Source organism: Cytobacillus sp. QJM3NY_8 (genome assembly GCF_056173585.1).
The window spans coordinates 115,343-173,013 of the sequence record NZ_JBWBUY010000002.1 but is presented as its reverse complement, the minus strand read 5'-3'; the positions used below and the strand labels follow the sequence as shown (position 1 = coordinate 173,013).

Below are 57,671 nucleotides of genomic sequence, written 5' to 3'. Positions count from 1 at the left end.
TACTCCTAATGAAGACAACTGGCCAGTTACAACTGGTTTTGCTTTCGGTCCAATTAATACTGCTAACAAATTTTGTAGAGAAGTATTTTCAAAACCATAAAAGCCTAGCTCCTCTTTCGCAATTGCAAAATGATTTTTCAATGTTTCCAACAACCTTTCTTAAAGTCTCTTAAATGCTTTCTTAAACTAATTGCCTCTTACTCTTCGATGTCGAAGAAGTACCCGAGAATGGCTTTTTTGGTACGCTGAATAAAAGAAGGTCTTACCTCATAATTAGTGCTCATATGATAAGTTTTCTCTCCCTTTAATCTCCACATTATTGTTTCTCCAGTTGCATTCTCGACAGCTGCAATAAACAAGAGTATCTCTTGTGTAGCAGACTTCCTATCAATAGACTTTGCTCGAAAATAGCGACGCTCTCCATTTCTAAGAAGTATCTCTGCAGAAATGCGATACCTGTCATTTGAGGGTAAAAGCCTGATTTCCTTTCTACAATCCTCAATAACATCTCCTGGTTTTCCTAATAACAGTGACATTGTAACAGCCATTTTCTTTTCCACCTTTCTGGTATATTTTTTATTAAAACGCAAAAAAGCGTCCTCCAGAATGACTCTAATAAACACAGAAAAATGTGTAAAAGAATCGTTCCAAAGAACGCATACGTTTAATAAACATAGCCCGCTAACCAAAGATTGGTTGCTAAAAATAATAAAATAATAAAATGTTACAAATTTATTTTACTATTATTTGGATTTATAGGCAATATTTATTTATTTATTTATTGCTGTCGGATACCTTAAAATCCGTAAATAAAGGCATATGATCACTTAATTTAATCCAATTTTCATGTTTCCCTACTTCCATTTTAATTAGCGATGGTAGTATATGTGTAGAAGTAAAAATATAATCGATATGAAATGGTCTTGCATATTCTTTTCGAAAATAGTGGGTAGGCTGTGACTCATCACCATGCTCTTCGTTATAAAAATGATGGTATGTACTAGTTATACCCTTACTTTTCAATAGATTGACAACATCCGTGTGCGTACCAACCCTCCTGATATGATCAAAGTTCTTATTGCTATTCCAATCCCCAGCAATAACACAGGGTTCCTTCAACAAAGTGTCATAATATTTTAGGGCTAAATATATTTGACCAATGTAACTTTCAAATTTTGCTTTTGTATTTTGTGACCATACCGCAAAGAGAATAAAATTCCGTTTTCCAGTTACCAACAACGGAATAATATAGCGAAAATCCTTGTTATACAAAGGGTGAAGTTCAATTTTATAATGTTCATTTAATGTAAATATTCCAATCCCCTTATTAACTTTCTCACCAAACCAAAGGAATTGATTAACGTCTTGGAGTTTAGTTTGTCCCCATTTTTCCGGAGATTCGGATTCTGGAATAATTAAAATATCTGCTTGATAGGGTTTTAAGTGTTCCAATTTATCTCTAAAACGCATTGCAGCATTCCAAACAATTAGTTTCATCTAGATACTCCTATATAAGTTTTATAGTATTTAAGGGTTGTCAGAGATACTGCAAAAACCAACACCGAAATCATTTGTTTTTTCTTATACTCATATCCTCCTTTTTCCTATTAATTAACACAATTTAAAATATACCGTGAAATTTGTAGATACTTAGGCCTATATTGATAGATATTCTCATTTTCGACAATAACATAATCCAACCTCAGCCTGGTTTTAACGTACACTTTTTTTATGAAACCAATGAGAAGTAAGTTTTCAGCGTGGCTCAACTCTATTTACAGGTCAAGTGACTCACAAAAAAACATCAAACACATATTTAAGTCAGAAGGAGAATACCAGGCATACAGTCGGTCGCTATGGTCATACAGGTGTACGAAAACCGGTACAGAAACTCTGTCCGGTTTTTTGTAATTTTCAAAGATAAATAGTGATTCGACTAATCGGCGAAAAGAAAACACCTCTCCAAAGAAAGGTGTTTTTTATCAGCTGTCCTGTTTTATAAACGACTCCAGTTCATTCACCTTGTCGCCATTCGTTAAGTGTGACACTCCAAAAGAATTCCCTTTGCCGCCCTTATTGATGGCAACGTCCAAATCGTTGAGTAATTGTCCCATGTATTGATACGCCGTCTCCATGCTTGCCGGTACGGGTTTCCAATCCTCAGCATTTTCAAGGTTGTCCTTTTCTTTCCCCGTATCATCGATATGGGCGGTCCGTTCAAATTGATCATGGCTTATTCCAGCTGCAAGCATTCGCAAGTTGGCAAAGTCCTCATCGAAACTTTCATTTTTGTCATCAATATAGTGCTGCATATTTTCATAGAGTTCATTGGCTTTTGTATAATAAACAAATCCAACATCTTCTTGCTTTAATTCATCAAAACTTTCCTCCGGTGCCCGATTGAACTCCGCCGCCATTTCAGCAATCCATTCTTTTGCTTCCGGAGAAAATTCAACCGTATCATTTTCAACCGCGGCTGGCTGATCGTCCGTTTTCGTAACCGATTTAGCGTCATTTCCATTACATGCCGTCAACAATCCGGCTGCCAACATACCGACCAATCCGATTTTAATGATTTTCAATAAAACAGTCCTCCCTTTAACAGAAACCATGACCCGCATTCTTCTAAAATGGATGATGGCAATCTTCTAATATTTCACATATCCATTATATTCGTCTTTCCAACCATCTACAAGAGTTCTCGCAATGTATTGATCTTAATTATGATATACTTTGTGCGATAGGTTCTCAAAGGTAAGGGAGGGTTAAATCTAATGATCAAACGTAATAAGATGGCCATCATTGGCCTTGGTGTCAGCTTATTCCTTCTGCTCATACAATTGGTGATGGATACAAAGGGTATTTACTTTCAACTAGGGCCGCCATCCAAAGGCATCGGGCATCATACCATAAGCGCCTTGCTCATTATTGCAGCCGTCATTTCAGCTGTATATATGTTAACGGATAAAGGGATGAAATGGTTGGCGATAGGGGTTGGGATCTTTTTCATCTTAGTGACTAGCGCACCGAATCTGCTCATGGAAACCAAATACACCACGTTCTCCTCACCCGATCAAAGCGAAAAATTTGTGGTGATCGAAAAAGGGTATGTCAAACTTTACCAGATTTCCAATACAGGCTTATTCATGACCGCTTTGACCAAGACCAGGCTCGATGTCGATCGGGAATACAAACCATTTTCGGAAGGGACCTATGAATTGGAATGGGAGTCACCCAATACATTAATCGTCCATTATGCTTTTAATTATAAGCATCAGTTTAAAACGATTGAATTGCAATACCAAAACGATTAACTCGACGCCAAATTCAAAGAAGAAAGGCTAACCGCCATATGGTGGTTAGCCTTTTTGATTCGAGAACTCTATTCTTCGTTTGATAGCCGAACAAGGATGTCCTTGAAGGCCCTGGCGACTTCTTCTCCTTGCTCAATCGAATAACCAGGAGTTTCGAATGCAAACATGAAAAGCCTTCGAATCTCCAACATACCCGCCTCATCCGATGTCAGTACGTACGTGCTTTGAGATTGCACTAAATTAGGGTCTCCCGAGAATCGGCTTTCAAAGAACAGACTGAACCGTACTTTATATCTATCTTCATAGTAATGTCGCAATAAACTATTTATTGGTTGTGGGATATTGAGTAGCATATTTCCGATGTTCACCGCATCCACATCCCCTATAAAATCGGTCATTGAAAACCTACTCTTGGTTTCATCGAGATGCCCAATTAGGTGTAATGCTGCGTCATAAGCTGAGTCGAAACCCTCTGCAACCGCAGATGTCCCAGCAGCGTCAACCAAATCCCCGGCCCAACCAGCAAAATCCACAATGGCCTTATTGATCGTTCCATGATGTAAAACACTATTCAGGGTGGCTGCTAAATGATAAACACCTATATCGACCTTAAATTTTGGATCGTAGATTTCATTAATGGTTGGGTTATATAATTGACTATCTACCTTAGCCATAAATTCGTCATCCAAAAAACCAGCTGCCATATTCCAAAGAGATCCAAAATAACGCTTTCCTCTCAGATATTGGCATACGAGTATATTTGCCTCTGGAATATCCCCACCCGTGTGATCAAACGCAATATCATAGATTTTATCCACTAAATCAAAGAATACGTGGTTCGACATGTCTGGATTGTCAGGGTATTGAGCTTGAGGGTCTACTTTGCTTTCCCCATTGTATCTGCCAGACTTGATATTGTTGTCAATTTCGATTTGGCCAGTACCAGAACCGATCGAAATAGTGGAAATTTGGTCAAAAGCCCAGTTCCCAGGGAGAGGGTAACCAAGGTTACCACTATATCCAGTGGACATGCCGCTCACAAAACTTGTTGTGGCCAACCCTTGCGCAGAAACTCGGATACAAACCGCTCTTGGCCCGTAAACCCCGATTTTATAAATACCCCCAAGATTACTCATTCTCTCGTTCACCCCAATAAAATAAGGAATGATATTCTCTGTTATTTCGTGACCAAGGACGTCAAAATCCACAGCAAAATAAATGGTTGTACCCTTCAAGAAGCCATACTCCCTGGCGGCATTCAACGCCGCCTGAGCGTCAATGCGACCTTGTTCAAGACTGAAATAGTCCAAATAACTCCCGATTGTCTGATAGATTGGGAAGACAGTCAATCCAGCGTTGAAGATGTTCTGCAGCTCACCAGGTTGAATTTTTTTATTCAACGAGGAATTAGGCACATTCGTTAAGTAACGCCCCACTGTCTGATACCCTGCCGCTTTCAGTGCTTGAGCCCGCGCAGGGGTAATCATGGTTACACAATCACAAGCCGTCCCTTTTCTAGTTGAATCCCCGGTACTCACTAAAGCGGAAAGCCATGTTTGCTTTCCAGTGACACCATCAGCAGGCAACATGCAAAAACTTTGAAAACTCAGTACGGCTTGTCTGACGGCACTGTCGTAAATCCCGCTAAAGGCTCCAGGGTCAAACCCGTTCACATAGAGGGCATATTGGAGCAACTTAACAAAGTTGCCACTGCTACCTAAACTTAATGTCGGCAATCGGTCCCTGGTCGTCGGGCCCACGCTGCCTGTTTGAAGGCTTGGCTCAATCCCTTCTTCTGTTTGAATGCCATAGATCAACGCTCTATTCGTTCCTCTTTGATAATGGCCGTCACATGGCTGCACGCCGGATGTTGTATAATATTTGTTATTCAATTCCTGCTGCATTTGCCGAATTCTAGGATCGCCGCCGATTGTCAGAACATAGGCATCCATGGTCAGGAACGCTTTAAACACGTAATCATATACTTTTCCGTTACGAACGGGCAATCCCGCATCGGTTTGCAGTCGAATCACGGCATTCTTTAAGTTCTCATCAAAAATTCCATGGAAGCGGCCTGGATCATAACCTTTGCAATAACAAGCCCCTTGTAGGATTTGAACGATATTTTTCCCTTTCGTCGTTTCGGGTACTTTCCCAAATTCCATTTCACCCCAAGCCTTATAAGCGGAACTTGTACCAGGTCCAAAATTGTCGGCCGGGGTTCCAATCCCCAATTCAATCTGCAGGGCACGCGTGAGGGCATATACCGTTGACCACCCTGTTTTTCCGTTTTCCGGAGCTGGCACATAACCGTTTCGTCCTCCATATGTGCTGTTGACCCATTCTTGAACCATTAAGACCATTAAATCCATATCCAAACACTCCTTCGTTTTAGTTTGTACTTACTCATAGGAACTTCGGGGAAGCGTTCCCCACGTTCCTATGAATAGCTACTTAATAGAGAAAGACTCACATGGTTAAATACAACCCGTTTACACAATTTTTTTCCCGTCCCCCAAATCTCATGTATGATTCATCGCTGCGCAACGTCTCGTTCTTTGAGTTGCTCCATCATTTGAAAATAGCCTGGAGTGTTTTCCACATCAAAATTTTTTATACAAAGTAACAATTTCATTTTGATCTCTTGCGATAAATCTTCCCTATCCTGATGGTTGGTTTGGTTCAGGGAAGATAGAATTTTCGGGGAAAACATCTCGATAACCCTATTCATTGATTGAACATCCGTCTTGGATCGTTTTACAAGCGTATATAAACTATCTCTCATCTATGTTCCTCCCTCTTACTTGCCGTTTCGAGAAAATCTCTCATTTTCTTCAAAGCCCTCGCATGACTTTTTGAAACTGCCTGCTGGGATCGATTTAATTTATGGGCTATCTCTGAGTCGGTCAAACCATGAAGATAGGCCAAACTTATAATTTGGCGCTGATTTTCCGTCAATTGCCGATACCCCTCGTATAGCCAATAATTCGTAAGCTGGTCCTCGATCCCGAATGACATCTCAATCTCACTAAGTTCGTTCTTGAACTCTGTTGTCGCCAGCACATCGAGGAGTGATGTTTCTGTTTCGCTGCTCAAAGGTTTATCCAAGATCAATCTAAACCTATCAGTATTTTGTCTATGCCTCTTATCAAAGTTGATGGAGTGAAAATGAATGGTCTTAGATAGATAGCTAGTAAACCTGATCCGAAAGTAAAATTCCTTAAACGATTCATCTAATTGATGGATTAAATGATCGTTTGGGCCTTCAATTACCTGTTTTAATAGCTCCATATTTTCCGGAATGGCCAAAAATGAATGAATGATAGAGTTTTTCAATTGATCTTCGTTCGCCTTCAAATACCCTGTCAAATCCGTCGATAAATTGCGCATTTTCAAACGCCCACCTTCCTTTTCGGAACGTACGTTCGTATTGATGACCAAAAAAAATAGGTCTTTCCTATTTGACTAGCTTTACCTCTCTTAAATTGTACCAAAATTTTGTATAATTTTGGAGAATTTACGCAGACGATTTCATTTATCCTAATTTTTGTTTATGACCTCCGCTAATTTCAGTATGACTTCTTCTAACTTTTCCAGTTTCCTCTCAAACCTCAAAAAGAGGTAGATCGTAATCACAATAGGGAATCCAAAGTTGCCCAGAATAGTAGTCCATAAAGGAATATCGATTGTACTCATAAAAAATCCTCTCTTTATGCTTATTTTTTTCCTACCTAGTAGATAAAGAACGTTCGGCACTAGATTTTACAACCCTTAACACGATTTTTTTATATAAAAAACCTCCCAGGCAAAAAATCACATGAGAGGTTCCTTTTCTTATTCTCGTGTCGTCACACAGCTGGGAATAGCAGGCGTTTAGTGTCTAAACACTGGCGAATAGCAAACGCGCGCCCCAGACGCATTTGGCTCTACTTTTAGGCGATAGTCAAAATTGTTCCTAGATAAATTGAATGTTTGGGAGATCCCATCGTTACTGTATCCGGTGCGTGATCCTGAATCAAACCACTGCCAGAGATAGCACTTGCTGAGTAAGATGAACCGCAGACGGTCACCCTTGTTTCACTTGAACAGATACCTGGATACGTTTCTTTACATGCCATTTTGTTCCACACTCCTTAATTTTTTTGGTTACGTAATCATAAAGAGCCATGCCGGTTCCTTTTCACAACCGTTCGGCAAAACTTTTTTATGATCGGTATTTTGTACTTGGGTAATAACAAAAGAGAAGCCAAATTGAACCCTGTATAATTAAAGAACGTAAAAAAGAACCAAGGAACTCTTCTCAGTTCTTTGCTCTGCCAATTTAATTTCATCATGGATTTTGTCTATTTTTTGGGAAAATATATTGGTGAGGTGATTAGATGGAATTTAATTTTGAAATTATCAAACAATCATATAATGTTTTAAAGGTGGATTACCGCCAAGACGAAGGTAAAACGTATTTTGTATATGGATATCGAAATGATGAGGCAGAATACGTCCCCTCAGTTTTTTTAAACTCTGGGTAGTGTCCATCCTCAATGAACTTTTCCATTAATCTTGCAGCTGGTATTCTACTCATTTCTTTCACTTCATTAGGTTCCCTAATCTAGTATTGGGAACCTGAGAATAAGTTCCCCACTAGAAAGGGAGTATGGAGTTCTAAGATTAAGCCACTAAAACAATGACCTCTGGTTCAAAAATTGACCAAGTTAAGAAATCTTTCTTGGCTTGTTCCTGGTTTTCTGCATATAAGTAAACGGTTTCATGAAGTATACAATAGTAAGAGATTTGATACAGAGATAAAGGTCTCCAGTTTCCCGCTTGTTCTGCATGTTCAATCTCCTGCAGTTGGTTTTTGATCTTTTCATCTCCAATAATGTTTCCATGTTCTATGCGTAGAGATATAGTATTTTCAGGTCCCATAACTACAACTAAAGGACAATTTCGTACTGTATGAAGAAAGCTACACAAATTATCCTCGTTCACAATTACATCCTTAGCAAACTTATGGCCGCTTAGTAAAACTCTATAAATAATTGACTCCATTTTTTAATCCCCTCCAGGTTAATAAGTAATTGAAAGTTCAGTATCAGATAAAAGCTCAGAAGAAACTGAACGAATGTCTCTACCATGTTTAGCCTTTAAAATTTGGCGTACATGCATATCATTAACAGCTGATAATACTTCCTTTTCCATGACCCAACCCTCTGTTTTATGAACATAGAAGGAAACCTGGTAAGCATTCCGATGGCACCTATCCCCGTTAAAGAATTCCTGGCTAGGTAATACAGCAGATACTTTATCAAGTTTAAGAAAAATGGGTGGTTTATCTTCTCCTTGCTGAACATCAATCCACGCTGGCTCATTTAATATGAGATGATGAATATGAATATTGCCCTGAATTACGACTTCACCATTTCGATAAATCTTTTCAGAAGTAACAATAAACTGCGTTGCATCTTTGGTGTAAAACTCAACCATTATGCGATATCCTCCCTTTGAAACGAAAACAGATTGAAATCATTCGGCTGCAGTTCTTCCCGAATAAGATCAATCTGTTTTATACAATCCGCCAATATTAGTTTTTTATTTTTTCTGCTATGAATTTTAATTGTCACTGAGTCATTTACTAGAACAATGTTAATTCCATCTTTGAAAAATAGCCCTCTCGCATCTATCATTTTAAATGATGGCCTTTTACGCATCTCTTTCATCCAATTAGCATGGAACATTGATGGATGTTCAAGTATAAATTCAATCCCTGTTACATATGCACCGAGGCATCCTAAAGATAGATCAAATAAATACAACCCTCCAGATAAATCACAATTAAATGTAATTCGATACCCTTTTAGCGAAGTTCTAGGCTGGTTTTCAAATGGCTCAATACGAAAAGTTGAACCATCAATAGCCCATTCAAATCCATTTCTCACCTGTTTGAAGTGGATACTCTTTAAAGCTTTTCCTAACTGTTCAGGCTCAATCGGAGCAAAGCATGTTAACTTAAACATAACAATCTCCTCCATTTCGCCAGAAAAAATTAGCCTTTGTTTTAAACATTAACAACACAACCCTTCTATAAAGTTTTTACTTTATAGTTTTAATGATTCTAATGGGCCCCCTCTAAAACGCAAAAAAACGCCCTTTAGAATGTTCTAAAATAAACACAAAAATAGTGTTTTCTAGATCATCCCAAAGGACGCATATGTTTTATATAAGGACCTGCTAACCTAAATATGGTTGCAATAAAATTACAAAATCAATAAAAACTATAGTTTGATTTTACCATTTCTCACCATCCTAGTTCAAGCTTTTAAAATGTTATGACAAGCTTCCACAAACTTTTGTTCATCTGCAGAAATCTCCAGTAAGTACTCAGCTTCTTCTTTTGTAATGTATACTTGTTGGTCTACCCCTTCCTCATAAGACAAATTTAACCCTGTTAGATTTTGTTCATTAAATTCATTAATATAAGATGTCAAAATTTCAGGAGTAGTAAGAGAAATACCGTTCTTTATTTCTTTTTCCTCTTTTGTTATATAAATGAGTTCAATAAGGTTATTATTTTCTTCATTTCTAAAAATTGTTCTCTTTATATAAAATAGTACATTTAAAATGACTTCTTGTTTCAATTCTATCATCCTTTAACTATAGATTTTCTTAGTTTTAATTTACAAGATGAATGTAGGTTTAATTGTATTTTTTCACAATAAATTAGAGTACAAATTTAAAATCAGTTGCTATCAGTGGTTATTTTCCAATTGATTTATCTGGTTTTTTAAATGATCAGTAGGATAAACCTGATGATACTCTACTTTATCTTAAGCTAATTATTCCCCCTAATAATATAAGGTTCCATAAAATTTAAGATACTTTTGTTTAATAAAGTATACTAAAAAATTCCTTTTCTTAATAGCGAACACAAGTTCGTGATTGCATAAAATGTTAAACTAGAATGGCTAATTTATAATACATTTATCCTTTTCTAGAGTAAATATTTTCTTGCAACAATTTTTTAGGACTTTATGCATATCTGATACTTACCCTCTAATTTGTTTATCAAACTTCAGTTCTCGATCAATATACCTACTGCATTTTCCTAGATATTTCAATTAGTTATTCAATAAAAGTGGAAAACAACTAAAAAAATAGGAAATTCTTTAATAAAAGTTCAATTTCTTGAACTATATTGTTTTTATTGATGCTTTATCTGTAAATTTCATACCCGTTCATCGACAAACTCCCCTACACACAACTTACAATATATTACTAAAGATAGTAAAATATACATATAACTTGTTATAGGAAGGGGGGAGGAAATGCTTGAGAAGTTTACCTTTGGCCAACAGATTAAATATGTACGAACAATAAAGAAAATAAACCAAAATGAACTAGCAAAGGGAATTTGTTCGATTTCATATCTATCTAAGATAGAAAACGGAGTCATTTACCCGAGTGAAGAAATTAAAAATTTATTAATTAAGAAATTAGGTATTGAGGATAGCACTCTTAACAATGAATTTGGAGAAAGAGAGATTCAAGGATTTTATAACTTTCTGCTAAATAAGGACATTCAAAATGCAGAGAAAGTTTATAAGGAACTTTTAAATAAGGACTTTTCAGAAGCGTTAAATTTGAGATTTGAAGTTATTTCTATTTTCTACTTTGTGGAAAGAAAGCAGTTTAAAGAACTCCCCCATTTGATACAATCAATTTTTTCAAAAGAAGCCCAGCTTCCATCTGAGTTAAGATATTTCTTTTATAAAGCATTAGGTTATTATTACTACCACACCCAAAAGGCAGAGAAATCATTATATTTTTTTGAAAAATCAGTGAGCCTAGTTACGATGTTTACGTTAAATAATTTAGAAATAGCTGACCTATACTATGCTTACTCGCTCGCTGCCGCAAGATTGAAAAAAACCGCTATTTGTTTAAAATATTGTCAATCAGCACTAGAGATTTACCAGGAGCTTTATCTTCTAAAGAGATGTGTGGACTGTCATGTTTTATTAGGGATTACTCATCGAAGGAATAATAATATGGAGGAAGCAATTTCTCAGTATAAAACCGCTTTAGACTTAGCTGGCCAGATATATTACAAAGATATTTACTTAACAATCCAGCATAATTTAGGGTTTCTGTACGGTGTCATCGGAGAGATAGATAAAGCAATTGATCTTTTTCAAGAAATTTTAAGTAAGGAAGATCAATTGACCCCTTATGTTCACGTTCAAACTATCCTTTCTTTAGTTAAGGAATTACATAAAAGAAATAACAATAAAGAGGCATTTCAGCTAGTTCAAAAAGGCTTTGAATTGTTGATTAAACACCCTGACTTAAAAAATCAGTTTTATTTAGAATTTAACTTTTATAATCTATTATTGCTTGATAAATATGAAGAATTACAGAAATTATTGTTCTCTAAAGTAATTCCCGCGTTGGAAATGGAAAAAAAGTATTTTTCCTTATCTAATTACTGTCTGTTTCTGGGGGATCACCATTATGCTAATGGAAAATATAAAAATGCTGCTAAATATTTTGCGTATTCAAGAGAATTTCTTAATAAATCAAACCTAACCAAATAAAGGAGTGTCACCATGAATAAAAAATTGCTTGTAACCTCTTCTATTACTATCGGATTGCTAATGAGCGGCTGCTCAACTGGAGCGAATTACTCTATAGATATTCTAAATAATTCTGAGAACATTACAACTGCTAAGGACGATGAAATTCTCCCACCTCTGATTGTTACACCAAAGCCTAAACTTGAAAAGAAAAATTATGTATAAAAAGAAAAAACTCCATTGCTACATTCGGTAGCTGTGGAGTTTCTTTATTGATTAATACTTTCTATGAAGCTTAAACGCTTTATAAGAATCTGCAAGAATATCAATTGGTACACTATCTTTTTTAATAACACCGTTGGTATATTTTACTTCAAATTCAAAGATAGCCGGCCCTGGCTTTATATTTGTTGGGTATTCTATAAAAGCAGGGTCATACAACTCTCCTTTGTATAGAATTGAAGTTCCCTTCTTAAGGCTGACCGTTTTGTTAATTGAAACAGAATTGGTCTGTAATGCCTTTAAAGTACTTTTAACATATTCGACTGGATATGGTGAAACATCAGCTTCTAACAAGAATTTTTCTCCGCTATAAAACTGATTATCTTTGTGACCTAATGACTGGTGTTTATTTTGCCAATCTGGGGTGTGTTTGACGTAACCTTTTAGAATTAGAGGTTTTACATTCACCCAGGTTGAAACCTCAGTCTCATCATATCCGTCATCGGAGGTTGCCCGGAATGTATATTTCTTATGTTTGGAAACAAAGCTGTAGCAATGTTTGGTATCGGAGACTACTTTTGTTTTAGTAAGTACTGTCTTTTCAAATGTCCCCTCTTCTGTAACATAGATTTTCACATCCATTTTATGACCATCTGCATCATGAACCCTTACGCAAACATTAATTGTATCTCCTTCATAAGGATCAGTTGGGTCATACGTCAACGTAATTGTTGAAGGTCTGTTAACCACTTCGATTGTTTTAGTGATGGTGTCTGTAGCGTTATAGGTATCTTTAACAGTTTGTACTATGGTATAAACACCAATTAATTGCAAACCATTAAACGTAGGATTAGCAGCGGAAGAAGTAACTTTACTGCCATCAGGCTTCGTTAACTCATAAACGTATGTTAATTTATCACCATCAATATCAGAAGCAGTAGATGTAATTTTAATTGATTCATTGTTAAAATATTTTGCTTTATCGGTATTGAATCCTGCAGTAGGCGGTCTATTCACGACTTCTACCGATTTTGTAATGCTATCTGTTGCCCCTTCAGGATCCTTTACGGTTTGAGTAATAGTAAAGGTACCAGGCTTATCCAATCCAGTAAAAGAAGGATTAACGGAAGTACTGGTTACCTTAGTGCCATCTGCTTTTACAAGCACATAATGGTAAGTCAGTGGGTCTCCATCCGGGTCAGTGGCAGTCGAAGTAACCTTAATGGTTCCATCACGATAATAGGTTGTTTTATCTGTATTAAACCCAGCTACTGGAGGGTTATTGAACTTATAAGCACCTTTATACGTAGTGGACACGTTACCAACATTATCTTCAGATTGTACATGAAGGTACCATTGCCCTTTTCCTGATTTCGTTACTACATAATTTGAGTTGGTTGACCAGGAAGACCACTGCGATTCAGTTGGAGTACTAGAGGATTGTGTCCAGACATATCGGGATCTTTTATAACCAGAATGAGCATCGTTAAATTTGAGTCGAACCTTAATGCTCTCCTTGCTCCAATCTCTACTAGAAAAATCAGCTGTATCTTCATTATTTCGGTATTGAATAACTGGTCCTGCATCATCAACGCCAAGTTTCATATTTGTAGATTGATAACCTTTAGCCGATTCATCGATTACAACATTGCTAATATTGTCGACGTTATCTTGATAATAATATTGTATATCATAAAGGTGGCCGTGTGTTTTGGGTACCACTGTCCAATTCACTTTTCCATAAGCTGTTTGTTCTTGTCTGTTAGCCGCTTCAATAACTGCGTGTGAACTTTTAAAGAACGAGTCCTGGTGATTAGTACTTTCACTAAAATAGTGGCTGGAACGCACATCGATATTGTTGCCTGCCAAACGTAAATATTGTCGCTTATTTCCAGAATCACCGTCATGTTGCATCAATTGTACTGTGACTTTATCATCAGAGTTTACCCAATAAACATTATTGTTAACGTATTTGGCACCGGTTAAGCTATGGGATATATGAGAAGGAGAAACGCTATCAACACGTAAATTCATACCTGTGTCTCCTTCACCGGTATCGTATCCTCTACCATTGTTTACATTATCAAAATAGTGATATTGGATATCGTAATTATGTCCATGTGTTTTTGGGGTAACATTCCATTTCACAGTACCATAATCAGTATTTTCGGTCCTATTAGCTTCATCGATAACAAGGTGGTTACTTTTAATCCAATGGTTGTTATAATCTGAAGCAGCGGCGAAATCATGGCGAGATCTAACCTCAACCCCACTTCCTAATAATCTAAGATATTGGTATTTGTTTCCGGAATGAGGGTCCCTTTGTCTTAATGTAATGGTTACTGATTCATTTTCTCTTACCCAGTAATCATTTCCGTTAATATATCTTGCCCCTGTAAGACTGTTTGTTATATTAGTCGGAGCGACGCCATCAACACTTAATTTAAGACCGGTATTTCCTGAGCCAGTATCATATCCTACAGCATTTCCCACATTATCAGTGTAATGGTACTGGACGTCATATGTATGGCCATGTGTTTTAGGAGTGACACTCCATTCGACTTTTCCATACTTGGTATTTTCAGTCCTTTTTGCTGCTTCAATTACTAAATGATTACTTTTGACCCAATGGTAGTTATGGTTAGTGGCATCAAAGAAATCATGTCGTGCTCGAACCTCAACCCCACTTCCAAGCATTCTTAAGAACTGATTTTTATTTCCTGATTCTTTATCGTATTGGCGGAGCATTACAGTCACCGTATCATTAGGTTGAACCCAATGATTACTGCCATCTCGAAAACGATGATTAGTGATACTATCGGCAATATGTTCAGGTGGATCGTTTTCAGTAATATATGATATTCTGGCCTGATCTCCTGAAAAGCGCCAATAAGAAGTGGCAGCCCATTTGGTTTTATTGCTATCTTTAGGGCTCCTTACTCCATACCATACAGCTGTTTGAGATTCCTCCGAATCAACACGAGTATAAGTCGTATTGTTTGTAAAGTAACGATCAGACCCTAACTCATCCCGTACACTTGCAGCTGCTTCACGTGGTTTGGAACGCCTTAAAACTTCATCGGTATTCATCGTCAGTTTATTGGTGTTTTGTCCGCTAGATAAAGAAATGCTCCCATATTTAAAATCTCTATTTGAAAAATCAAAAGGAACTATTAGAGGTGTATAGACAATATGAGAGTCTACCTTTTTTATTAGATAGAGGGACCAAACAGCATCTTTACTGTCGTCAGGGAATAATTCATTAAGAGGTAAATAAGCATCAAATCCTACACTTTCATAACGCATATTACAATCATAGTTTGGAGTATTCGTTGTTGAAGCGGAACATTCGTTATAGATACCAGATCCTTGGTTATTGTACTCAAGATCTTCGGTAGCGTATAATCCTCGTTGCTGTGCTCTAAATATTTTTATTGCCCCGGCTCCACTACCAGCAACTTTTTGAGCTGCGATGTAGGTTTCGTTATTAGAACTTAAATGCCGTTTATGTCCAAAAATTACTGACCAGCCTCTAAATTCTAAATAAGGTTGTGTTCCCGTACCGTTAAAATTCTTGTTAACGATACGTTGTCCGCCAGATATATATTTGTTGTAATATACATCGTAAATGAGCATTCTCCCGGTGTTCTCTTTGTAATGTTTCCCACCAGGCGTTTTATTCCACCCACTTCTTACTGTACTTGGAACATCAAATGGAGAATATTCAGCGGAACTTGCAGAGGGGAAGAAGAAAATACTTCCCCCTACAAGTAAAAAGAATAGAAATGCTATTAATTTGAATTTGATACGATTCAAATCTATCTCACCTTTCTAAATTTGAAAAACCAAATAACTCCTCCAATCGCCATTAAGATTAATAAGGAAAAGCCAACCCAAATTTTATTGTTACTAGAATTTTGGTTGCTATCACTAGAAACATCTTTTAAAGCAGATTGACTATTAATTTTTTCTTCTGTTTGAATTGATTTTTCTTCTCCATCACCACCGTTATCCTCATCTTGATTTATAGTATCTTCAGATGACTTTTCATCTTCAGATTTGCTATCGTCTTTTTCTTTTGCTGCTTCATCATTGGAGCTTTCTTTATCTCCAGAAGGTTTAGTTGATGCACTCGCCACCTCTTTTACTTGTTTTTCAGTGACTGATTTAGAATTTTCCTCATTGCCTTTTGCCTTTGATGTTGTTGTGGTATTTGTTGAAGTGTTTTTACTGCTTCCACCGCTACTATTAGATGAAGTTGATGTCTTATTTGTTTGACTTTGAGTTTCTGTAGGTTTAGACACCGGCTTCGTTGTCGGTTTTGACTCTGGCTTAGGCTGTGGCTTAGGCTCAGGTTTAGGCTGAGGTTTCGGTTCTGGCTTTGGTTGTGGTTTTGGCTCAGGCTTAGGCTTAGGCTGAGGCTTCGGTTCTGGTTTAGGTTCTGGTTTTGGCTCGGGCTTAGGCTCTGGTTTCGGTTTCGCCTTCAAGATAGTTGTTACAGTTAGTTCCGCTTGAAAAGGCTCCTCGAAGATAGATATTGTGAACTTTTGACCGCTTCTTGTTACTTCAGTAGTAACGTGGCCAACAACATGAAAGTTATTAGCGCTTGCAGAATAAAAGCCGTTAACCAACCCATTGCAGGGACCGGTTGCATTTGCCCAGTTGTTTTCTGTATGAATATCCGATTGAATTGTCATACTGCAGCTGGCCTTTGAACTTGCTTCTACGGAATTACTTTGAAAGATCCCTCCTATATTTGCAGCTAATAGTGTCGCTAACGTTGCCTTCATAAATTTCCTCATTCGTCTTCCCCTTCTTTCTCTAGAATTTTCCTCGATTTTTGTTGCATTCTTTTGTCTCAACATGTGTTCTTCCCCCTATATTTTTTTTCACAAAACAAAAACGGCTCCTTGGTAGAGGTTTTTAGGCAATAGTAAATAAATACTATAAGCCTTGTAACTCTTAAGTCCCAAAGAACCGCTCTTTTTGTGAATCCGCTAACTCCAAAGTAGGAGATGCAATAAAATAGTAAAAGCTAACATCTGAGACTATTATATTAAATTTTGGAAGACTTTTCAAACATTGGTTAAATATGAATACAAAAAAACCCGAACAAACAATTGAATAAGTTCAATCATTCATTCGGGTTTTTCCCGTTAGCCATATATTAATTTAATCATAATACATATGGGTATTATGGGTCAATTAAATAAGAGCCATTATTTATTTTTTATATTCATAAACCGCTGCCTGCCTTATAAAGCTCGAATCTCCGACAAACCAGCGGGGGCTTTCAGTACTAATAACTGCTATGACACTAGGACCATCAACAGTTTCCATAATCTTGAATTGGTCATTAACGTAAGTAAAAGGATAGGTCCTTGGATAACTATCATCTATAAATTCAAGATGCAAAAGAAATATATCATTCTTATAAAAAGAACTTTTATTTGGTGTATAAACAAATCCGGAACCACTTTTAATATCTAAATTTTTTTCTAAACTGGCTTTAAGCTTATCTATGGCCTTATCCTGATCAAAAACAATTCGTCCATTTCCCAACTGTTCAGGATTAACAGCTAAGGCAGCGTCGTGAACAGCTAACTCCAAAGCATTTTTTAATTGCCTTGTAGCTGTTTTATCAGCATCAAGATTAAATTGAATTTGCGTTATGAATGCGAATAAGAGAATAAATAGAATGGTTCTAAGGGTAGTAGCCATACAAATAACTCCTAATTAATATATTCACTTAAGATTTTGGTTTCCTTTTTAAAAGTACCCGGACCTTGATTAAAAATATCTAGAATAAAAATGAAACTTCTTGGGGCTTCAATACTTGCTTCTATATATTGGTTACGGGGTGTTAATGATTGTGTGGCTGTTACCTTAATTTTTGATTCATCAAAGTTATACCTATCTACTAAAGTGTCTTTCATCTCATCAATAATAGCGGGAGTGAATCTGCCTTCTATCGATGCTTTCTTTGCTCCCTCGGTGAGAACTACTTCTACAGCTTCTCTATGTAGACTATCAAGATAAGCCAGAATCGGAGCAAACATAATATTTATGACAATAAAAAGGGTCATCCATTCTCCTAATGTCTTTGACATTTAAGAATCCTCCTTAGTAAGGGGGAAGCTATGATGCCTCCCCCTCATTTAAAAATTAATTACCATCAGATGGCAGGTTGTTACTAATACCAGTAATTTCAGTTTGATATTCTGTAGATTCTGAGCTGATCATGTTGTATCCAATAAAGAATAGAAATGCGCTAATCGATACTACTGTTACTGCAATTTTTAAGAATGTAGATAATGTTTGATTCATGGTTAAATTCCTCCAATAATAAATAATTTATTTAAATTTTATTTGGTGCTCAGTATTTAACATTTGTTCATGATGATTATTTTTTTGCTTTAAAGAATCATAGGCAACTCCAAAGAGAAGTCCAGTGATAATTATGACGATAGATGCCATTAACATAAAAGTGGCTAATGATTTATTCACACGTTTTCACCCTATCCACTATTTGTTATGTAATCAGCAATGGAATCTGAAATGCTGCCCATATCTGTAAACATAGCTCCAAAAATAAAGGCACTGATTACAACTGCAGTGATGGCAATTTTCATAAATGTGCTTAGTGAAGTATTTATCGACATCACCTCCTTAAAGGAATGTAGAATTATTACATTCTGGAAGATTTCAATATAACTGATACCATTGTTACGATGACCACAAGGAAGTTCAGGATTATCAAAAAGTGAGTTATCTTAATAGGAATTCCTAATAAATCAGTAGTGATTTTTCTCTTCCTTCTATAATTTTCAATTTGCGAACGAACAAACATATTATGCATTCCGCGTAAATGTCCCAAAGCGGTTTTTCTGTCTAAGTCATCTAAACTTTTTATAACACCTATTAACGCCTGGGATTCTTTTGAATTAAGCTCTTTTTCAAACTGCTCTAAAGCCGCTTTTGGTCCTTCATCGTTACTCCAGGCAGTTAGAAGTTTTGTGAGTGGCTTGTCCAAAACAACGAAGTAGGGTTTAATATTTCGCAATATATTATAGGTATTGATCCTGCTGATGTTCATCATTTCAATCTCGTTAATTAGTAAGTCATATAACATAAAAACTTCCGCGTGCTTTTTTGCTTGGTGGTATTCGATAACTCTCTTCATCAAATAAACAAACAAAGAATATGGGTTGCTTGGTGCAGCCAGGAGAGCAAGTAATAAGATGATAACAGCTGCTACCATTGTTAATTTCTGTGCTCCTCCATTAATGAAAATCGGAAGAATTACGTAGTATATAGTTAGGAAAAGGATGAACCCAAAAGTAACAAGATAGTATTTTAAACCAGTAATGCCCAAAGGATACTGAGCAAGCTTTAGCCATTCCTCTGCTTTAGTTTCTTTTGAACTAGAAACAAGCTTCTCTTTATTCTTTATTAAGCTATTTCTGAAACGGATTCGGGTTTGTACTCTTTCTGCTTGTGAACTTAATCCTGTATAAACCAACACACCGGCTAAACATGATAAAAGAAGAGAGAGTGTATACATTACATATGGAAGATATTTAAAGAAAATAGTCTCAGCCAAGGGGTTACGCTCCTCTTATAAGTCATTTTTGGGCCTTTTCAGGAATGCCGAAATAATAATTGAGAAAACAACGCCTAATAAACAAACTGAAAATAATAGGATGGTCCATTGGCTACCAAACTGCAGTTTCCACCAATCCTGAGCACCAGAAGAGTAGTACCCAAGGATAAGCGACCCAATAAAAACCGGAATGGTTAAGTATCCGTTGTATACAGAATCCATTGTTTGAGATTTTTCTTCTTCTAACATTTCTTCCGTTTCTTCCATCTGCTTTGTTAATACCATTAAGGCATTAAGAACCTTTTCGTTATAGAGGTAAGCCTTTAAGATAATACTTCCTAGACGTTTCGACCAGTTTGTCCCTGCTGTATAAGTAAATACCTGAACACTTTCACGGAGTTCATACTCATTCCTTGAGACCTGGAGATCAGAAATTAACTTAACGATTACTTTCCTTAATTCTGGACTCCTGATATCTTTTTGAGTTTCAGATAAAGCATGATACATATCGTTATGCATTGCATTGTAATTTTGAGTAAGCTTTTGAACTATGTTCAGAAATTCCAAACTCATGAGATAACGTATCTTATTAAGTTTTAACCTTAAGAATAAATAAGGGATTAAAAGTAATAGAAAGCCAAACGTCACAGATACAAAAATATCTCCAAAAACGAATAGGATAAAAACTCCTGATAAGACCCCTAACAGTATTGAAAGAATAAGGAAAATTTCTACACTGTTTTCATTCCTTTCTTCACTAGTCGTTTTTATTAATAGGTTAAGATGCTTTAATAGGGGATTTTTGTATTCGTGACTCCTAGACAAAACAGCTTTCGTTTTGACCTTCCGGATCCTATATTTGTAATTCCACTCATTTACCTTCGTTTTTATTGATGACAGCATAATTGTTTTAGCAGTCCATAATGACAGGCAGAGAAGAATTGCATATAGAAAGTAATTTACGCCAATTTGCCATACCCAGTGTAAGATGCTATCCATCTAGATTCTCTCCCAAGAGGGTATCGATAATTTGATCCTTTATTTTTAAGTAATCCTTCATTGGTGATTGTCTTTCTTTATCTTTTAAATGCTTAATGAGAATTTTTGTATCTTCTAGACTTTCAGCTGCCATAAGAGTTAATAAATCTTTTGTGATATTAGAAGAATAGTAATATTTATCTGTTACTGGACTGTACCTGACTAAATCTTGTGTTCGGTGAGCCCTTTTATCTTCATCCCATATGATTTCGGTGACTCCAATAACTCGCTTTCTTCTCCTATCTCGATCCGCGCTCATGGTTACAATAATGTCAATATTACGCGCTACTCGTTCCAATTCATTTTCAAAGTTCCGATTAGGAAACTCGTCTAAGATATGTCGGGTAATCTGCGGTGCCACATTTTCTACAGATGTAAGGTGATAGGTTGAAAATGCTCCCCTTTCCCCACGTTCACAAGCTTGGAGATAGCCTTCAGTTTCAAGACTTCGTATTTCTCCAACTATGATATAGTCGTGCTCCATTCTTAGCAGTCTTGGGACAGCATGATGGAGATCGCCTTCTTTGGCTTGTATTTCAAAGATAAGCCGGTCTTTAAATTGTTTGGATAAATCCAACTCAAAGTGCTTCTCCATAACAGCAGCAACATAGCTGGAATCCCGTTCTCTCAACATAGATTTCATAAAAGTCGACTTAGCGGACCGGACACGGCCGGCAAAAATGGTGTTAGCCATTACCCTGGATAATGCACGAAACAAGGGAATATCATCTACAAGAATAGTTCCTAAATTAGCTTGTTCCTCAAGGCTCATATTTTTTACAACAAAGCGGCGGAACATGATGTAATTTTCTTTCCCTCTTGGTTTTTGGATCATAGTGATACGGCTTCCGTCTTCTCTTTCTATTTCAAGTTCCGGTGTTTGTTCATTAATAACCGCATCTTTGACCCTCATAGTAAAAGCCCTTTTTATTCGTTCGACAGCCTCTACATTTTCAAATTCCTCTATTTGTTTTGTAAATTGACCATCAATATCAAGCCAAAGTTCTTTTCCACGTATGACGGCTGCTTCACTATTCGGAAGCTTGTCCCATTTGTGAAGGATACTGACTCCCCATACTTCATGAAAGATAGCTTCAGCAAGGGAATCATAAAAGCGAGGATACTCATTAGTGGTAATATTCTCTGTTTGTAAAACCTCATTGATCTTCGTAATAAAGTAAGACATTGCTTGTGCATCACCAATTACTGCTTTATGCTGACGTTCCAACCAAATATTTTCATTGTAGTGTACTTCATCGAGGTCTTTTCCTTTTTCTCTGTTAGGTTCTGAAATGGATCCATCTACAATAATGTCATTTAATTGCTCCCGGACCTTTTGGCAGATATCTTTAAAGGACCTCTTTCTCGCAAAGGTTGTAATGTAATTTACTTTTAACCCTTTTTTTTGAACGGTCTCTGCCAACCAATCAGAAGAACTAAATTCTTTTTCGACTCCCAATTCCATTTTAATTTGCTTCAACGATAACCACCTCCTATTTCAAGAAAGAAAAGAATCTCTTTTTCTCATTCCGTTCTTCTATAAGCTGCTCTTTTTCGGTTAGCCTACATTCAGAAATAATTAAATTCGATAGCAGGTCTAAGTTTTTTGTATAATAAGAATCCGATACATCATATAGGAGCCTCTTTTGATATGCGGCCATCGCTCCTAGGTCACCCATATCAGGCAGTGTGGCTACCTTGGTCATTCCGAGCTCTTCTTCTAATGCCTTTTCATTAATTAGCATGTTGGCCGGTTGAAAACGATTAATAATCAACATAAAGTCGTCTGACACACCACCAGTAGGCTCAATAAGTTGTTGGAAAACGTAAGGGAAGTAACCTCTATAACCTTTTTCTTCTTGGTTTGTTACCAAAAAGCGTAAATTGCTAGATATATAGGATTGAACCGTTGGAGCGGTATCAAAATGAGTACCGGCATCGATTAAAATCACATCGAATAGTTGCTGAGCGACTTTAATAAGATGTTCAATTTCATGTGGTTGGTAAAACCGTTGCATCTTAATATCCCGGTTTCCTGCAAGGTGATAAAACCCATTTTGATGTGAAACCGCTTCTGAAAGCCTTGCTGGTGTTAAGTTTTGGGTCTTCAGGTCAACTTTTAAGTCATTTAAATAATTTCCGTTATAGTGATAAAAATAATCAGATGGATCCCAGCTGTTTAAACTTAGGACCAGGACTTTCTCTTCTATCTTATTCGAGAGTGACCGGGCAAGATTTAGGGTAGTAGTTGAAACACCCGCCCCGCTATGGGTACCGAAAAAACTGACAAGTCTTTTTGAAAGGTAATCATCTTTGTTTGTAATCTGATTAATAATTTCATCTACAACTTGATCCACTGTTGAATATTCACTTAAGACCTTGACCTTATAGGCAGCACATAAGCGGGTAATATTTCGCATGATAATATCGCTGTTTACTCCAAGCGGTTTATAAAAGACTAAACTCTCCGGAAAAAGATCTCTAACTTGTTGTAAACTATCTAAATCAAAACTCTCACCATCTAATAAAATGGCATTGATTTCAACATTTGTTTTTGTTGCTTCGTCAATTATAAGTACTGTCGTGATTTCCTCATGTTTTTCAAACCGTTCTTTATAGATAGAGTTTTTTGATATCACTAATAGATTCATGGGATAATACTCTCCTTTAATGGTAAGTAATATATAAGCGGGCTCCCTTACCAAGTACCTCACCCATTAATTTTGTAAAGTCCTCTTCATTTAATATCACTTCCAGATCACTGATGGTAGAGGTAGCATCTAAGCGTTTATCGCCTTTGTTACCTTCAGCAGCAGATACGACTTCTTTATTGCCGGAATCCTTTACGTACACCACTCTTACATCTTTAAGGAATGGCTTAGTGTTGACTGAAGTATTGATTTCAACTTTTTCTTTAGACTCTGCCTCTTTTGAATCTGTTTCTTCCTTTGTTTCAGAGGTAACTTCGGGAGAACCGTTGGTAATAAGATTCGTTGTTCCATCCTGATTGACAAGATATATATCAATAGAGTCTTTCCTTCGCAATGAACCTGGTTGAGCATAAATCATTTCCTTTGTAATAGGGCGAATAGCTTCTCCTTCGGTTTCATCGGGAATCAATTGTTCAAAATCAATCATTTTAGTTGATATCATTGAGTTTCCTACGATATTGACGGATGAGTCCTGCCCCACTATTTGGTCCATATCTTGTGCAAGTACCACATCGTCAATTAGTGCCTCTTTTGGCCTTCTTTCTATAGCTAACTTATTTTTGGTTATACTTTCAGACTTAAGAATTTCTTCCCCAGCTTTCACAACGACTACTTCTGCTGAATAAATACGATCTTTTATATAAAAATCGTATACAAAAATAAATCCTGCAGTAGCCACGGAAGTGAATATTCCTAAAGCTATTTTGACTCCCGGCTTCATACAGTTGTCTCCTCTCCTTTGGATTCCGCTTTTTCAACACTAATCTTCTTATTAAAGAGCCCCTTAAATACTCCAGAAGCTTTCTTTTGTTTCTTAAGAAAATCACCAGGAAGGATATCTTCCAAAAGCGGCCGCAAACTTGATTCCAATTGTTTTTCGTAATCTTTTGTATCATTCAAGAATAATCCCTGGAACTGTGCTTGAAACACATCTGTTACTGGAAAAGAAGGTAAATGGGTTATCATTTTCTCCAGGTAAAGATCCTTAAGCAATTCGTTTTTCATTAGAGCTTTATCAAATCGATTTCCTACCAATGAAGATTTATCAGACTGAAGCTGCTTTTGTAGAAACTCAATTGATTTTTCACTTGATTCCTCAAAATGCTGGATAAAAGGAATATCAGGTTCAAGAATGAAGTAAGCATGATCAGCAATGTCAAATACATCTTGATAGAGTTCGTATTGCCAGTCAGTACCAACATCCATTATGGTTACTGTCGAGTTAGAAGAGAACAATACTTTGATAAGTGCATCAAATGAAACGTCCTCCTCCTGATAAAGCGGCTCTTTAGTGGGGTGTTTGCAAATAATATCTACTTCTGATTTGCTCCAGTCATATATGCTTTTAATCTTTGGATCTATGTACTTGCTGAATTGATAGAATTTACTTTTGTACTCATCCGAATATAAATGCCCGAAAAATCGATCATATGTATACGATTTAGAGAATGGAGATTCTACATAGGTAGTGGAAACGCCCATTTTCGCTAAGCACCTTGCCAAAAGATGTGAAATAAATGTGCTGCCACTTCGTTCAATCGGGCTACCAATCATCACTAATTTCTTTTTTACAGGAATACCTACAATCTTTTCGTTATGGTTATGTACATGAAAAGTGTAGTCCCTCTTGATAGTGGTTTTGTTAACGACTTTTTGAACGACTTTCTTTTCAATTACCTTTTGGACGACTTGCTTTTGCTTTTCATGGTTGTGGTTTTCATCAGCTTTACTTTCATTTTCGTTTATTTCTTCCTCACTGGAGCGGTGCTCAACTTCTTTGACTTTAGAGGTATCTGAAAAGATTTCTGATGAAAGGAACTTAGCAACTTTAGAGAATTGTGGTTTGGCTTTTAGCTGTTCAACAAACACACTCAAATCAAATGAATTTGTATTGAAAATATCCATAATCCCTAAACTGACTATTGTTGAAAGGATTGGATCCCCTTTTGGCCTTTCACATAAATAAACGATACGTAAAGAGTCTTCAAACTGTATCCGCATGTCTTTAAGGAATAATATGAGCTCTTTGTCTTTCAATTCCTGTCGGTTATAATCACTTTCAAGGTAATAATCGTGCATAATTAATATTTCTGGGGTTTCAATTTCAACAATTTCTTGAAGGAAACGTCTATGCAGCACTTCTTGGGAGGATAAGGTGAAATCCTCTGTATGTTGCTGAAACGTATTAATCAATATGTCTGTATACGATTTATCCCCTACAGCAATAAGCACTTTTCTAGGCATTTAAAATCACTCCTGGAAAAAACAAAAAACCCGAAACGTAATCACCAACAATACCATGTAGTATTGATTGGAAATTAGGTTTCGGGTTTTTCCCGTTTTATTATAGTTTTTTTCAGGCCTCCTAATCTCTTAGAAGGCCCACACTAAAAAACTTTAAGAAAGGCTGTTGCTTCAAGGCTATAAAGCAACTGCATTGTTGTAATCCCATTGTATCATCCCGATTTGCTAAATTCAACCATTATATTCGAGTAGCTTGCAGTGTAAATCGCTTTGAAAGAAATTGTATAAATCGATCAACTATATCTGGATCGTATAGTATCCCCTTATTAGATAACAATTCGTGAACTACTACATCATGACATTTAGTATGCTGATAAATTCTTCCATTTAGCATAGTATCGTAACTGTCTATGACTCTTATCATCCGAGCAAGAAGTGGAATCTCTTTGCCCGCAATTCCAAAATACCCGCTGCCATCAAAGTTTTCATGATGATATTTAATACACATTGTATAATCTGGAGGAAAGACATCAAGCTTATAAAGTATTTTTTTACCGTAGTCGGCATGGTTTCTTATCTCTGCAAATTCACTTTCAGTCAAAGGTGTAGTTTTATTCAGCAAGGAGTAAGGGATTTTAAGCTTACCAATGTCATGAAGAAGCCCCAGCACAAAAATGTCTTGAGCATTACTAAATCCTAAGAAGTTGGAGAAAGCATATAATTCATCCCCTACCCTGAATGAGTGCATATACGTATCGAGACAGTGATGAAATAAGGCTGTAACAAGAGTGTAAGTTTCTTCTAAAAGCTCCTCGTTAATTTTCTCCACCTCCTTAAAAATCAAGTCTAATTCGTTTTAGGTCTTGCTTGTTCGGAATGTAAAAAGAAGTATTAAATCCACTTTCAAGAACATCCTCTTCGACACATACCCATATATTAAATGGGAAGGTATCCAGCATTAGTTCTTGATGTATATGATTCGCAATGCTAAGGGTGGAAGCAAATATTATGATATAGGAAGTATTATCAGGAAACTCACTTACCGGAATTCTTCCATAGTGTTCATAAATGTTTTTCCAATTGAATAGTCTTTCCTTGAAATACCCAATATAGTTTTGAGTCCCTTGAACTCGATCAATAAGGAAATTCATTTGACCCTGGGGAAACTCTATGATTCCCGCTCCTAATGGTCGGTTATTTTGATGGTGAGTGGCAATTATCGGATTCCACTTCCATTTTTTTAAGATGTTCATTTCCGCCATTAAACAGCGAAGTTCATTCATGGATACATATCGTTTGATTCCACCAACACCTAAAGAATCCCAACGATTCGCGTCCATAAAGAAATCAGAATTATAATAGTGCTTTAAAAGCTTAAATCCGGCCATTCCCAAAGTAAAGGGAGCGGGTGGTTTTACTGCATCCTCTTCTCCGTGAATTCGTATTTTCCAGCGTTCAACAAACCCATTTCGGCGCAAGCGGTCTAGCCTTAAAGATGTTTGAGAAGAACTCATAATAGGCAATAGGTACCTTCGTAATTGGTTTTCGTTTGCACAAATGGCATCACCAAGAACTTTTAAGAGTGTGAAATCCTTCTCGTCTAACCTACCCCTCGTAAAATGTTCTACAACACTTTCTAAATTAGTGTAAGGGTAGTATTTCTTCGGCAAGACCTTAGTGCCTTTAAGGAAGGGGTGATCCCATAAAGGCACTTCACCTTTCTTTGTTGTGAGTAATGGATACTCCTGTGTTACTCCTGGGTTAGGCTGGTCTTGAATAAGAGCTTCCATTATTCAAACAAGAACGCTCCAACGTCCCTGCGTTTCTTTTTACCCCTTGGATATCCAGTAATGACAACTTTGGCTCTCCGATTCTCTTTATCGATGCTTCGAATGGCGCAGCTTACCACATCTCCGACCACTGGCTCCTCCAGATAATTAGGTTTAACGCCTTTTACTTCTAATCCAACATCCAGTTGAATGAAGATGCCGTGAACAGCGTCTACACCTGAAACTTTACCAGCGATTGCATTTCTGGATTGTAACGATTCTAGTTTTTCATATGGATCTTCCATTGTATGACGACGGCTGACACGTATGGTATTGCGCTCTTTGTTAAATCGAATAATCTTTACTTTGATATTTTCTCCGCGGTGAATTTGTTCTTCAATACGTCTTCCCCGCTCCCAGCTGTAATCGTCTGGGTACATAGTGCAATCAACACCATTTACACGAACGAAAATTCTTCTAGTTCTTCTATCAAAACCAGTTATCGTTCCATCAAACACAAATTCATGCAATTGGTCAGTTTCTTCTAAAACCTCAAGCTGGCTTAAAAATTTTGCCCGTTTAATCTCATCTGCCTTTTTTATGCTGACAAGTAAAATTTCTTGTTCTAAATCCAGATGGTCGATGAGGAACTCCTGCATCGTACCTGCAAATCCATTTAGGCTGCGGAACTCATGTGATGAGAATTCATGTGCCGGGCAATAAGCTGTTACCCCGTTTTCAAGCATTAGATAAGCAATTTCAGTCTCTTTATTTACATACTCTTGAGAGTCAGCGTCCAGGACCCTTGCTTTTATTACTCCTACAGAGGTAACAACCCCTTTAACAATCTCTTTATTTCTTTTATATCTTGCAAGATCATCTAGCTGCTCTTCAGATTTCCAAGATTTTGTTGTGAGTTCTTCCATTTGTATCCCTCCTGATTTTAAAAAGGCAGGTAAGCAAACAAAAAAAGTCCCCCAAAAACGAGAGTAGTGTAGTACTACTCTGGTTCTTGGGGGACTCCCATTTTAGAATAATTTAATTTTCGCTCTTGCTACCTTACCAAAAGTGTATACTAAGCGTTATAGATTTGGCAATAATTAATTTACTATAATTAACTATATTACTACTTTATTCCTCAAATACACTGAATAGAATTTCAGCCTTTTTAGAATTGTTCTTTGCTTCTTTGTCTGTTTCAGAAGCTACAGCAACCTCTGACTTTGCGGGTATTTCACTTAACTCTTTTAGTAATTCGTTTTGAAGCTGTTCCTGCTTTTCGCCTAATTGAGACAGTACTGGTCGCTGCACCTCTTTATTTGATATATTACTGTCTGACTCATGAGTTATGTTTATGCGCTCCTTTGGTAAACCCTGTGGCATTTCTTTGGACAAAACATTGACAGTGGGTTCACCATCATCGCTACTTAGAATAACACTATTAGAAGGTGGTAATGTTTTGATATCTTCTGAATTAGCGGGACTTAAAGGAACAATCGGCTCTATTGCGTCAGTATTCTTTTTTAAATCTTCCGGAACAGCTTCTAATTTGTCACTTGAAACTCCAGCTGGTATTTCAGCCTCAGGGGCCGAGTCTTTTTTATTAAAAATTGGTAGTGTAATAGGATGATCATTACCGGGATTTAGTAGAAGCGGTTCTGCCTGCTCAATGTCCGATTTCTCTAATTCTTTAATAACCTCCTCTTCATCTAATACTTCAAATTCTTCGAGAGTTTGATTCTCGGTTAACAAAACTATGCCCTTTCTAGACTCTAGCCATGTTTTAGCAGCTTCTTCATTTACCTGGATCACGGCCTCGTTAAATTCTTCCTTTGGAACAAAGTTTGCATCAATTTGCATAACCGGCACCGGCTTATTATTAGCAACAATTTTAACTGCACATTGGAATGGATTTTGGAAAATGATATCGCTTGGAGATAGGATAGCCTCCTTTTTCTTCTGATAGGAATTCCCAACCCGTAACATAGGCTTTTCTTGCAGCGGGCTGACTGCTTGTTCATTTACTCCTTCTTCAAATCTTTCAACCTCCCCGAATATTTTTGAGAAAAGTTGAGCATCAAAATCAGGAATATCCCCGTAAACCATTTTGTGTCGTAAGGTACCTAGCAAAGTATGCATATAGGTTTCTCCATACTTATCCGCTAGCTGGGCAACAGTTTGTGCTACAACGGTAACAATAACTTTATATTTACGTGACTGAGCTGGAAACTCTTTGAATGGTTGATAAATGTAATCTGGAAATTCATCTACTAAAATATGATGAAAGTTTGATATATTAGGTTTCCTTCTGAAAACTGCATTCTGAAGACTCAACAATACGAGTTTACCTAATACGTTGGATAGGCCGCCGAGTTCTCCCTTGGCCGAGTTCACTAGTAAAATACCACCTGATTCTAGATGGCGGTCAAATGAAAAATCAGATTTCCCAAATAATACTCTTCGTATTAACGGGCTTGCCCCTATGTCGTTAAGAATGTTTCTTAAACCCTGTACATACTCCGCTTTAGCATCGTAATATTCTTGCTGCCCACGAAACTCCCCTTCTTGGACAAGTTTTGGTACGTTTCCTTGACCTGCTCTTTCTGTTTTCGGAAGAAGGTTTGTGTCAAACCATTCATCTATCTGTTTTACGATAGCCCAATGATTCCGCTCATCACGATCTTCCATCAGGTCCACATTTTCTGGGAAGGTCTTTTTAAGTTTCTCATGCATTACACGAACAAGGTTAGGATTATCGTACATTTTTAACAACATGTCGAAAGTAACTTCTTGTTCAGGCTCATGCAGTTTTAGTAAATAGATATAGTGCTTTAAATGGTTCCTTTCACTCTGTTGGAAAAAGAAGTTTGCCTGACCGCCTTCTGCTAGACCCTCGATAACCATAGCGAAAGCTTCAGCCACTTTATCAACCGGTCCTTCCATAGGATTTATAGATGGAGTATTCGGATTTGTAGGGTCGATGTAAAATACTGACTCCTCTGGGATGCCATGTGCTTTTACTAACTGAAATGCCTTTTGGCAAAGGTCGTTTGAAGGCTCTATTATGCTTACTCCATTTAGGTACATACCCTTAACATCTTCCGTATGGAAGTCCTCCCTCTGATACAGAGAAGGATATTCATTTATGTAGCGGCTCATCCAATGTAAATCCTGATTAATTATAGGTAGAACCAAAGCAGCGGTTTTACCTGTACCGATACTACCAATTATGACATTGTTGAGAGTACGGTCCTTACCTGGTTGGACAACCATTTCTTTTGTGTCTGAGTCTGGCCCCAATACCACATCTGGCCATAGTTCCTTTTTGCAAATCTTAAAGAATTTTTGCAGATGAACATTCTTGTATTCATATTCCCAAAATGCTTGATTAAGTTCCTTTGAATATTGTGAGTACTGTCCAAATAGCCATAGCATACTTACGCAAGTAATTGTAGTAGGAACGAACATAACTGTTAGAAGCAATGTTTGAGTGTCACCCACCGCAATTTCTAACCATATACTTTGAACATCCATTTGATTTATGCGATTTCCTAAATACGGGATCAGGGTGTTATATACTGGTGCACTAATCAACCAAAGGAAGTGAAAAAACATTCCTAAAGCCATATTTCCAAACCAAGCAATTCTCCACCTTTTCGTTTGAAATGCTTTAAACTTTGTACTGATTAGCCATCCCACTATAAGACAGATTGCTGATAACCAGAAACCGATTCGGCCAGGTTCTGTAGAATCACCAAATAAAATAAATGATGGTACCACACCTTTAAATTGAGCAGACATTAAAAAGAAATAATTTATGGTTGCCCGGATTGTTAGATACAAAGAGAGAATACCCAGTATTGAAACGGCAATGCCCGGCAATTTTAACAGCAGTTTATCCCTCATAAAGCAACACCTTCTTCCTCTTAAATTTAGAGGTTTGCTGATAAAATGTTGATCCGTCAATACTATTTCTTTGTAGCCTTTCTAAAGAACTGAAATAGACATGATTTAACTCCCAAAGGTCACCCAGATTATCATGCAATCTCTCCTCTTCTGTTTGATAGATAGCAAGGATTCCATCGACATGACTTTTATAACGGTCTTTTTCTAAAAGCCAGTTTAAATAAGCAAGTTGGTCCAAGGACTTTACGCAGCCTTCATCCATTACTTTGATTAAAAATGTTTTTACCTTCTCTCCTTCTCTTTTCATGTCAAAATGGCCGTCAGCAAAATATGAATTTAATACGTTTCCGGTATAAAACTCTTCAGGTAGCCTTTTTACCATTGAAACATTGAGGTGTTTATTAGTTTCTAAAGCTCCAATACTTTCATTTAGTACATAGGAATGTTCCTTAGTCTTTCCTGTTAGTATGTTATAAGCTACTTTCCCTGCTCTGCTAGAAGTGACCACATGGAAATGAAGGTTAGGAATGATATGAGCGCTTGCCCTAATAACATATTCTTTTATTTGGCTTACACGCTTTTTACGTTCTTTTGGCCGATCTTCCACATAGCATAGGATGTCATCATCTGCAGAATCTATAGGGGCAATCAATATATGATGGTCTTTATGTTCTAAATTCTGAGCATTATATTCTACATACCTTTTAACTTTGTCGATGATAGTATTTGCTCTTTCATGCCCGGTATCCGATTCAATATTCAGTATTGATGAATCACTGTACAAAATCCAATCCGGTTCTACTAGAGTTGGTATTTTTAAGAGATTTTTTCCTTGTTCTTTATAAGCCTTCTTCACTTTAGTGTCATAGTAAGGAGTTTCTAATGGAGGAATTGAAGTAAACCTACCTCCCTTTTTATAAAACTCTAAATACGTTCTTATAACTATTTCTCTTGTTAAAAAGAAGTGATCAGCCGTTTTAGGATTTGGCAGCTCTACCAAAGGATAAGTTGAATTATGGATAACCCCTTCATTTACTAAAATATCAATTCCATTCTTATTCATCTGTACACATCTTAATTGGACCTTCTTCCTCCCGCTATAAACTTGTGTTTTGGTAATCTTAAGCTCGTTCCATTTCTGAAGCTTCTTGTAGACAGCACTCTTTTTCATACCATATGCCTTTAAAAGAAAGAACCTTACTTGTGAGACAGTTACTGATTTATGTAACCATATTAGCTTTAATAATTCTTTATCCTTTTCAGTTATCCATGCCCTACCATTATTGTAAGTATAGATAGACTTCTCACTCACCACTTATAGCCTCCTTTCTATGAGATAAAAAAAGACCCCGAACAAACCAAGCCTAAGCTTAGTGAGTCCAGGGTCGTCCCTTTAGATATGAAATTTCGACCTGAGTATACCATTTTATATAAGAGCTGGCAATAAAATATCGTGATATCTAGCGAATGATTATACAGGGATATACAAAGAATGGTGACCTTCGTACTTAATAAGTTTTGTTATGAAATAGCTATATTTTAGGGTACAAATCGATGTTGTAAAATCAATAGAATTCAGTCTCAATCCTTTACCTTAAACGGGGTGAAAATACGGTAAGAACTCACACTTGCTTTGGAACCCGTATTTACTATAATACCAAGACTTCAAAGTACTATTATTGGTGTACCATGGTGGAAAACTTTTGGTGGAACGATAATCTTTCCACCACAACCTTTCCACTGGTAAGTGGAACTTTACTGATTTTGTTATATCTTGAGGACTAAATATAAAATCATGGATTGAATGAAAAAGTGAATACCCCTATGTAAAAGATAGTTAGGAATCCTTTCGAGACCTCCCCACTACAGACAATCTCCTACAATCATTTTCCTTCTGGCAATGGCTCCCCGGCACTTAATACTCCGTATTCCAGTAATCGTATAAAACAATTTGCTGTTTTTACTTAAAAAAATTTATTTTAATGATAATGCTACTACATGAGCTTGAATGAACCTGAATGATTGCTAGACAACGGTAAATATGTAAGTTGAATGAATTTGAATTGTGATCGAAGATGATCATTCTTCCCTTTTTAAACAGAACTAAATTGAATTTAATGATACGAAAATGAAATATGGGGGACTTTATTATGTAAATTTTAAGGTTCATAATTAAGGTACACAATTGCGGTACACATCGAGTGTCATTGGAGGGTAGGTTTTTTCAGGAATCAAGCTGTCTGAGATTTATATTGTGTACCACAATTAAGGTACACAAGGATGGAAGGAAAGTACATTTATTTGAGATAATAAAGTATATATATTGCATTTATTTGGCTTGTTTTCTATAATGTTCCTTAAAGGTACACAAAAGAGGTCTTTTAAGGTTCATAAGGTGGTGAAGGAATGAGTGAACTTGAAGCTAAGAGTTTCAGGGACTTAGATGAGCTGGAATACGATAATGACACACTGCGATTCCTTAGAAAAAAGCTAGATGACTTTACTATTGACGTATTTAGACAGGTCGTGAAAGAAAACAAGATACATAGAGGCCTTGTTAAGACTAGGTTAGATAACTTTCATAGCAAACGAAAGAAGTATGATTCCGCTTTTTTGACTCTTGAAGCTCAAGGGTTCGTTGAGAAAAAAGAAGACGGAACCGCGACTCCCTATTTTGTTACAGTAAGAGGCAAACAATTAGCCCAACTACTTTATGAAGAAAAGTTAAGGAAGGAGCAACACATATGATGATTAAGGCTTTTGGAGAAAATGAAAAGTTAGGTGCAATTAAAGCGCTGCTATCCCCACATTTACTATCTGATGAACTAAAATCTGAAATGGATCGTTATCCTTCACAAGCAATTATTGGTCTTGGACAAGGTGGTGGCCGAATCGCTGCTGAATTATCAAGGTTTGGTTATCCAACTTTCTTACTCAATTCATCAAAATCAGATATGGAAGAACATAAAAATTTAATACCGGAAACTCATAGGATTGTAACTTCCAGTAAAGACTTTCCTGAACTTGAAGGTACAGATAAAAATGCACAGCTTGGATTTGAAATCGCTAAAGAAAATGCAGACTTATATAAAAAGGTCGCACTTGACGATGCAGTACAGGACTCAGAGTTCGTTTGGGTATGTGTTAGTTTAGGCGGCGGGACTGGTAATGGAGCGCTAAAAGTAGCATTAGCTTACCTGTCAAAAGTTAGAGAAAACAGAGCCCTACCAGGCGGGAAAATTCCTTTAGGTGTTATTTGCTCCCTGCCTTCTTCTGACGAAAGAGGTTCTGCATTTAGAAGGAACGCTCTTGCTGGTATTAGTGTAATTCAGCAGCTTATGAATGAAAACAAAATGGGTGCTGCTGTAGTTATTGATAATGAAAAAATGAAAGACTATTACGCAAATAGCCCTCTCAAAACATACGGAGGCCTTGAAATTGATGCTAAATCCTATAGCAATATGGTGATCGCAAGTGCTTTGGCAGAGATTTCATCACTACCTCTTTTAGATGGACGGTCCGTATTTGATAAAACGGAACTACTTACTACCTTATCAACTCCAGGCTGGCTATCTATATCGAAGCACAAGGAACTGAGAAATGATGAAAATATCGAATCTGTTATAGGAAATCTATTTAATAACAATGAAGTACTGGCTACTTATAAAGTTCAAAATGCAGTGGCTGGTGCTGTAGCAGTTCTATATCCTTCTTCGAAGAATATTTCACCTAAGATTGCAGATGATGTTTTCAGATATACTTCTGACTTGCTTGATACCAAAGTAAACTTATCAATATCTAAAAATAGCAAATTGGAAAACCTTACTTTATATGGCCTTGCCGTTTACCCTTCTCCCTCTGTAAGAATTCAACAGTTAAGAGAAGAATTATCGCAGTGGGAACAGTTAGAAAAAGAACAAGAGGAAGCTAAGAAACAAGCTTCTTCAGCACTAGGGTTAGATGAATTTGATGACTTCTTTTCTTCTGGAAACACTACAGTCCGTCGGAAAAAGATGACTTTAGATGATCTAGAATTTGAGGATAATGAGAATAAGCCAAAGAAAGCTAAAGTTGCCGATTTGAATGATATTGATTTTTAAAAAGACAAGCCTTCTAGGCTTGTCAGCTTGTGGAGAAAGGTATGATTTTTCCACAAGCTTTTTTTATTTTCTCAATTACTGACTTAAAAATAGGCTTTTTTTATGGAAAAACAATAGATCGCCACAATTATCCTAGCTTGGCTAGGTGAGTGGCGATCTTTTTCATATTCTGGCACGCTGCGGTGAGTAATACTTGCTCACTCGCATTGTGCAATCCCCGTAACCGGCAATAGCGAAGCCCATGCAGTTCTTTTGAATCTGCGAAGCTTCGCTCAACTTTCTCTTTTCTATATTTATAAAGAATTTTTCCGGAGAGGGAGAGTCTGTTTAGGCGCACTTTCTCTTTAAATTCTTCCCACACATGGCGTGTTAGGACCTTTTGTTTGTTCTTTGACCTTGTGCACTCCTTCAGGAGTGGGCATTCTGAACACTTTTTAGAATCAGACTTGTACTCTCTGTACCCTTCTCTTGTTGTTGTGCGATAAACTAGCTTCTGGCCATTTGGACAAACATAGATATCTTGTTCTTTATGATAGGTAAACTTCCATTTTGGAAATAATCCTTTGGTCGGCTGATATCTCCGATGTGCAATTACACCAAAAATGCTTCTGTCGTGAAGCCCTTTACAAATGGGATTCGTTAAATAACCTGAGTCGAGTGCCACTGCTTCTACTTTAAATCCAAAACGATCGATCTGACGATACAATCTAGAAAGATAAGGGATAGAGTCATGGACATTTCCAGGAGTAACATAGGCATCCGTTATGATATTGAACTTCATATCCGTTGTTCGGTGGTCTAAGTAACAGAACATTTCCTGCTTATTTTCCCTGGACATGAATCCGCAATCTGGATCGGTTGTACTTTTTCGGATTTCCTTGGTCTCTGTCACCTCCTCTCTTTCTTTTAGCGCTTTTTTCCGTGGTTTGACCTGTCTTCCTCAATAGCTTTATTAAGTTCATCTATATATTCCCGAGTTTCAATTTCTACTTCTTCACGAGTGAATTTGTGCTTGTTTGCATTCGCTTTAAGGTGAGTGGAGTCAGTAAATAAAACTCTTCCACCGACCATTTTATGACTAATGGCTTGATGGACAATTTCATCAAAGATCTCTTGAAAAATATTTGTATCTTTAAAACGAGTTCGCCGGTTCCAACTGATGGTTGAATGGTCCGGAACAGGATCATTGAGCTTCAAGCCAAGGAACCATCGGTACGCCACATTCATCTGTACTTCCCGTTCTAATTGTCGTTCTGAACGGATGCCATAAAAGTAACCAATGAACATCATCTTAAAAAGCATAATGGGGTCCGAAGGACGCCCGTTATTCTCTGAATAGAAGGGACGGACTTTCTCCCCGATAAAAGAAAAATCTATGTACTTATCAACTTTTCTTAAAAGATGATCTTCAGGGACTAAATCTTCAATAAAAACAAATTCCGCTTCATTTTGTGATTCTCTTTTCGGTTTGAACATGCCATCCACCATCCTAAGTAAAATTAATTATATTATATCAAATTAACGCGGTGAATTAATAAAGTTAATGATAAAAATAAAAGCTGTCGAGAGTTTCTCGACAGCCTGACAAGCCTTCTAGGCTTGTTTTTTTGTATTTATTCCTCCAAACTTTGTGTACCCCTTTTATGTACCTAAAAGGACCGTAAACCATCAATCCCTCGTATATCAACGTTTTATATGTGTACCATAATTAGCAACCTCAATTGCGGTACATATAAAATTATTTTTACCTTACTAATACGGTTATTACTATAAGTTAAAATCAAAGAATGCCCTTAAGTTATGTTAGGTTCGCTTTGAAATTCAAAGAAAAGACTTGTGCTGGATCCAAGACGCAAAAAAAGCTCTTAACCTGGATAAAAACCCAGTAATTCACAAAATTCATCTTCACTCAATATAACACGGACGATGTTTCATCATTCATTCTCAATCAAACGCAAACAACAAAACAAGAACCCTTATAAATCAAGCGCTATTAAGCACAAACGATATGTAGCGTTACCGTTCTTGTAACGTTAAATAGCGCTCTTTATAATTCAATTACGAAAACGATAGATTCATACATATGCGTTTGATTCAATTACGTTATTGATTTATTAAATTTCGTAAGGTAGCGTTCGCGCTGATGTTCGTTTGTGGCAAATATCGCAAGCGCTGCGAATCGTTCGGAGCTTGTTAACGCCTAATATATCAACGTTTTGAGTTGATTTATGGATATATTAAGTGTAATATTTCTTATAAATGATTGTAGAAATCTACAGTACTGGAGGTGATTGTGTGGAAAGCTTAGATATGAAAGAACTGCTTATGAAAGAATTTGAAAATGATCCTATATACAGAATGGCTGTTTTGAATGGATTAGAGGACAGCGTGTTCACAATGGGTATTCAATCAATGCATAAAGACATGACATATAGCACTGTTGAGGCAGGTCGTATTATTGAACGGTCTGACTCTACAATTAGAAATCATTTTCGTTCAGATCTAATCGAGTACATTCAACCTGAAAAGTTCGGGAAGTTTTACAGGTTAAATTATAAAAGTGTATTTCGTTTACATTTAATATTTGTATTAATGGACAAGGCCTCTAAAACTTCTGTGGATCTTCTTGCTGAGCTAGGAATGCAACCTGGTGTTTCCATGGGAGGGAATGTAAAGAGGGTTCAACGTGAAAGTACCGATCTTCAAGAGTATAGCGATCAGCTGCAGAATAATTATGAAGAACGTTTATCAACTATGGAGCGAAATCTAGGATTCCAGAGTAAAATGCTGAACATACTTAAGTACGAAAAAGATATTTCTGATATTGAGAGAAAACTAGAGAGAAAAGAAGTTGAGATAGACCAAATCAAGACAGATGCTTATATGAAGTACTTAGAAGAAAAACAAACGCAGCTGCTATCAACCTCATTGAAAAAAAGTATTCAAAAACCTTCTTTTTTAGGGCTTTTTAAGAAACCTGATATTATTGATGTTGAGCAAATTAACAAGGATGTAGAAACAAAGCTAAAAGAAAAAATGGATCAAGAAATTAAAGAGAAGATCAATATAGCAAGAAAAGAAATAGAAACACTTCAAGAGGAAAAGAGGAAAGTAAATACGTTATTACAGCAAGAGCGTGAATCTTTTTCGAATATGCAGCTCAATACTGATGTAGATGACAAAAAACTATTAAGTGCAAATATGAAATAGATTGAAATTTCCGAACATATGTTTTATAATGGGCTTACTAAAGTTGTTCATAAGGGGTGGGGCAGAGTGTTAACATATTATTTTAAAGAGAAAACAGTTAGAACAATTGATAAAGTGGTGGTAGCTGCAACCGCAGTAACTCTGCTAGCAGCTATCGCCAGGACAATCATTAATTGGTAAGTTCAATATCTCCTAAAGCTATTAAAGCTCATTCAGTAAATATTTACTGAATGAGCTTTTTTTAGTCATTATTATTGTATTTCTAATGGGTTTTTGTTAAACCTTAGCTGCGTTCTTGGTTTGAAAAATAAATAAAATACAGGGTACAACTGAACTCTAAAAAAGTTAGGTTTCAAAACCGCTGAGTAGTTAAGGTGAGTCTAAAACTTGCGGTAGTAAATTACAACAAAAAACCACTTAAAATTGGCAGTATTTTAGTTTTTAAGGAAGATACGAACATATAATCTAGTATAATATAGGAAATATAAAGGTCTGATATTAGGAGGGGAGAATGAATGCCTTACGGATTTATTAAGCATATCGAAAATAAAGGGTATAGTGAGGAAACAGTAAATAGCTACGAAAAGGTTATAAACCAATTTTTTGCCTTTATTAAAGATAAATATCCGGAGAATAAGGAACCTTTTCAAATTACCTCTTCAGACATAATCAAATACTTAGAGTATCAACGTGATATAAGAGAAAAAAGTATCTCGACAATAAATAAAGAACTTGCCATTTTAAAGACTATGTTTAACTATTTTTGGGAAACTGACAAAGTACCTTTAAGTGTTGATCCTGCAGTCAAAATCAAGAGGTTTGTTGTAAAAGAAAAGCCAACTGTGCACATTCAATTTCACGAAATTCTAAAAGTGCTTGATCTAGTTCTGCTTAATGATGAATATTCGCCGCTTAGAAAAGTATTGTTTTTATTGGCCACTAAAGGCTTAAAGATGGCTGAGTTTGGATTTACCAAGGATAAAGTTAAAGATAACGCAAATAAAGATATAGTTGAAATTCAATTGAAAAATAGAACCATTACCCTCCAGGGATCTGAAGTGGCGTACTTCCATGAGTACTTTTACTCCACTTTTTTTAATGGCAGCGAGTATGTATTTACGACAAAACATCACGGAGAGAACGTAACTGGACCTATACAGGTAATGTCCATGCAAAGTCATTTAAGAGCAATATCTCGTGATTACCTCCCTGAAGGATCTCCAGCTTTAACTCTTACTATAATTCGAAGAGCTATCGCATTTGATCTTTATTCTAAAAAAGTACCAATCCAGCTCATAGCCGCCGAATTAGGAATTGAAGAAAATACTGCATCATACTATCTGAAACAGATAGTCGAAGGAACCTATACCCAAAAAGAACTTGAATAGGCTTCAAAATTAAGTGTATAATTGTGGAAACAAAAACAAAAACAACAATGGGAAGCACCCAGAAAAACTATCTTTTATTGGAGATGGTTTTATTCTGGAGTGCTTTTTTTTTATGGGAAAGGAGCTGTAGCGTTGGAAGATAAGCAAGTTGCTAGAAACCTATTAGATTTCTCCAAAGCAGTCTTAATAGGAGAAGGAGATTTTAATTTCAATAATTCCAATGATGTATTATCTATACCTTTTAACAAACAAAAATCTTTATACTTATCGGAAGTTCTTAAGAATGAGCAGATTAGTAACTATATTGAAATTAATAGTAAAAAAGAACAGCTTAGTATACATTCACATCCAATTTTAAAAACTTTGAAGGACCAATGGTACAAAGATAATTCGAAGATATTTAGCTTAACCTTAGATCCAGGCTTGGTTACTTTAAAATCGATTATTGTCTGCATCAACTTATTTGGAATTAGAAAATTAGAAAGCATATCACTACCAACCAGTATTGATAGAGATCATCTTAAAACTCTTTCATATTGTTTAGAAAAGCATTTAAAAGTACCAGTAACACCTAGCAATAACCAAATGAAAATAACAGATATACCTAAACTTGTCACATCTGCAGTGAGTGACATCTCTGCTTTACATAGCGCAGAACTATTAAATTATCTTACTACTAAAGAAAAGAAGCTTTTGACAGAAGGGATCTTAAGATGAAAGTTAAAGCTATTTCTCTAATTCTATCTAGTTCTTTGCTGTTAACTGGATGCGGTGGTTTATTCGATAAAGAATCAAAAAGAATTGAAGCTCTAAAAGAAGAAAAGAAGCAAGGTGAACTTAAGGATAGCAAAGAAAAAGAAGAACAAGAGAAAATATACAAAGATATGGAGAGACCAGTTAATGAGGTAGTCTATGAAAATGAGTTAGATACCTTAAAAGAAGTTGAAAATCTAGACTACAAAAATTTAGAAGAGTATAAGGATGCTGCAGAGTTTTCAAAATTTGTCGCAGACGCATTGTATAAATTCTACACAGTGCAACTTTCTCCGGAAAACTATTATGAATTCCTTTTACAATATGGAACTGAGTCAGTAAAGGAATCTTTACCTTCTAAGGATGATGCTGTAACTGTATTTTCTTCATTACAGGACCTGTATCTAAAACAAAATATTAATGGCGAAAGCTACACATTAACAAATGTTACTTTTAACCGGCTTAAAAATGAAGGGAGTTTTTATCGTAAGGTTTTAACAACAAACGGGGAGGAGTATTTTATATCCATAATTCAAAAGGAAAATGGAGTCTGGAAATATGCTGATGATAGTCCTTCACCTCCATATGAAGTTCAGGATAATGCTTCATAATACTTACAAAGGAGAATTTAGATGACACAAACCACTGAGATTAATATTTATGAATACACACAAAAGAAATTAAAAGCCCACCAACAGAATAATCAAGAGTTCAATATTGATTTAGCAACAATCTATGAGTTCTATAAAAATAGATTATTACAATACGTGCAGCATGACAAAGTAGAGAAGATGGAGAATATGCTGTTTGCAGGAATTCAATCACAAATATTTAATGGTTACTTTATGGCAATGGAATTAATGCAAAACAGCGAATCGAACTTTGAGGATGATTGGTTTAAACAAGCAGAAGGGGTAATAGCGCAACAAATCCCCGATATGCTCCGAGTCGGCTCAAATAATAACCTAGAAGAAGTAATAACCATGGATAGCCTTAGAGAGTTGATCAAATGGATGGTAATTGAATATGAGGGTGTTTACCCTACCCTGATGGATATATCCTTAAATACGGCTTGTTTAGGGGCATTATGGGCTTTTAAAGACGAGGCTAATAAAAGAGGTATACATTTTTATAAGTCTCAACACAAAGGCATTATGGCTTCTCTAGATGACATTACCTTTATTAATCCTCAGAACTATCTTAGTTTAACTGCAGTAAATAGTTTAAGTGAAGTTTGGGAGATTATAAATTCAGATTATAGAGGATTAGACAAAATAGGAGAAGTAACAGTTTTGGCTGTTGATATCGGGGATAGCGAAAAAGGTCTTTTCCTGAATATCTCAATAAAAACTAGCCTAACTGATTTAGAGCAGGACAATCTTTTAGATCAAATAGTTACTAGAGCAGTTGTTATGAATACTCTTGATACAGATAAACTTACAGTTAACTTAGCTCAAGTAGACAGTTTCTTTCAATACAACTAATAAACAAGACCAAGCAGATTGCCTCTGCTTGGTCTTTACATATCTTCTTTTCGAAGTACAAAAAAGACCATCTAAAAAATGATGGTCTTATAGAAAATAATTTATTTTATTGAGTTATCGGCTCACTTCTCATATATCCTTTCTTAGAATGATAAAATATCTTATGGGTAGATACTGTTCCTAATTCGAATATTTCATTCAATACTGTGGATGCTGCTAGAGCTGAGTAACGATTAGTTATCACTCTCTGCGGATTAGAAGCAGCAAGTTCAGTACATGAAAGTTCGGACGGGGCAATTTCATCCTGGTCTTCTAAAATATCAGGAAATACAGAAGCAACTGGCTCAGAAATTACATTCCCATTAATTTTAAGGCCACATACCAATTGACCCGTAAAGCCTGATCGTTCATAAGTTTCCAACTCTTCTTCTGTCCAGGCATCTTTTGACCGGATACGGAAGTCATTGGGAACCTGGACTTCCTCATTCCCAATATCGATATATAATAGGTTATCTACTTTTTCAAAGTATTCATGGAATACCCTTCTAGAGAAATTGTTATCAACACAAGAGATTAAGATTGGTACATATGATGTACTCCAGCCATGACAACCTTCATAGTCTGTATTAAATAAATTGTCTAAGGTTTCAACATTCTCAATATAACTAGCGCTATATGTTTCAATGTTTACCTGGTAAGCTGAGCGATAACGTTTAGCTAATACTTCCGCTTTGTTCCTTTCTAAATCTTGGCGTAAACAAAGCTGGTTAGCTAGGTTCTTTTCTTCATAATGGTCATAATCAGCAATCACCATTTTGCCCCACACATCAAAAATATTGAGCATTTGAGCTACTTGCTGAATGACATAACCTCCATTACCTCCCGCTCCAACTAGCACAATATGGGTGAAAAGTCGTTTGCCTTTTGTAAAATCCACAGATATTTTCGGCATATTACTCAACCTCCACATTTGAGATATCACTAAGATAAGTCGCATAGTCATCAAATACCGGGTTTTCAAAAACATTAAAGGGATTAATATTAAAGTGTTTTTGAGTCTCCTTGTTAAATGTTCTGACGATTAAGTCCGGAAAAAATTTATCCAGGCGGCCAACTATGGCATAAAGGATAGGGGACCTTTCGTTAGCATCATCCACTGGAGAGGGGATAGCCGGCATTACATGATGAGAGTGGATCTCCATAATTTTCATTAAGTTTCTATCACCGTATTTCTCAACATAAAGCCACGCATTATCATCATCGATTGAGCAAAGCACAGAATTAACCACTTGCTTGGGAAAATCTAAGATAAATGTTCCTTTGTCTCTGTCAAGGTAGATGTCGGCATGAACCTCCGTTCCAAACTTACTAGAAAAATCTTTGGCTACTACGATAAAATCAGCCAATATGTGAAAGGGAATTTTCTTTTTCTTTGAACAGGAAGAAACCTCTGCAGATGCAGAGGTCTCCTTACAATCCACCATACCTTTCTTCTTTGCAGAAAGTACGGGTACAATAATGTTTTTCTTCTCAATGTATACAAGTTGAGTAAAGTTGGCCACAAGCTCAGGAAAGTCATCTTCTAATTTCTTTCTGAGAGCATTTTCAGAAATCGGCTCAAATGCTGATTCTTCTCCATCATCATCTTTTTTCTTCTTTTTAGTCGGAAGTCCATTTTCTAGCTCTTCTATTGAGAAATAGTTGGTAACTGGCAAGTCCATACCCGCATAGCGAACAATGGTATCAACCAGGACTTTAAATGGATCCTTTTTTGGAGCAGCTGGTGTAGAAGCTTTGGCCTCTTTCTTTTCCACATTTGATTTCCTTAATTTTTCGATTTGTTCTTCTCGCTTTTTTACGGCGGCTGCTTTTGCAGCTTCAAGCTTAATTACTGCCTCATCCTCAATATCAAACATGCTAAAAATATCAGTTTGTTCTACCTTTGTCATTGTTTATTTCCTCCAATTAGTTTTTTTAAAAATTTCCAAGTATAGACTCTTTTAAAGGAACAAGCCATTCATCGTTAAAATCGTTGTCCTTAAGTACGGTAAAAAGCTCTCGTATTGTTTTTCCATTAGACGTCTTTGACCCATAGTCATCCCCGAACGGTGCCGCAAAAAAGATATTATGAAAAGTACTTAACTGAGATAGAGTTTTAATAGGAGGGAGTTCATTTCCACCCATACATACCTTTGTATCTGTGTTCACATTTGAAAAAGGAAACAGAAATAAAGGGGTTTCATCAGTTAGTATCCCTTGCTCTTGCACTGCTACAATGTTAGATAGGATTACTTTAGTGTCAGACACTGAGTATTTAAAAATCATCCTTGGGAATCCCACCTTCTCAAAAGCCTGAGAATGATAGGTAATATCCCACCGCCTTTTCGGTATCTCAATGTATACTTCATGCTGTTTAGCAGCTCGATTCACCCATACATGCTTTATGCAATTTTGCGGTAAAATAGGAGTTGAAATGTTTTCTCCACCTGCACTAGATTCCGATAGGATCCGGATTAAATCTGATAGAGTCATTTTATATAAATCCTGGATGAGACGGTTTTCTATTTTCACCATCTTGTCCAAGCTTTCTGTCTTTCCATCAAAACGGTCAGATAATCGCAGAACCTCTACATAACCTTCATAGTCATCAATTTTGTCAGATAGCTTGATAACATAATCCATTATCTGTCACACCCTCAATTTGTATATAAAAATCCTCTACTAATCTAGTAATTCTAGCCACTGCCTCAGCCGCTTCAAAAAATACACTTGTAAAATAAATTGCCAAGACCAATCCATATTCCTTATGGAAACTCATATCAAATTCAGTAAGATCTCCGTAAAGTTTGGATAATGGCTTTTTTAGCTTATCTATCTCACCCGTATCTAGTAGCTTTTGAACCTTATCATTGTTTAATAAATATAGCCGCTCAGGAGTAGAAGAAATATTAGATTCTTTAGCAATGGTTTCTAGTTTGTGTTCATCTTCATAATCCAGCTGTCTGAATGTTGGATAAAGTGCTTTTAATCCAGCTTCTAGAATCTCGAAAGATGAACCATCATAACCACCTGGATACACAATGTAATCCGGAAATTCTTTCACATTAACCCCTAAATCGTGCCAAATCTTTAATGTAAGAAAATTGCTTATTGATTCATCGTAAGCGTATTTTTCTTCTGCATCTAATAACATTCTCATGCCAATTCCTCCTTAAATGAAATCATCTTCATTCTCATAAACCTTGTTATTACATTTGGTTAATGAATAGATCAAGTCATCCCAGGCAGCGTTAATCTCCCATAGATTGTCTTTAATAGAGACTAAATCTGCCTGTGTCATTTCATCATCGTAGTGGGGGAGGAAATAAAACTCATAAAAAGCTCTAAGACCTCCGTTTAGATTAAAAGAATCAAAATCCACCTTTTTGGTAGGAGTATGATTCCATACATATTGAATGACTTTGGCTACTCCTTCCTCTTTCTTTTCAGAGGTTTGCTTTTTAATTTGCTTATAAGGCTCCAAAAGTTTTTCTACTTTATGAAAGTCAATCTTCAAATTAATTCCCCCATTAGAAAAGGAGGGAGATAACTCTCCGCTCCTTACTGTGTTCTAACTGGTAAGACCAGCTGAAGCTCTTCATACTCAGATTCACATGGAGTTAACAAGAAAGGTCTCATTTCTCCGTTGAACTTGAAACTTATGAATTCGTCATCGATGGCTTTTAAAGCATCAACAATGTATTTTCCCGAAAAGCTAATCGTGAAATTATCTTCGCCTTCTAAAGACTCATAATCTACAACCGATTCACCTTTGCCTGTTTGAGCGGTATAAGAAGAAATAGTTGCTGCTCCGTTTACATGAAGTTTAATTACTCCTCCTTGTCCATTGTCTGCATTATTAGCAATCCCGCGGATTATTTCAATTTCATCCAGGAACACTTTCCGATTAATCTTCATTTCCGCTTTAAAATCTTGCGGAATGAGACGGGAAGTATCAGGGTAGGTGCCTTCTAACAAACGACAATAGAACACCAAGGAACCACTTCTAAAGATGAGCTGGTTTTCTGATTCACAATAGATATGGACATCCTCCTGTAAATCAAATGTTTTATTCAGCTTATCAAGCGATTTCGCAGGAATAACAAACTTTAAATCCCTATCTGAAGTGTTTCTCACCTGGACTTTACCCAACCGGTGAGAATCGGTACAAACCATTTGCATACAATCTCCAGAAAGGTCTAGGCATACACCGGTTAATATAGGGCGTATTTCAGAATCAGCCGCAGCAAATCCCGTTTTCTTGATTAGATTGCTAAGGTCAGTGCCCTTTAAGAACAGGGTAGATTCTTCAATAGCAAAGTCGGGTAACTTTGGAAACTCTTCCGGGTCAAACGTATTCAAATTAAACTTAGACCGGCCTGATTGCAGAAGGAGGGTAAAACCATCAAGCTTTAAAGTAATGTCCTTCTTGAATCTTTTTACTGTTTCGGTCACTTGTTTAGGTAATACCGTTTTCCCTGGCTCACATATCTCAACGTTTTCACCATCCACAGGTACGTGAAAGCGGAATGATTCATTACTGTCAGAACCTATAAAAATAAGTTCTTCATTTGTAGCTTCCATGTAGATTCCTTGTAATATAGGGATATTGTGTTTGGCGTTTACTACCTTCTCTACCTTTTTTAAAGCATCAGACAAAACAGAATGATTAATTTTAATATGCATTGTTATTCCCCCAAGAGTTGTTTTTTTATAAATAAAAAAGCACAAAAGAAAGATAGAAAAATCTTCTTTAGTGCCTCTCCACAATTAAGCGATTTTAGTTAAATTTCCACTTTGAAGGTCCTCTTTAATAAAAGTAGCGACTTCTTTAACATGATCCTTCGTTAGGTGTATAAAGCAGCTAAACAAACTCTCAATCTTCACATTAGGAAGAAGAATTTGTACATATCTCAATGAATCACTTAAAGCAACTTTATAATTATTTGTGATAAGAACCAGGTCATTAACCGGCCTCAAAACACCATAAAATGCTCTAAGTTCCTCTTCTGTTGCTTTATCAAAAATATTTTGTAGTGACTTGCAAGCAGAATTTTGGGTCACCTTTTTGAACAGCGGAATAATAAATTTCGGTTGTTCTTTCAGACCCGTAGTTTCTAAATACTCACCAATTACCTTTAAACAACGAGAGCGGTTAAATTCTTCCTTTTGATTCTTTTGGTTAGTTTCTTTAGGAGGTTGTTTTCCGGTGTTTTTCTGTACAGAGTCATTTTTATTACTCTGCTTAGATTGGCTATTTTCTCTTTGGTATTGCTTTTCAGGCTTATTTTGAGGATCCTGAGAAGCATTTCTACAATTTCCTTTCTCATCAGCAGGCAAAGCCCAATCTGGAAGCTTTGGTGGCATCCAATAACCCTTAACATTAGTTTTCTTGTCGTTTATATAGTTGGATCCATCACGTTTATTATCAAAAACTTGTACGTAATTCTCTTCCAATCTATAATACCGATAGGTAAGCCAATTCTTCAGCACTACCCGTTAAGATTGACTTTTCCCCCGGTCCACACCGTACGTGAGACTTTCACCTCATACGGCGCTCCATCTACTTATCAGCTTGTGCGAATTTTCTTCCTGAACCGTTCCAGTTTCTTAAGTTCCTTATTATTCAAGATGCTGCTCATATCTACTGCGGTGTGTATAGCCTTGTGGATTTCCTTATGAACACAAGCCAAGTTTGGCAGTTTGTTAACTTCTTCTAGTGGAAGATTAGGGTCAATGTGGTGAACATGCAGGTTATGCTTCCCGAGAGGGACTCCTGTAATTCTACATTTACCTTTATCTCTGTTGAACGCGTATGCTCTGTTCATAAAATATTCAAAGTTGTATCGTGGCGAAGTAACAAGTTCTTTCCTAATTTTCTCAAGAAGGGATAAGCTTGTTATTTCATCATGCCTGATACCGATTTCCCTAGTTCCTTTTCTTTTTTCGATTAATGCTCGACCGAAAGGAGAATAGGGGGTTTCGTCTTGAACTTTTTGTTTGAACAGGTTTTCATTCATTTTTGCTAGATTGAGAAGCATTATGCCGACAAATCCAACTTCGGTTTCGATAGCCAAAGTTTTCTGTGTCCGTTCGGGATATTTGACCGCAAGGTTGACACATTTATTGGTAGATTGTAAGACTCCTCCACGTTTGGCAAGAATGTTATAAGTTTTTATTCTTAATTTATAACCTTCTTTATCCATAATGGAAGTATCTGTTGCATATGAATAATAATTTACTAGACCTCTAACCTTTGAGTTGTAGGCTAATATTAGCTGTGCGTTACTCAGTTTGTCATGATTTAACTTTTTATTAAGAGAGGTGAGTTCAGCTCTGAGTTCCTTTACTTTGCTCTTAATCTTCTTATCGGAAGGGGTAACATGACTGATGTATCTAGTCTTTTTATCTTTCTTCCTTTTACCTTTTATTCCTTTTAGAACTACCTTGTATTTAAATCCTAGAAATTCAATTGGACTCGTTCTGATGTTGGTGATTTTCGTCTTTTCTTCAGAGAGTTCTAGTTTAAGTTCCTTCTGGAGAAAATTTTTAATAACAGTTTTCCATTTATGCGCGTTGGATTTGTTATTTGTGACCAAAATCCAGTCATCAGCATATCTGATTAGATAGCCTGGTTTGAGTTTAGAAGATTTTAGAGCTCGTAATTTATGGTCGTGTTTTGAATATTTGTGTTTAGTGGTGAACTCTTCAAATTGCTTAGCAACCCATTTGTCAAAGTAATGCAGATATACATTAGCTAGGAGGGGGCTTAAAATGCCTCCTTGTGGGGTTCCAATGTCATTTCTGACAATATTTTTGAAGATACCAGCTTTGAGAAATTCAGTTATTAAGCATAATATTCGTCTATCTCTGATACCCATATTCCATAATTTCTTTATTAGGATTCTATGGTTTACTTTGTCAAAGAACTGACGAATGTCACCCTCCACGATCCAGTGGTACCCAGTACGGTGAACAAGGACTTTGATTCTTTCCAGAGCATGATAAGTAGTTCTTTCAGGTCTAAACCCGAAACTATATTTAAAGAATTGTGCCTCTAATATAGGTTCCAGAACTTGTTTCATCATTTGCTGGATTATTCGGTCCTCTAATGTAGGAATACCCAGAGGTCGTTGTCCGCCGTTAGCCCTTGGAATAAACACACGTTTTATGGTATGTGCCTTGAAATTCTTAATTCTATCGTGGATTAACTCAATGAGTTTTTCCTCGGATAGTTTTAAGTAGTCGCGTATTGTTTTTCCGTCGACTCCTGGTGTCATAGAGCCCCTATTGCTCTTCAGTGAATGTATCGCTGTGACAATATTGGGTTTTGACATCATTATTTCAAGGAGAGATGTGTGTTTTACCTTGATATTGTTTTCCAGTTGCTCTCTTGTTCTTGAGTGCAGCTTGTCTAATGTGCATCTTAATTCTGATTCTGATTCAAGAGTGTATTCTAGTTTTCGCACCATATTGCATCACCTCTTAATGAGATTTTGCTCTAAGGTTTAGTCGGTTACTGTTACACATTCCTAGAATAATTCCGCTTTTGCTTGATTGTAGACTCGGGCCCTTCCCTTCGGTTACATTACATAACCCTCATCAGTACTATGACCCTGCTGCCATTGGTGTAAAGGAATTTCAGTATTGTTTCAATACCTTATATCCACGAACCGGTAATTAACCACCGTATTGCGTTCTCACCAACTTCAACTGTTCCGCATGTTCTAGCCTTGCATATAACCTTAGGATTCACCTTTATGCCGTCAGTTACTAATGAATTAATCGTAATGTGGTTCATTAGATGAATAGGGGATAGTCCCTATCCGTAGATTTGATATATTTGATTATCATTTCCACAACTGAAAAGGTAGGGGTTTACCTCCTCCATATTTCTATGGAACGGATAGTATCGACATGTACATTCGGTGATTCGTCAGAATCTGTGATTCATTCTATCCATAGATATTTTATGGCATCCCGATTACTTCTCTTACCATGTTCCCACAGGAATTTAGGCTCGATTTTCACCGACTTCAACGGGCTTATAACAATAATAGGGTTATCTATTATTGCTATCCGTAGGATTAGACCTTTTCAAGAATTTACGATATTCTTGCAAGACTCACTTCCAAGTCTTGTTAGTCAAACATGCAGTTGGAACATTGTTGTTCCCTCGCTTTTATATAGTGTGTTTCCACAACTTTTTGTGCGAGAACAGTTCACACCAAATACCTTCCAATGCCCCACTGAACTGCAGCTCTTTTCATTGCACTTGAAAGGCCACCTTTCAATGATTCAAACTGAGTTTGCTCTGCTCCATCTGATTTTTTTATCCATTCGCCATCTACATAACATGAGATTGTACAAAGGACTCCTTGCATAAAATCAGAAAAATCATTTTGCCAACCAGCTGGTCCGAATACTTCATCTAATCGATTTTGAATTGCTCGATTTGTGACATAAGCTAAGACAAAGGCATATTTTTTACCATTGCTTTGACCACTTCGACTGACACGCCATTCAATATCCTTTGAAGGAAAAGGCGCTTGCAGATTTTGCATAACTTCCTCCATGCTACAATCTTTCTTCACAACAACAGCCCCTTAAAGTTTTTTAGAACTTTTCCACCACTTATTTTTCGCTCCATTAACGCAAAAAAACCTCTGAGTTTGATAGTTACAAATAAGCACAAAATGCCTATTTGAATTCCATCAACCCAAAGGTTGTAAGTTTAATAGAGTATCCGCTAACCAAATTATGGCTGCCAAAAAATAAAAAAATAAAAAAAGTTCCTGAAAAAATTATACAATTTTATCATTTAATTAACAATAATAAACTTCCAGTATTGTGCTAATGTGGTGTTTTTAACCTTTAAAATGTATCCCGATGTGCTATAATATTTCTATAATTTAATTTACTTAAAGCGATGACCGCTCAAACAGCCTTTTGTTAAAGGTGTGTTTAGCGGTCTTTTTTATTTGAATCTATAAAGAGGGGAGAACAGTTAAGTAAATGCTAACAGTTGATACATTTAATGAAATTGAAATAGAAGATGACGTAGAACGATTGTTAATTCTCCGAAAACGAATGGCCTTATCCCAATATCAGTTTGCAAAGGGGATGGGAATTAGTACAAGTTATCTTGGACAAATTGAAAGGGGCGAGGTACCATTCTCTCCCCAACTTAGAGTTCGGATTAACGATTATCTGAAGCGGGAGAAAGAGATTCATGAAAAAGATATATTTAGCAGTTTCTGATAAAGAAGATGGAGAAATCAGAAGTACAATTAAAGGATTGCTTCCCTTTGTAGATGTACATAAGCTATCTTCCAAGGAGGAAGTTTTAGAGGCAATAAGCAACCCATTTTTAGCATGTATCACTCTAAGTGACTTTCTGGATCAACATATTTTAGAATCCATTAAATTAGAGGGTCAACTCATTGTAATCGACTATGATAAAAGTATAAACGTTACAAATAAAAACATAGTTCTATGCAGAAGTACAAATGATACAAGAATGGCCATCTATGATTCACCTATTGGCCACTTAGGAATAGATAGAACAGTAATGGAACCATCCAATGATAAGCCGATAAAGAAAGAAATTGCTAATGAAACAGCTGAAAATGACGTTAAGAAGAGTGATAATCAGGAAAAAGCCATAGACAAATCACCTCCAGAATTCTCGAAGGAAAAGGATAATACAAACTCTAAAATTCCTCCAAAAGAAAACGATCTAGAAAAAAACTCAGAAAAGATCAATAGTAAATCCCTAAGTAAAACGCCAAGTCCGGAATCTAAAAAGGCAGCACCTAATCAAGAACATGACAACTCATCAGCTTCACAAAAAAAGAGGAAGAAAATATACATTTCTTCACCTACAAAGGCTCATGATTTCGGTAGAAAATTAAATGGTGTAAATCTCAGTACAGAAAAGACTGTGGGTATTTGGGCACCTTTAACAGCAGGGGCCACAACCTTCATTGTGGATTATGCCATATTCCTTCAGCAACATGGTGTTCCTATATCAGTTGTGGAGATCCCAAAAGAGAATCCTCACTTGTTTAAGATGTTACACCGGTTTGGTTCAAAGCCAGACAATTGGATTTCACTAACGGAAAACCTTTACTCCAATGACAATGGCAATAATAACTCTTTATGGATTTATAAAGGCGTCAAATGGTTCCCGGTAGGCTTAAATGATTTTGATATTGATCGAAACCAGGATCTAATTTTAGATTTTTTTATTTCAGTTAAAGAAAATGCTTATGTATTAGTGGATTTGCCTACCGGAAAGATGGATGATTCCACTTTAAATACACTTCCATACCTCGACGAAATTTGGGTAATTGCTGATGACCAGTTTGACCGAACTAAAGAATGGAAAAATTTCATACACAATACACTCATTAAGGAGTATAAAAAGCCAGTTAAATTGATTCATAGCCGCACTGGTACTCATAGCCGGCCAAAGGACGTAGCAGAATTATTAGACTTGGAGCTCATCACATCTTTACCTTCCATGTTTGACAGGGTAATGGCAAATAACCATGAGAGAAAACCATTGATTGCTGACATAATTGCAGCTCAAAAGCTCATACCGCCATTTATTAAAATAGCTAGAGGGTTTGTGGGGAAAGAATTTGATAAAATATACCGACCAACCTTCTGGATGAAAATAAAAAGAAAGTTATTAGATGCTGTTGATTGATTCTTCATGTAGGTGCTAAACTGATAGTAATCTATTTTCTTTTATTATTTCTTGGCTATCTTTTATGAGATAAGCGGTAATTTATCAATTTAGCGGTCTTTGGATCGAAGCAAGAGCTTTCTTTTTGATGCTCTCTCTTCTTTCCATTGGCCGCTTTTTTTATTCAATGGAGGTGGAAAAAAATGAATTTAAAGGAAATTAAAAAAGTCTTAATGACTGGAAAAGGAAAAATTTTAATAGGGACACACACTAAGAAAAGACTTAAAAAGCGAGGGTACTCTAAAGGAGACATTGTTTCAGCTTTATTTAATGGAGAAATCGTTGAAAGACAAGGGGCATCTAAGGTTGTAATAGCCGGGAGAGATATGGATGATAACCCGATTGTTGTGGTCATCGCTAAACATTCGCATTTTATTTTTAAGCTTGTAACAGTCATGCCGCCAATTGATCATTTCCGATTTAAGGATTGTGTGTAAAGAGCTTAAGAACTATAAGAAAGGTTGTTACGAATTATGAAATTAATGAGGCAAACTAGAGTCAAAGATTGGTATGAATACTATCGAACCCCATGTGTAATTTGTGGTAAGACAGGTGGTTGTATGGCTCACGTTGATGGTTCAGCGGTAGCTTGTATCCGAACTGAAAGTGACACTTATTTTTCAAAAAATTCGGCTTTACCTAGCTACCTTCACCTACTTAAAGGGGATAATAAGCGAAAGATTAACAAAGAGGAAATCGAAGAAATTCATGTAGGACATCCCAAGCAAAAAGATAAAGTCCTTAATACTGTTTATAGTGCATTAATAGAATGCTTAGAACTTGATGATGTACATTACAAACACTTAACTTCTCCTTCAAGACAGCTAGCTGATAAGCAAGTTATGCTAAGGCAATACCGCAGCTTTCCAGATAAGCCTTGGGAGGTAGCGAGATTGTTGAAAGAAGGTTTGGAAATTAAACATTTTAAAGGAATCCCTGGTTTTTATCTACAAGAAGAAAAGTACTGGACTATTGCCGGCAGCAAGGGCATTTTGATACCTTTTCGAAATCACTATAATGAAATTGTCGGTTTCCAGTACCGAATAGATAATCCTCAAAATGTGGTTGAAGTAAAAGTTAATCGCCCTGGTCTTAAAGCCCGGATTATAGAGCAACCAGATCTTGTGCAGGTCTCTTTTGATGGTGAAATCATCTTAGAGGAAGAGATTAAATCTAACAAAACATGGACAACCATTGTACATGAAAATGAAGTTAAAGGATGGGTTCGAGTAGTAAAAGGAAACCGTTATTTCTGGCTTAGTTCAGCAAAGAAACCAGAAGGAACAGGTTCAGGTAATCCAGCCCCCATTCATGTTGCAGTACCTACTTCTAAGTTAAAGGAATGGAAAGAAGGGGTTAGTCTAAAAGCAAGAACTGTATGGTTATCTGAAGGTCCTTTAAAATGCGACATAGCATCAGATTGTATTGGGAAACTATATGATCCATTAGAAATTGATGATATAGGTGATATCTTCTTAGCACTTCCGGGAGCAGGAGCATGGCGTCTAGCCCTTCCTGTATTAAAGGAAATGGGTGTGGAACAAGTAAATATTTGCTTTGATGCTGATGCCGTTTCCAATGTATATGTAAAGAAACACTTGATGGAATGTGCGAAAGGTCTAAAAGAAGAAGGCTATAGAGCAAACCTTGTTTTATGGAATGAAGATGAAGCTAAGGGGATTGATGACTTATTTATCAAAAACCGCTTACCACATATAAAAAAATTATTTTAAAAAATATTATTTAAGCTATAAAAAAGTCCTTTGAGTTGAGTTCTCAAGGGACTTTTCCTTTTTACATCAAAAACTGAACAAACAAAATTAAATGTTATTGGCAACTTTCCATCCCTTTCGTTGTTTGGCAGCTGATAAGATATTTGAACATTTAAAAGTCCTAAGTTGCTGCTTCCCAACATCCAATGTAAGAACAACTTCGCTAGTATAACTCCTTACAACCACTGCCCTATATGTGAGTTTCCCTGCATCATTCATATAAATTAGATCAATCGGTATTTTATTTTCCCTTGAGAAATTAAACAAGCATTTCATGTATTATCAGCTCCTTTTTACATAAAAATAAGGGAACTAATGTTCGTTTTCAAGTTGATTTAAGAACAAATGTTTGTATAATTATTGATATAAGGAGATGAGAATAGATGATCCGTGACAGAGGAAAAATTTAAACAATACTATAATATAGGGGAGGATAAATCGTTTTTAACGATATACTTCCCCTTCTTTTTTTACGTTGTAAATTCATTATCAATATTTAATTCTATGTAGATCTTATAGTAATTAATGATTAATCAAACGGAGGAACAAGATGGTTGTAGTAAGAGAGGTTGTTATACCTTCAGGGGAGAAAAGGTGGATAGTGTTAACTAATCAAATTGAGCCAGTCATTCCAATAATGAAATATATAAAGTACCTTGATAGTCTAGGAAAGGCTCCTAATACACTCAAATCCTATTGTTATCATTTAAAGCTTTACTGGGAGTTCCTACTTAGCCACGATAAGAGCTTTAAAGAAGTTGATCTAAATTTATTAGCAAATTTCATAGGTTGGTTGAGGATGCCGCAACAAAAAGGGAAAGTTAAATACCTTTATGGAGAAAAAGCAAAAAGAAGTGAGCAATCTATAAATATAATTGTTAACTGTGTTATCAATTTCTATGATTATTTAATGAGATTAGATGGCTTCGAGAAAGACCTTAAAACTAAAGTAATGAAAGAAATAAAGGTAAGTAAACGCTCTTATAAATCTTTCCTTAATCACATTTCAGATAAGCAGTTACAAACAATGAACGTATTAAAAGTTAAAGAACCTAGAAGAAAAATTAAAACTGTTACTGAGGAACAGTCAACACAGATTCAAAAAGCGTGTAAGAATATTAGGGACCAACTAATTATTAGAATAATGTATGAAGGGGGGTTAAGAGCAAGCGAAGTAATAAATTTATGGATAGAAGATTTTAATATTAATGATCACAGTATTCTTGTTAGAAAATCTAAAACGGTAGCTGGAGAAAACCGTAAAGTTTATGTTTCTACAGAGACGATGAATATTTTTCAAGATTATATTATTGATTATCATGCGGATGAGGTAGATACAAATTTTGTGTTTTTTAACTTATCAGGGAAAAATAAAGGAAAACCAATACAATATTGGACAATTCAATCCTTAATAAGAAGAATAGGGAAAAAGACTGGTATTGATTTTTCAGCACATATGCTTCGTCATACATGTGCAACTAACTTACATAAGCATGGAATGGATGCTTCATCAATTCAAAAGTTTTTAGGACATGCTCATGTTCAGACAACTATGCAAATGTATGTTCATCCTTCTGATGAGACTATTCGAAAACATTGGGAAATTGCAATGAAGAAACAAACAGGAGGCTTATATGACAACTAATTTAGTAACATTACTAAATTCTAATAAGAACATAGATCCTAAATTAACGGACTATTGGGCGGCTGACATATGGGAAGTGAAAGATTTCCCATATCCGAATAAACTTGGACGCCGTGTGGGTAAAGCAAAATTTGATTTTACGGTAATTCAAAATTCAAACATTAGGCACCAAATAAAATATTATTCGTTTTATGGTTTGTCTCATGAGTATTGGCTACTTTCCTCTTACAGCTATGGTACATACAATTATTTACTTTGGATTTGGAAGTTCATCTCCTCATACCGTAAAAATATCCAGTCGATAACAGAAATGCCGTATCAAGAATCCTTTCAAAAATATAAACAATTTCTAATTGAGAACAACAAACCTTTAAAAGGAAGTAACAGAAATAGTATTTCGAGATATATAAGTGTTTATAATGAGTTTTATAAATTTTGGACAGATTTTTATGATGATCGACCAGAATATAAAAAAGATTGTTGGAATGTTGAAAGGCTAGGCATTGAATTCAATATGTCCAGAAGAGATAAGAATATAAATTTCGGGAATATACCTTCTGTATTTCGTGAACTGGTCAAGAGGTATATGTATCAAACCCTTCTTGTTCAGCAGTTAATTACCTACTCAACAGCAACAAATATTATGAAAAAAATGTATTTATTTTTTGACTTTATTGTTGAAGAACATCCGACTTGGAGAGATTTACGCAATTTGTCCCGAATAGATATCGAACGGTTTCTCTTGTATGTCAGAAATATTGAGATGGGCGGCAGGAGTTACACAAAAAATCGCAAACCAAGTAATAGACACATTTTAGAATGTATTTCTAATGTTAGAAGATTAATTGAATACATGCAGAGATACGAATGGAAAGAAGCACCCGCAATACCGGTCAAACTATTGATTTTTAAGGAAGATATACCTAAAAGAAAATTTATTCGTTATAGTGATCATATTAAACATGTACCAGATGAAATTTGGGAACAAGTACAACAATATTTACACCTTCTTGAACCGGAAATAGCAAGATTAATTATTATTTTAGAGGCTAGTGGCTTCCGTGTCTCAGATGTATGTCAATTAAATTATGATTGTCTAATACGCAAAAGTGATGGCTGGTGGTTAATAGGTGATCAGCGCAAAGTTAGGCAT

Annotated in this window: 56 protein-coding genes (2 of these 56 running past the window's edge); 16 read left to right on the top strand and 40 right to left on the bottom strand. The window is 36.2% G+C overall.

Annotation, left to right across the window (positions count from 1 at the left end; translation table 11 throughout):
- From radC to AC0VZ9_RS27730, 4 genes are all read right to left on the bottom strand, one after another.
- Window positions 1-153, bottom strand: the beginning of a protein-coding gene (gene radC / locus AC0VZ9_RS27745) for a RadC family protein (RefSeq protein WP_159868108.1). The gene continues 504 nt to the left of window position 1, outside the view; 153 of the gene's 657 nt are visible here — the first part of the coding sequence; the start codon lies at window positions 151-153; its stop codon lies off the left edge, out of view.
- A 44-nt stretch (window positions 154-197) separates the two neighbouring features.
- On the bottom strand, window positions 198-548 hold the full coding sequence (locus tag AC0VZ9_RS27740) for a DUF6018 family natural product bioysynthesis protein (protein WP_159868111.1): 351 nt from the start codon (window positions 546-548) through the stop codon (window positions 198-200).
- 226 nt (window positions 549-774) lie between these two features.
- Window positions 775-1,497, bottom strand: a complete 723-nt coding sequence (locus AC0VZ9_RS27735; RefSeq protein WP_159868114.1) for an endonuclease/exonuclease/phosphatase family protein — start codon at window positions 1,495-1,497, stop codon at window positions 775-777.
- A gap of 485 nt (window positions 1,498-1,982) precedes the next feature.
- The gene (locus AC0VZ9_RS27730) at window positions 1,983-2,582 is read right to left on the bottom strand and encodes a hypothetical protein (protein WP_159868117.1); all 600 of its coding nucleotides are present in this window, start codon (window positions 2,580-2,582) and stop codon (window positions 1,983-1,985) included.
- A 192-nt stretch (window positions 2,583-2,774) separates the two neighbouring features.
- On the opposite strand from AC0VZ9_RS27730, the gene AC0VZ9_RS27725 reads away from it, so the two are divergent.
- Window positions 2,775-3,314, top strand: a complete 540-nt coding sequence (locus AC0VZ9_RS27725) for a hypothetical protein (RefSeq protein ID WP_159868120.1) — start codon at window positions 2,775-2,777, stop codon at window positions 3,312-3,314.
- A gap of 68 nt (window positions 3,315-3,382) precedes the next feature.
- On the opposite strand, the gene AC0VZ9_RS27720 is transcribed toward AC0VZ9_RS27725, so the two are convergent.
- The 8 genes from AC0VZ9_RS27720 to AC0VZ9_RS27685 form a co-directional block, all read right to left on the bottom strand.
- Entirely contained in the window at window positions 3,383-5,686 is a 2,304-nt protein-coding gene (locus AC0VZ9_RS27720; protein WP_159868123.1) for a glycoside hydrolase domain-containing protein, read from the bottom strand.
- A 161-nt stretch (window positions 5,687-5,847) separates the two neighbouring features.
- A complete protein-coding gene (locus AC0VZ9_RS27715; RefSeq protein WP_159868126.1) occupies window positions 5,848-6,099 on the bottom strand; it encodes a helix-turn-helix domain-containing protein in 252 nt (83 codons plus the stop codon).
- Window positions 6,096-6,704, bottom strand: coding sequence for a sigma-70 family RNA polymerase sigma factor (locus tag AC0VZ9_RS27710; RefSeq protein ID WP_159868129.1), 609 nt, complete (start codon window positions 6,702-6,704; stop codon window positions 6,096-6,098). Before AC0VZ9_RS27710 ends, AC0VZ9_RS27715 begins: the two co-directional genes overlap by 4 nt.
- Window positions 6,705-6,854: 150 nt before the next feature.
- A complete protein-coding gene (locus AC0VZ9_RS27705) occupies window positions 6,855-7,010 on the bottom strand; it encodes a YvrJ family protein (RefSeq protein WP_113885506.1) in 156 nt (51 codons plus the stop codon).
- 969 nt (window positions 7,011-7,979) lie between these two features.
- Complete coding sequence (locus tag AC0VZ9_RS27700; RefSeq protein WP_159868132.1) at window positions 7,980-8,360, bottom strand: hypothetical protein; 381 nt, start codon at window positions 8,358-8,360, stop codon at window positions 7,980-7,982.
- Window positions 8,361-8,378: 18 nt separating this feature from the next.
- Window positions 8,379-8,795, bottom strand: coding sequence for a hypothetical protein (locus AC0VZ9_RS27695; RefSeq protein WP_159868135.1), 417 nt, complete (start codon window positions 8,793-8,795; stop codon window positions 8,379-8,381).
- The gene (locus tag AC0VZ9_RS27690; RefSeq protein ID WP_159868138.1) at window positions 8,795-9,325 is read right to left on the bottom strand and encodes a hypothetical protein; all 531 of its coding nucleotides are present in this window, start codon (window positions 9,323-9,325) and stop codon (window positions 8,795-8,797) included. Before AC0VZ9_RS27690 ends, AC0VZ9_RS27695 begins: the two co-directional genes overlap by 1 nt.
- A gap of 294 nt (window positions 9,326-9,619) precedes the next feature.
- Complete coding sequence (locus AC0VZ9_RS27685; protein WP_243856262.1) at window positions 9,620-9,955, bottom strand: hypothetical protein; 336 nt, start codon at window positions 9,953-9,955, stop codon at window positions 9,620-9,622.
- Window positions 9,956-10,633: 678 nt separating this feature from the next.
- Between AC0VZ9_RS27685 and AC0VZ9_RS27680 the strand changes: the two genes are divergently transcribed.
- On the top strand, window positions 10,634-11,902 hold the full coding sequence (locus AC0VZ9_RS27680; protein ID WP_251283958.1) for a tetratricopeptide repeat protein: 1,269 nt from the start codon (window positions 10,634-10,636) through the stop codon (window positions 11,900-11,902).
- Between the two features lie 12 nt (window positions 11,903-11,914).
- Window positions 11,915-12,106: a hypothetical protein gene (locus AC0VZ9_RS27675; protein ID WP_019379616.1), complete on the top strand. Its 192-nt coding sequence runs from the start codon at window positions 11,915-11,917 to the stop codon at window positions 12,104-12,106.
- A 51-nt stretch (window positions 12,107-12,157) separates the two neighbouring features.
- Here AC0VZ9_RS27675 and AC0VZ9_RS27670 read toward each other — a convergent pair whose 3' ends face one another.
- The 18 genes from AC0VZ9_RS27670 to AC0VZ9_RS27585 form a co-directional block, all read right to left on the bottom strand.
- Window positions 12,158-15,919: an Ig-like domain-containing protein gene (locus tag AC0VZ9_RS27670; protein ID WP_251283957.1), complete on the bottom strand. Its 3,762-nt coding sequence runs from the start codon at window positions 15,917-15,919 to the stop codon at window positions 12,158-12,160.
- A 2-nt stretch (window positions 15,920-15,921) separates the two neighbouring features.
- Window positions 15,922-16,968, bottom strand: coding sequence for a hypothetical protein (locus AC0VZ9_RS27665; protein WP_159868147.1), 1,047 nt, complete (start codon window positions 16,966-16,968; stop codon window positions 15,922-15,924).
- A 358-nt stretch (window positions 16,969-17,326) separates the two neighbouring features.
- The gene (locus tag AC0VZ9_RS27660; protein ID WP_159868150.1) at window positions 17,327-17,824 is read right to left on the bottom strand and encodes a peptidase M23; all 498 of its coding nucleotides are present in this window, start codon (window positions 17,822-17,824) and stop codon (window positions 17,327-17,329) included.
- An 11-nt stretch (window positions 17,825-17,835) separates the two neighbouring features.
- Window positions 17,836-18,213 carry a hypothetical protein gene (locus AC0VZ9_RS27655; RefSeq protein WP_019379619.1) on the bottom strand — a complete coding sequence of 126 codons (378 nt, stop codon included), beginning with the start codon at window positions 18,211-18,213 and terminating at the stop codon, window positions 17,836-17,838.
- Window positions 18,214-18,268: 55 nt separating this feature from the next.
- On the bottom strand, window positions 18,269-18,430 hold the full coding sequence (locus AC0VZ9_RS27650) for a hypothetical protein (RefSeq protein ID WP_009336089.1): 162 nt from the start codon (window positions 18,428-18,430) through the stop codon (window positions 18,269-18,271).
- A 27-nt stretch (window positions 18,431-18,457) separates the two neighbouring features.
- Window positions 18,458-18,610, bottom strand: coding sequence for a hypothetical protein (locus AC0VZ9_RS27645; RefSeq protein WP_019379620.1), 153 nt, complete (start codon window positions 18,608-18,610; stop codon window positions 18,458-18,460).
- Window positions 18,611-18,621: 11 nt separating this feature from the next.
- Window positions 18,622-18,765: a hypothetical protein gene (locus AC0VZ9_RS27640; RefSeq protein ID WP_157380284.1), complete on the bottom strand. Its 144-nt coding sequence runs from the start codon at window positions 18,763-18,765 to the stop codon at window positions 18,622-18,624.
- 26 nt (window positions 18,766-18,791) lie between these two features.
- A complete protein-coding gene (locus tag AC0VZ9_RS27635; protein ID WP_236566285.1) occupies window positions 18,792-19,706 on the bottom strand; it encodes a hypothetical protein in 915 nt (304 codons plus the stop codon).
- A 15-nt stretch (window positions 19,707-19,721) separates the two neighbouring features.
- Window positions 19,722-20,705 (bottom strand): hypothetical protein, encoded by a 984-nt coding sequence (locus AC0VZ9_RS27630; protein ID WP_019379623.1) that lies wholly within the window; start codon window positions 20,703-20,705, stop codon window positions 19,722-19,724.
- Window positions 20,698-22,224 carry an ATPase, T2SS/T4P/T4SS family gene (locus AC0VZ9_RS27625; RefSeq protein WP_236566286.1) on the bottom strand — a complete coding sequence of 509 codons (1,527 nt, stop codon included), beginning with the start codon at window positions 22,222-22,224 and terminating at the stop codon, window positions 20,698-20,700. Before AC0VZ9_RS27625 ends, AC0VZ9_RS27630 begins: the two co-directional genes overlap by 8 nt.
- Window positions 22,225-22,237: 13 nt before the next feature.
- On the bottom strand, window positions 22,238-23,395 hold the full coding sequence (locus AC0VZ9_RS27620) for a P-loop NTPase family protein (protein ID WP_159868153.1): 1,158 nt from the start codon (window positions 23,393-23,395) through the stop codon (window positions 22,238-22,240).
- Between the two features lie 16 nt (window positions 23,396-23,411).
- On the bottom strand, window positions 23,412-24,176 hold the full coding sequence (locus AC0VZ9_RS27615; protein ID WP_159868156.1) for a hypothetical protein: 765 nt from the start codon (window positions 24,174-24,176) through the stop codon (window positions 23,412-23,414).
- Window positions 24,173-25,699: a hypothetical protein gene (locus AC0VZ9_RS27610; RefSeq protein WP_159868159.1), complete on the bottom strand. Its 1,527-nt coding sequence runs from the start codon at window positions 25,697-25,699 to the stop codon at window positions 24,173-24,175. Before AC0VZ9_RS27610 ends, AC0VZ9_RS27615 begins: the two co-directional genes overlap by 4 nt.
- 238 nt (window positions 25,700-25,937) lie before the next feature.
- Window positions 25,938-26,528 carry an HD-GYP domain-containing protein gene (locus AC0VZ9_RS27605; RefSeq protein WP_159868162.1) on the bottom strand — a complete coding sequence of 197 codons (591 nt, stop codon included), beginning with the start codon at window positions 26,526-26,528 and terminating at the stop codon, window positions 25,938-25,940.
- Window positions 26,529-26,532: 4 nt separating this feature from the next.
- The gene (locus AC0VZ9_RS27600; protein WP_159868165.1) at window positions 26,533-27,489 is read right to left on the bottom strand and encodes a hypothetical protein; all 957 of its coding nucleotides are present in this window, start codon (window positions 27,487-27,489) and stop codon (window positions 26,533-26,535) included.
- Window positions 27,489-28,394, bottom strand: coding sequence for a S1 RNA-binding domain-containing protein (locus tag AC0VZ9_RS27595; protein WP_009336099.1), 906 nt, complete (start codon window positions 28,392-28,394; stop codon window positions 27,489-27,491). The genes AC0VZ9_RS27600 and AC0VZ9_RS27595 overlap by 1 nt, the downstream gene beginning before the upstream one ends.
- Window positions 28,395-28,599: 205 nt before the next feature.
- Window positions 28,600-31,374, bottom strand: a complete 2,775-nt coding sequence (locus tag AC0VZ9_RS27590) for a type IV secretory system conjugative DNA transfer family protein (RefSeq protein WP_159868168.1) — start codon at window positions 31,372-31,374, stop codon at window positions 28,600-28,602.
- Window positions 31,364-32,686: a hypothetical protein gene (locus AC0VZ9_RS27585; RefSeq protein ID WP_236566287.1), complete on the bottom strand. Its 1,323-nt coding sequence runs from the start codon at window positions 32,684-32,686 to the stop codon at window positions 31,364-31,366. The genes AC0VZ9_RS27590 and AC0VZ9_RS27585 overlap by 11 nt, the downstream gene beginning before the upstream one ends.
- A gap of 1,094 nt (window positions 32,687-33,780) precedes the next feature.
- Between AC0VZ9_RS27585 and AC0VZ9_RS27580 the strand changes: the two genes are divergently transcribed.
- A complete protein-coding gene (locus tag AC0VZ9_RS27580; RefSeq protein WP_009336102.1) occupies window positions 33,781-34,122 on the top strand; it encodes a hypothetical protein in 342 nt (113 codons plus the stop codon).
- Entirely contained in the window at window positions 34,119-35,474 is a 1,356-nt protein-coding gene (locus AC0VZ9_RS27575) for an FtsZ/tubulin family protein (RefSeq protein ID WP_113885130.1), read from the top strand. The genes AC0VZ9_RS27580 and AC0VZ9_RS27575 overlap by 4 nt, the downstream gene beginning before the upstream one ends.
- 127 nt (window positions 35,475-35,601) lie before the next feature.
- On the opposite strand, the gene AC0VZ9_RS27570 is transcribed toward AC0VZ9_RS27575, so the two are convergent.
- Window positions 35,602-36,950, bottom strand: a protein-coding gene (locus AC0VZ9_RS27570) for an IS1182 family transposase (protein ID WP_475397538.1) whose coding sequence is annotated in 2 segments (ribosomal slippage) — window positions 35,602-36,386 and window positions 36,386-36,950 — 1,350 coding nt in all. Because the reading frame shifts where the segments join, the coding sequence is not laid out codon by codon here.
- An 819-nt stretch (window positions 36,951-37,769) separates the two neighbouring features.
- On the opposite strand from AC0VZ9_RS27570, the gene AC0VZ9_RS27565 reads away from it, so the two are divergent.
- The 5 genes from AC0VZ9_RS27565 (at window position 37,770) to AC0VZ9_RS27545 (ending at window position 42,309) form a co-directional block, all read left to right on the top strand.
- Window positions 37,770-38,684, top strand: a complete 915-nt coding sequence (locus AC0VZ9_RS27565; RefSeq protein WP_159870457.1) for a hypothetical protein — start codon at window positions 37,770-37,772, stop codon at window positions 38,682-38,684.
- Window positions 38,685-39,199: 515 nt separating this feature from the next.
- Window positions 39,200-40,072: a tyrosine-type recombinase/integrase gene (locus AC0VZ9_RS27560; RefSeq protein ID WP_019379635.1), complete on the top strand. Its 873-nt coding sequence runs from the start codon at window positions 39,200-39,202 to the stop codon at window positions 40,070-40,072.
- Window positions 40,073-40,204: 132 nt separating this feature from the next.
- A complete protein-coding gene (locus AC0VZ9_RS27555; protein ID WP_159870460.1) occupies window positions 40,205-40,789 on the top strand; it encodes a hypothetical protein in 585 nt (194 codons plus the stop codon).
- Entirely contained in the window at window positions 40,786-41,436 is a 651-nt protein-coding gene (locus AC0VZ9_RS27550) for a hypothetical protein (protein WP_159870463.1), read from the top strand. The genes AC0VZ9_RS27555 and AC0VZ9_RS27550 overlap by 4 nt, the downstream gene beginning before the upstream one ends.
- Before the next feature lie 21 nt (window positions 41,437-41,457).
- A complete protein-coding gene (locus AC0VZ9_RS27545) occupies window positions 41,458-42,309 on the top strand; it encodes a hypothetical protein (RefSeq protein WP_009336108.1) in 852 nt (283 codons plus the stop codon).
- A 106-nt stretch (window positions 42,310-42,415) separates the two neighbouring features.
- On the opposite strand, the gene AC0VZ9_RS27540 is transcribed toward AC0VZ9_RS27545, so the two are convergent.
- The 9 genes from AC0VZ9_RS27540 to AC0VZ9_RS27500 all read right to left on the bottom strand — a co-directional run bounded on the left by AC0VZ9_RS27540 (window position 42,416) and on the right by AC0VZ9_RS27500 (window position 50,912).
- A complete protein-coding gene (locus AC0VZ9_RS27540) occupies window positions 42,416-43,261 on the bottom strand; it encodes a ThiF family adenylyltransferase (protein ID WP_159870466.1) in 846 nt (281 codons plus the stop codon).
- Between the two features lies 1 nt (window position 43,262).
- Window positions 43,263-44,258 (bottom strand): hypothetical protein, encoded by a 996-nt coding sequence (locus AC0VZ9_RS27535; RefSeq protein WP_159870469.1) that lies wholly within the window; start codon window positions 44,256-44,258, stop codon window positions 43,263-43,265.
- Window positions 44,259-44,283: 25 nt separating this feature from the next.
- On the bottom strand, window positions 44,284-44,991 hold the full coding sequence (locus AC0VZ9_RS27530) for a hypothetical protein (RefSeq protein ID WP_159870472.1): 708 nt from the start codon (window positions 44,989-44,991) through the stop codon (window positions 44,284-44,286).
- On the bottom strand, window positions 44,966-45,508 hold the full coding sequence (locus tag AC0VZ9_RS27525) for a hypothetical protein (RefSeq protein ID WP_159870475.1): 543 nt from the start codon (window positions 45,506-45,508) through the stop codon (window positions 44,966-44,968). The genes AC0VZ9_RS27530 and AC0VZ9_RS27525 overlap by 26 nt, the downstream gene beginning before the upstream one ends.
- Before the next feature lie 12 nt (window positions 45,509-45,520).
- Entirely contained in the window at window positions 45,521-45,865 is a 345-nt protein-coding gene (locus tag AC0VZ9_RS27520) for a hypothetical protein (RefSeq protein WP_159870478.1), read from the bottom strand.
- Window positions 45,866-45,909: 44 nt separating this feature from the next.
- Window positions 45,910-47,034 carry a DNA polymerase III subunit beta gene (dnaN, locus tag AC0VZ9_RS27515; RefSeq protein WP_159870481.1) on the bottom strand — a complete coding sequence of 375 codons (1,125 nt, stop codon included), beginning with the start codon at window positions 47,032-47,034 and terminating at the stop codon, window positions 45,910-45,912.
- An 84-nt stretch (window positions 47,035-47,118) separates the two neighbouring features.
- Entirely contained in the window at window positions 47,119-47,805 is a 687-nt protein-coding gene (locus AC0VZ9_RS27510; RefSeq protein WP_201306615.1) for a hypothetical protein, read from the bottom strand.
- A 113-nt stretch (window positions 47,806-47,918) separates the two neighbouring features.
- Window positions 47,919-49,820 (bottom strand): group II intron reverse transcriptase/maturase, encoded by a 1,902-nt coding sequence (gene ltrA, locus AC0VZ9_RS27505; RefSeq protein WP_159870484.1) that lies wholly within the window; start codon window positions 49,818-49,820, stop codon window positions 47,919-47,921.
- A gap of 750 nt (window positions 49,821-50,570) precedes the next feature.
- The gene (locus tag AC0VZ9_RS27500) at window positions 50,571-50,912 is read right to left on the bottom strand and encodes a Rad52/Rad22 family DNA repair protein (RefSeq protein ID WP_236566335.1); all 342 of its coding nucleotides are present in this window, start codon (window positions 50,910-50,912) and stop codon (window positions 50,571-50,573) included.
- Between the two features lie 451 nt (window positions 50,913-51,363).
- Here AC0VZ9_RS27500 and AC0VZ9_RS27495 point away from each other — a divergent pair, with 451 nt between their 5' ends.
- The 6 genes from AC0VZ9_RS27495 to AC0VZ9_RS27470 form a co-directional block, all read left to right on the top strand.
- Window positions 51,364-51,609, top strand: coding sequence for a helix-turn-helix domain-containing protein (locus tag AC0VZ9_RS27495; RefSeq protein WP_009336117.1), 246 nt, complete (start codon window positions 51,364-51,366; stop codon window positions 51,607-51,609).
- Window positions 51,581-53,062, top strand: coding sequence for a hypothetical protein (locus tag AC0VZ9_RS27490; protein WP_159870487.1), 1,482 nt, complete (start codon window positions 51,581-51,583; stop codon window positions 53,060-53,062). Before AC0VZ9_RS27495 ends, AC0VZ9_RS27490 begins: the two co-directional genes overlap by 29 nt.
- A gap of 182 nt (window positions 53,063-53,244) precedes the next feature.
- Window positions 53,245-53,538 carry a DUF4258 domain-containing protein gene (locus AC0VZ9_RS27485; RefSeq protein ID WP_159870490.1) on the top strand — a complete coding sequence of 98 codons (294 nt, stop codon included), beginning with the start codon at window positions 53,245-53,247 and terminating at the stop codon, window positions 53,536-53,538.
- Between the two features lie 36 nt (window positions 53,539-53,574).
- The gene (locus AC0VZ9_RS27480) at window positions 53,575-54,834 is read left to right on the top strand and encodes a DUF3854 domain-containing protein (protein WP_159870493.1); all 1,260 of its coding nucleotides are present in this window, start codon (window positions 53,575-53,577) and stop codon (window positions 54,832-54,834) included.
- A gap of 589 nt (window positions 54,835-55,423) precedes the next feature.
- A complete protein-coding gene (locus tag AC0VZ9_RS27475) occupies window positions 55,424-56,518 on the top strand; it encodes a tyrosine-type recombinase/integrase (protein ID WP_159870496.1) in 1,095 nt (364 codons plus the stop codon).
- Window positions 56,508-57,671, top strand: partial view of a tyrosine-type recombinase/integrase gene (locus AC0VZ9_RS27470; protein WP_159870499.1) — the 5' portion only. It continues 843 nt past the right edge of the window; only the first 1,164 of its 2,007 coding nucleotides appear in the window; it begins with the start codon at window positions 56,508-56,510; its stop codon lies off the right edge, out of view. The genes AC0VZ9_RS27475 and AC0VZ9_RS27470 overlap by 11 nt, the downstream gene beginning before the upstream one ends.

What these genes read in the sequence shown, in the direction of transcription:
- AC0VZ9_RS27580 (WP_009336102.1), top strand. Translation starts at nt 33,781, where the DNA reads ATGAGTGAACTTGAAGCTAAGAGTTTCAGGGACTTAGATGAGCTGGAA.
- AC0VZ9_RS27560 (WP_019379635.1), top strand. Translation starts at nt 39,200, where the DNA reads ATGCCTTACGGATTTATTAAGCATATCGAAAATAAAGGGTATAGTGAG.
- AC0VZ9_RS27690 (WP_159868138.1), bottom strand. Translation starts at nt 9,325, where the DNA reads ATGTTTAAGTTAACATGCTTTGCTCCGATTGAGCCTGAACAGTTAGGA.
- AC0VZ9_RS27660 (WP_159868150.1), bottom strand. Translation starts at nt 17,824, where the DNA reads ATGGCTACTACCCTTAGAACCATTCTATTTATTCTCTTATTCGCATTC.
- AC0VZ9_RS27650 (WP_009336089.1), bottom strand. Translation starts at nt 18,430, where the DNA reads ATGAATCAAACATTATCTACATTCTTAAAAATTGCAGTAACAGTAGTA.
- AC0VZ9_RS27525 (WP_159870475.1), bottom strand. Translation starts at nt 45,508, where the DNA reads ATGAGAATGTTATTAGATGCAGAAGAAAAATACGCTTACGATGAATCA.
- AC0VZ9_RS27485 (WP_159870490.1), top strand. Translation starts at nt 53,245, where the DNA reads ATGAATTTAAAGGAAATTAAAAAAGTCTTAATGACTGGAAAAGGAAAA.
- AC0VZ9_RS27620 (WP_159868153.1), bottom strand. Translation starts at nt 23,395, where the DNA reads ATGAATCTATTAGTGATATCAAAAAACTCTATCTATAAAGAACGGTTT.
- dnaN (WP_159870481.1), bottom strand. Translation starts at nt 47,034, where the DNA reads ATGCATATTAAAATTAATCATTCTGTTTTGTCTGATGCTTTAAAAAAG.
- AC0VZ9_RS27665 (WP_159868147.1), bottom strand. Translation starts at nt 16,968, where the DNA reads ATGTTGAGACAAAAGAATGCAACAAAAATCGAGGAAAATTCTAGAGAA.
- AC0VZ9_RS27710 (WP_159868129.1), bottom strand. Translation starts at nt 6,704, where the DNA reads ATGCGCAATTTATCGACGGATTTGACAGGGTATTTGAAGGCGAACGAA.
- AC0VZ9_RS27720 (WP_159868123.1), bottom strand. Translation starts at nt 5,686, where the DNA reads ATGGATTTAATGGTCTTAATGGTTCAAGAATGGGTCAACAGCACATAT.
- ltrA (WP_159870484.1), bottom strand. Translation starts at nt 49,820, where the DNA reads ATGGTGCGAAAACTAGAATACACTCTTGAATCAGAATCAGAATTAAGA.
- AC0VZ9_RS27600 (WP_159868165.1), bottom strand. Translation starts at nt 27,489, where the DNA reads ATGGAAGCTCTTATTCAAGACCAGCCTAACCCAGGAGTAACACAGGAG.
- AC0VZ9_RS27540 (WP_159870466.1), bottom strand. Translation starts at nt 43,261, where the DNA reads ATGCCGAAAATATCTGTGGATTTTACAAAAGGCAAACGACTTTTCACC.
- AC0VZ9_RS27700 (WP_159868132.1), bottom strand. Translation starts at nt 8,360, where the DNA reads ATGGAGTCAATTATTTATAGAGTTTTACTAAGCGGCCATAAGTTTGCT.
- AC0VZ9_RS27615 (WP_159868156.1), bottom strand. Translation starts at nt 24,176, where the DNA reads ATGAAGCCGGGAGTCAAAATAGCTTTAGGAATATTCACTTCCGTGGCT.
- AC0VZ9_RS27590 (WP_159868168.1), bottom strand. Translation starts at nt 31,374, where the DNA reads ATGAGGGATAAACTGCTGTTAAAATTGCCGGGCATTGCCGTTTCAATA.
- AC0VZ9_RS27680 (WP_251283958.1), top strand. Translation starts at nt 10,634, where the DNA reads ATGCTTGAGAAGTTTACCTTTGGCCAACAGATTAAATATGTACGAACA.
- AC0VZ9_RS27630 (WP_019379623.1), bottom strand. Translation starts at nt 20,705, where the DNA reads ATGGATAGCATCTTACACTGGGTATGGCAAATTGGCGTAAATTACTTT.
- AC0VZ9_RS27530 (WP_159870472.1), bottom strand. Translation starts at nt 44,991, where the DNA reads ATGGATTATGTTATCAAGCTATCTGACAAAATTGATGACTATGAAGGT.
- AC0VZ9_RS27535 (WP_159870469.1), bottom strand. Translation starts at nt 44,258, where the DNA reads ATGACAAAGGTAGAACAAACTGATATTTTTAGCATGTTTGATATTGAG.
- AC0VZ9_RS27575 (WP_113885130.1), top strand. Translation starts at nt 34,119, where the DNA reads ATGATGATTAAGGCTTTTGGAGAAAATGAAAAGTTAGGTGCAATTAAA.
- AC0VZ9_RS27550 (WP_159870463.1), top strand. Translation starts at nt 40,786, where the DNA reads ATGAAAGTTAAAGCTATTTCTCTAATTCTATCTAGTTCTTTGCTGTTA.
- AC0VZ9_RS27685 (WP_243856262.1), bottom strand. Translation starts at nt 9,955, where the DNA reads ATGATAGAATTGAAACAAGAAGTCATTTTAAATGTACTATTTTATATA.
- AC0VZ9_RS27740 (WP_159868111.1), bottom strand. Translation starts at nt 548, where the DNA reads ATGGCTGTTACAATGTCACTGTTATTAGGAAAACCAGGAGATGTTATT.
- AC0VZ9_RS27545 (WP_009336108.1), top strand. Translation starts at nt 41,458, where the DNA reads ATGACACAAACCACTGAGATTAATATTTATGAATACACACAAAAGAAA.
- AC0VZ9_RS27610 (WP_159868159.1), bottom strand. Translation starts at nt 25,699, where the DNA reads ATGCCTAGAAAAGTGCTTATTGCTGTAGGGGATAAATCGTATACAGAC.
- AC0VZ9_RS27595 (WP_009336099.1), bottom strand. Translation starts at nt 28,394, where the DNA reads ATGGAAGAACTCACAACAAAATCTTGGAAATCTGAAGAGCAGCTAGAT.
- AC0VZ9_RS27725 (WP_159868120.1), top strand. Translation starts at nt 2,775, where the DNA reads ATGATCAAACGTAATAAGATGGCCATCATTGGCCTTGGTGTCAGCTTA.
- AC0VZ9_RS27490 (WP_159870487.1), top strand. Translation starts at nt 51,581, where the DNA reads ATGAAAAAGATATATTTAGCAGTTTCTGATAAAGAAGATGGAGAAATC.
- AC0VZ9_RS27675 (WP_019379616.1), top strand. Translation starts at nt 11,915, where the DNA reads ATGAATAAAAAATTGCTTGTAACCTCTTCTATTACTATCGGATTGCTA.
- AC0VZ9_RS27655 (WP_019379619.1), bottom strand. Translation starts at nt 18,213, where the DNA reads ATGTCAAAGACATTAGGAGAATGGATGACCCTTTTTATTGTCATAAAT.
- AC0VZ9_RS27475 (WP_159870496.1), top strand. Translation starts at nt 55,424, where the DNA reads ATGGTTGTAGTAAGAGAGGTTGTTATACCTTCAGGGGAGAAAAGGTGG.
- AC0VZ9_RS27735 (WP_159868114.1), bottom strand. Translation starts at nt 1,497, where the DNA reads ATGAAACTAATTGTTTGGAATGCTGCAATGCGTTTTAGAGATAAATTG.
- AC0VZ9_RS27480 (WP_159870493.1), top strand. Translation starts at nt 53,575, where the DNA reads ATGAAATTAATGAGGCAAACTAGAGTCAAAGATTGGTATGAATACTAT.
- AC0VZ9_RS27705 (WP_113885506.1), bottom strand. Translation starts at nt 7,010, where the DNA reads ATGAGTACAATCGATATTCCTTTATGGACTACTATTCTGGGCAACTTT.
- AC0VZ9_RS27695 (WP_159868135.1), bottom strand. Translation starts at nt 8,795, where the DNA reads ATGGTTGAGTTTTACACCAAAGATGCAACGCAGTTTATTGTTACTTCT.
- AC0VZ9_RS27500 (WP_236566335.1), bottom strand. Translation starts at nt 50,912, where the DNA reads ATGCAAAATCTGCAAGCGCCTTTTCCTTCAAAGGATATTGAATGGCGT.
- AC0VZ9_RS27495 (WP_009336117.1), top strand. Translation starts at nt 51,364, where the DNA reads ATGCTAACAGTTGATACATTTAATGAAATTGAAATAGAAGATGACGTA.
- AC0VZ9_RS27715 (WP_159868126.1), bottom strand. Translation starts at nt 6,099, where the DNA reads ATGAGAGATAGTTTATATACGCTTGTAAAACGATCCAAGACGGATGTT.
- AC0VZ9_RS27640 (WP_157380284.1), bottom strand. Translation starts at nt 18,765, where the DNA reads ATGTCGATAAATACTTCACTAAGCACATTTATGAAAATTGCCATCACT.